The sequence below is a fragment of the Streptomyces sp. ISL-96 genome (assembly GCF_018614035.1).
Classification (GTDB): domain Bacteria; phylum Actinomycetota; class Actinomycetes; order Streptomycetales; family Streptomycetaceae; genus Streptomyces.
This window is the reverse complement of sequence record NZ_JAGGPA010000020.1, coordinates 340,034-388,240: the sequence shown is the minus strand read 5'-3', so window position 1 is coordinate 388,240 and position 48,207 is coordinate 340,034. Positions and strand designations below refer to the sequence as shown.

Annotated in this window: 43 protein-coding genes and 3 pseudogenes (1 of these 46 running past the window's edge); 18 read left to right on the top strand and 28 right to left on the bottom strand. The window is 69.7% G+C overall.

Features of this window, described 5'->3' with window-relative positions:
- Nucleotides 1-351: 351 nt before the first annotated feature.
- The gene (locus J7E96_RS14885; protein WP_215131323.1) at nt 352-1,254 is read right to left on the bottom strand and encodes a SigB/SigF/SigG family RNA polymerase sigma factor; all 903 of its coding nucleotides are present in this window, start codon (nt 1,252-1,254) and stop codon (nt 352-354) included.
- A gap of 268 nt (nt 1,255-1,522) precedes the next feature.
- Nucleotides 1,523-2,173: a hypothetical protein gene (locus tag J7E96_RS14880; protein WP_215131321.1), complete on the bottom strand. Its 651-nt coding sequence runs from the start codon at nt 2,171-2,173 to the stop codon at nt 1,523-1,525.
- Between the two features lie 354 nt (nt 2,174-2,527).
- On the opposite strand from J7E96_RS14880, the gene J7E96_RS14875 reads away from it, so the two are divergent.
- Nucleotides 2,528-2,731 carry a hypothetical protein gene (locus J7E96_RS14875; protein WP_215131319.1) on the top strand — a complete coding sequence of 68 codons (204 nt, stop codon included), beginning with the start codon at nt 2,528-2,530 and terminating at the stop codon, nt 2,729-2,731.
- Between the two features lie 278 nt (nt 2,732-3,009).
- The gene (locus tag J7E96_RS14870; RefSeq protein ID WP_215131317.1) at nt 3,010-3,390 is read left to right on the top strand and encodes a DUF4234 domain-containing protein; all 381 of its coding nucleotides are present in this window, start codon (nt 3,010-3,012) and stop codon (nt 3,388-3,390) included.
- Nucleotides 3,391-3,498: 108 nt separating this feature from the next.
- Here J7E96_RS14870 and J7E96_RS14865 read toward each other — a convergent pair whose 3' ends face one another.
- Nucleotides 3,499-4,683: a DUF418 domain-containing protein gene (locus tag J7E96_RS14865; protein WP_215131315.1), complete on the bottom strand. Its 1,185-nt coding sequence runs from the start codon at nt 4,681-4,683 to the stop codon at nt 3,499-3,501.
- A gap of 208 nt (nt 4,684-4,891) precedes the next feature.
- Here J7E96_RS14865 and J7E96_RS14860 point away from each other — a divergent pair, with 208 nt between their 5' ends.
- Entirely contained in the window at nt 4,892-5,689 is a 798-nt protein-coding gene (locus J7E96_RS14860) for an aldo/keto reductase (RefSeq protein ID WP_251069925.1), read from the top strand.
- A gap of 47 nt (nt 5,690-5,736) precedes the next feature.
- On the opposite strand, the pseudogene J7E96_RS14855 reads toward J7E96_RS14860, so the two are convergent.
- A pseudogene (locus tag J7E96_RS14855) lies at nt 5,737-6,996 on the bottom strand (histidinol-phosphate transaminase); the annotation flags it as partial.
- Nucleotides 6,997-7,212: 216 nt separating this feature from the next.
- Here J7E96_RS14855 and J7E96_RS14850 point away from each other — a divergent pair.
- Entirely contained in the window at nt 7,213-8,541 is a 1,329-nt protein-coding gene (locus J7E96_RS14850) for a S1 family peptidase (RefSeq protein WP_215131309.1), read from the top strand.
- Nucleotides 8,542-8,546: 5 nt separating this feature from the next.
- Here the strand turns inward: J7E96_RS14850 and J7E96_RS14845 are convergent, their stop codons facing one another.
- The 8 genes from J7E96_RS14845 to J7E96_RS14810 all read right to left on the bottom strand — a co-directional run bounded on the left by J7E96_RS14845 (nt 8,547) and on the right by J7E96_RS14810 (nt 18,492).
- On the bottom strand, nt 8,547-10,067 hold the full coding sequence (locus J7E96_RS14845; RefSeq protein ID WP_215131307.1) for a sulfite exporter TauE/SafE family protein: 1,521 nt from the start codon (nt 10,065-10,067) through the stop codon (nt 8,547-8,549).
- Nucleotides 10,064-11,467: a lipopolysaccharide assembly protein LapB gene (locus J7E96_RS14840; protein WP_215131305.1), complete on the bottom strand. Its 1,404-nt coding sequence runs from the start codon at nt 11,465-11,467 to the stop codon at nt 10,064-10,066. Before J7E96_RS14840 ends, J7E96_RS14845 begins: the two co-directional genes overlap by 4 nt.
- Before the next feature lie 73 nt (nt 11,468-11,540).
- Complete coding sequence (locus J7E96_RS14835; RefSeq protein WP_215131303.1) at nt 11,541-13,091, bottom strand: DUF4331 domain-containing protein; 1,551 nt, start codon at nt 13,089-13,091, stop codon at nt 11,541-11,543.
- Nucleotides 13,092-13,208: 117 nt separating this feature from the next.
- Complete coding sequence (locus J7E96_RS14830) at nt 13,209-13,994, bottom strand: ABC transporter ATP-binding protein (RefSeq protein ID WP_215131301.1); 786 nt, start codon at nt 13,992-13,994, stop codon at nt 13,209-13,211.
- Entirely contained in the window at nt 13,987-14,982 is a 996-nt protein-coding gene (locus J7E96_RS14825; RefSeq protein ID WP_215131299.1) for an ABC transporter ATP-binding protein, read from the bottom strand. The genes J7E96_RS14830 and J7E96_RS14825 overlap by 8 nt, the downstream gene beginning before the upstream one ends.
- On the bottom strand, nt 14,979-15,863 hold the full coding sequence (locus J7E96_RS14820) for an ABC transporter permease (RefSeq protein WP_215131297.1): 885 nt from the start codon (nt 15,861-15,863) through the stop codon (nt 14,979-14,981). The genes J7E96_RS14825 and J7E96_RS14820 overlap by 4 nt, the downstream gene beginning before the upstream one ends.
- Nucleotides 15,860-16,810 carry an ABC transporter permease gene (locus tag J7E96_RS14815; RefSeq protein ID WP_215131295.1) on the bottom strand — a complete coding sequence of 317 codons (951 nt, stop codon included), beginning with the start codon at nt 16,808-16,810 and terminating at the stop codon, nt 15,860-15,862. Before J7E96_RS14815 ends, J7E96_RS14820 begins: the two co-directional genes overlap by 4 nt.
- The gene (locus tag J7E96_RS14810) at nt 16,807-18,492 is read right to left on the bottom strand and encodes a CocE/NonD family hydrolase (RefSeq protein WP_215131293.1); all 1,686 of its coding nucleotides are present in this window, start codon (nt 18,490-18,492) and stop codon (nt 16,807-16,809) included. Before J7E96_RS14810 ends, J7E96_RS14815 begins: the two co-directional genes overlap by 4 nt.
- A gap of 100 nt (nt 18,493-18,592) precedes the next feature.
- Between J7E96_RS14810 and J7E96_RS14805 the strand changes: the two genes are divergently transcribed.
- Entirely contained in the window at nt 18,593-19,159 is a 567-nt protein-coding gene (locus J7E96_RS14805; protein WP_215131291.1) for a TetR/AcrR family transcriptional regulator, read from the top strand.
- A gap of 35 nt (nt 19,160-19,194) precedes the next feature.
- Here the strand turns inward: J7E96_RS14805 and J7E96_RS14800 are convergent, their stop codons facing one another.
- The 4 genes from J7E96_RS14800 to J7E96_RS14785 are packed head-to-tail and all read right to left on the bottom strand — an operon-like array spanning nt 19,195 to nt 23,017.
- Nucleotides 19,195-19,653 carry a MaoC family dehydratase gene (locus tag J7E96_RS14800; protein WP_215131289.1) on the bottom strand — a complete coding sequence of 153 codons (459 nt, stop codon included), beginning with the start codon at nt 19,651-19,653 and terminating at the stop codon, nt 19,195-19,197.
- An 8-nt stretch (nt 19,654-19,661) separates the two neighbouring features.
- Nucleotides 19,662-21,206, bottom strand: coding sequence for a long-chain fatty acid--CoA ligase (locus J7E96_RS14795; RefSeq protein WP_215131287.1), 1,545 nt, complete (start codon nt 21,204-21,206; stop codon nt 19,662-19,664).
- A gap of 10 nt (nt 21,207-21,216) precedes the next feature.
- On the bottom strand, nt 21,217-22,104 hold the full coding sequence (locus J7E96_RS14790) for an amidohydrolase family protein (protein WP_215131285.1): 888 nt from the start codon (nt 22,102-22,104) through the stop codon (nt 21,217-21,219).
- Between the two features lies 1 nt (nt 22,105).
- Nucleotides 22,106-23,017 carry an SDR family NAD(P)-dependent oxidoreductase gene (locus J7E96_RS14785; protein ID WP_215131283.1) on the bottom strand — a complete coding sequence of 304 codons (912 nt, stop codon included), beginning with the start codon at nt 23,015-23,017 and terminating at the stop codon, nt 22,106-22,108.
- A 171-nt stretch (nt 23,018-23,188) separates the two neighbouring features.
- Between J7E96_RS14785 and J7E96_RS14780 the strand changes: the two genes are divergently transcribed.
- Nucleotides 23,189-23,602, top strand: a complete 414-nt coding sequence (locus J7E96_RS14780) for a MarR family winged helix-turn-helix transcriptional regulator (protein WP_215131281.1) — start codon at nt 23,189-23,191, stop codon at nt 23,600-23,602.
- Nucleotides 23,603-23,607: 5 nt separating this feature from the next.
- Here the strand turns inward: J7E96_RS14780 and J7E96_RS14775 are convergent, their stop codons facing one another.
- Entirely contained in the window at nt 23,608-24,069 is a 462-nt protein-coding gene (locus J7E96_RS14775) for a DUF3237 domain-containing protein (protein WP_215131279.1), read from the bottom strand.
- A gap of 353 nt (nt 24,070-24,422) precedes the next feature.
- On the opposite strand from J7E96_RS14775, the gene J7E96_RS14770 reads away from it, so the two are divergent.
- Both J7E96_RS14770 and J7E96_RS14765 read left to right on the top strand, forming a co-directional pair.
- Entirely contained in the window at nt 24,423-26,069 is a 1,647-nt protein-coding gene (locus J7E96_RS14770; RefSeq protein WP_215131277.1) for an ABC transporter substrate-binding protein, read from the top strand.
- Nucleotides 26,070-26,098: 29 nt separating this feature from the next.
- Complete coding sequence (locus J7E96_RS14765) at nt 26,099-27,550, top strand: amidase (protein WP_215131275.1); 1,452 nt, start codon at nt 26,099-26,101, stop codon at nt 27,548-27,550.
- Here the strand turns inward: J7E96_RS14765 and J7E96_RS14760 are convergent.
- Nucleotides 27,524-27,913: pseudogene (locus J7E96_RS14760) on the bottom strand (EamA family transporter); the annotation flags it as partial. The gene J7E96_RS14765 and the pseudogene J7E96_RS14760 overlap by 27 nt on opposite strands.
- On the opposite strand from J7E96_RS14760, the pseudogene J7E96_RS14755 reads away from it, so the two are divergent.
- Together J7E96_RS14755 and J7E96_RS14750 are read left to right on the top strand one after the other, a co-directional pair.
- Nucleotides 27,797-28,219, top strand: a pseudogene (locus J7E96_RS14755) (LysR family transcriptional regulator); the annotation flags it as partial. The pseudogenes J7E96_RS14760 and J7E96_RS14755 sit on opposite strands and share 117 nt — an antisense overlap.
- Before the next feature lie 110 nt (nt 28,220-28,329).
- Nucleotides 28,330-28,839: a DinB family protein gene (locus J7E96_RS14750; RefSeq protein ID WP_215131273.1), complete on the top strand. Its 510-nt coding sequence runs from the start codon at nt 28,330-28,332 to the stop codon at nt 28,837-28,839.
- A 1-nt stretch (nt 28,840) separates the two neighbouring features.
- Here J7E96_RS14750 and J7E96_RS14745 read toward each other — a convergent pair whose 3' ends face one another.
- Nucleotides 28,841-29,248 (bottom strand): DUF5997 family protein, encoded by a 408-nt coding sequence (locus J7E96_RS14745; RefSeq protein WP_215131271.1) that lies wholly within the window; start codon nt 29,246-29,248, stop codon nt 28,841-28,843.
- A 56-nt stretch (nt 29,249-29,304) separates the two neighbouring features.
- Between J7E96_RS14745 and J7E96_RS14740 the strand changes: the two genes are divergently transcribed.
- Both J7E96_RS14740 and J7E96_RS14735 read left to right on the top strand, forming a co-directional pair.
- Nucleotides 29,305-30,084, top strand: a complete 780-nt coding sequence (locus J7E96_RS14740) for a LysR substrate-binding domain-containing protein (RefSeq protein WP_215131269.1) — start codon at nt 29,305-29,307, stop codon at nt 30,082-30,084.
- Nucleotides 30,085-30,450: 366 nt separating this feature from the next.
- The gene (locus tag J7E96_RS14735; protein ID WP_215131267.1) at nt 30,451-30,942 is read left to right on the top strand and encodes a transglycosylase SLT domain-containing protein; all 492 of its coding nucleotides are present in this window, start codon (nt 30,451-30,453) and stop codon (nt 30,940-30,942) included.
- 74 nt (nt 30,943-31,016) lie between these two features.
- Here J7E96_RS14735 and J7E96_RS14730 read toward each other — a convergent pair whose 3' ends face one another.
- The 8 genes from J7E96_RS14730 to J7E96_RS14695 form a co-directional block, all read right to left on the bottom strand.
- Complete coding sequence (locus J7E96_RS14730) at nt 31,017-32,174, bottom strand: glycosyltransferase family 4 protein (RefSeq protein WP_215131264.1); 1,158 nt, start codon at nt 32,172-32,174, stop codon at nt 31,017-31,019.
- A gap of 17 nt (nt 32,175-32,191) precedes the next feature.
- Nucleotides 32,192-32,992, bottom strand: a complete 801-nt coding sequence (locus tag J7E96_RS14725) for an FkbM family methyltransferase (RefSeq protein ID WP_251069865.1) — start codon at nt 32,990-32,992, stop codon at nt 32,192-32,194.
- A gap of 147 nt (nt 32,993-33,139) precedes the next feature.
- Complete coding sequence (locus J7E96_RS14720; RefSeq protein ID WP_215131262.1) at nt 33,140-34,141, bottom strand: proline racemase family protein; 1,002 nt, start codon at nt 34,139-34,141, stop codon at nt 33,140-33,142.
- Entirely contained in the window at nt 34,141-35,082 is a 942-nt protein-coding gene (locus J7E96_RS14715; protein ID WP_215131260.1) for a dihydrodipicolinate synthase family protein, read from the bottom strand. The genes J7E96_RS14720 and J7E96_RS14715 overlap by 1 nt, the downstream gene beginning before the upstream one ends.
- Nucleotides 35,079-36,557: an FAD-dependent oxidoreductase gene (locus tag J7E96_RS14710; protein ID WP_308295961.1), complete on the bottom strand. Its 1,479-nt coding sequence runs from the start codon at nt 36,555-36,557 to the stop codon at nt 35,079-35,081. Before J7E96_RS14710 ends, J7E96_RS14715 begins: the two co-directional genes overlap by 4 nt.
- Nucleotides 36,554-36,865, bottom strand: coding sequence for a (2Fe-2S)-binding protein (locus J7E96_RS14705; protein ID WP_215131258.1), 312 nt, complete (start codon nt 36,863-36,865; stop codon nt 36,554-36,556). Before J7E96_RS14705 ends, J7E96_RS14710 begins: the two co-directional genes overlap by 4 nt.
- Nucleotides 36,862-38,070 carry an FAD-binding oxidoreductase gene (locus tag J7E96_RS14700; protein WP_215131256.1) on the bottom strand — a complete coding sequence of 403 codons (1,209 nt, stop codon included), beginning with the start codon at nt 38,068-38,070 and terminating at the stop codon, nt 36,862-36,864. Before J7E96_RS14700 ends, J7E96_RS14705 begins: the two co-directional genes overlap by 4 nt.
- 57 nt (nt 38,071-38,127) lie before the next feature.
- On the bottom strand, nt 38,128-38,742 hold the full coding sequence (locus tag J7E96_RS14695) for a helix-turn-helix domain-containing protein (RefSeq protein WP_215131254.1): 615 nt from the start codon (nt 38,740-38,742) through the stop codon (nt 38,128-38,130).
- Between the two features lie 124 nt (nt 38,743-38,866).
- Between J7E96_RS14695 and J7E96_RS14690 the strand changes: the two genes are divergently transcribed.
- Nucleotides 38,867-40,927, top strand: coding sequence for a SpoIIE family protein phosphatase (locus J7E96_RS14690; protein WP_215131252.1), 2,061 nt, complete (start codon nt 38,867-38,869; stop codon nt 40,925-40,927).
- A gap of 3 nt (nt 40,928-40,930) precedes the next feature.
- Here J7E96_RS14690 and J7E96_RS14685 read toward each other — a convergent pair whose 3' ends face one another.
- On the bottom strand, nt 40,931-43,648 hold the full coding sequence (locus tag J7E96_RS14685; RefSeq protein ID WP_215131413.1) for a SpoIIE family protein phosphatase/ATP-binding protein: 2,718 nt from the start codon (nt 43,646-43,648) through the stop codon (nt 40,931-40,933).
- A gap of 179 nt (nt 43,649-43,827) precedes the next feature.
- Here J7E96_RS14685 and J7E96_RS14680 point away from each other — a divergent pair, with 179 nt between their 5' ends.
- The 5 genes from J7E96_RS14680 to J7E96_RS14660 form a co-directional block, all read left to right on the top strand.
- Entirely contained in the window at nt 43,828-44,391 is a 564-nt protein-coding gene (locus tag J7E96_RS14680) for a PadR family transcriptional regulator (RefSeq protein WP_215131250.1), read from the top strand.
- Between the two features lie 59 nt (nt 44,392-44,450).
- The gene (locus J7E96_RS14675) at nt 44,451-46,184 is read left to right on the top strand and encodes an acyl-CoA dehydrogenase family protein (RefSeq protein ID WP_215131249.1); all 1,734 of its coding nucleotides are present in this window, start codon (nt 44,451-44,453) and stop codon (nt 46,182-46,184) included.
- Between the two features lie 322 nt (nt 46,185-46,506).
- Nucleotides 46,507-47,187: an ABC transporter permease gene (locus J7E96_RS14670; RefSeq protein WP_215131247.1), complete on the top strand. Its 681-nt coding sequence runs from the start codon at nt 46,507-46,509 to the stop codon at nt 47,185-47,187.
- Nucleotides 47,184-47,858: an ABC transporter permease gene (locus J7E96_RS14665; RefSeq protein ID WP_215131245.1), complete on the top strand. Its 675-nt coding sequence runs from the start codon at nt 47,184-47,186 to the stop codon at nt 47,856-47,858. Before J7E96_RS14670 ends, J7E96_RS14665 begins: the two co-directional genes overlap by 4 nt.
- Nucleotides 47,855-48,207, top strand: partial view of an ABC transporter substrate-binding protein gene (locus J7E96_RS14660; protein ID WP_215131243.1) — the beginning only. The gene runs 607 nt beyond the window's last position; only the first 353 of its 960 coding nucleotides appear in the window; it begins with the start codon at nt 47,855-47,857; its stop codon lies off the right edge, out of view. The genes J7E96_RS14665 and J7E96_RS14660 overlap by 4 nt, the downstream gene beginning before the upstream one ends.

The following is a 48,207-nucleotide window of genomic DNA, read 5'->3' as shown; positions in this document are numbered from 1 at the left end:
CTTTCGCAACAGACCCTAGTGCGGGTGGCCCGCCGCGTCCTGTTCCGGGCCGGTCAAGTCGGTTCGCGTTGGCAACGCAATTCCCGGACTCCACGGAATGTGAGCCAGAACCGAAGGAATGACGGCATCGCAGGGTCCAGCTCAGACACGGATGCCGCGGTGCGCGGGGTCGACGTAGAGCGAGACGGCCGGATCAGTGTCGATCTCGTATCCTGATGGGCGAGGCGACTCCCCAGCCTTTATGCCGTCGCGGCAACACGCCGGGCGTCCAGGGTGGGCCGCAAGAGGGACTTGCGCGCACGTCGTTATGCGGCCCACCCCCTGAACGCGCCGGCGTTCGGTTCGGCGGTCTCAGCGGTCGGTGAGCATGCCCGACCGGAGCTTGGCCAGGACCCGGCTGAGCAGGCGGGAGACCTGCATTTGCGAGATACCGAGTGCGTTGCCGATCTGCGCCTGAGTCATCTCGCGGCCGAAGCGCATCTCGATAATGCTTCGTTCGCGGTCCTCGAGGCGGCTGAGCAGAGGTGCCAGTGCGTGCAGGTCCTCTACGATTTCCATCGCGGCATCGGGTTCGCCCAGCACGTCGACCAATGTGCGCGTATGGCGTGACGGGCTGTCTTCGCCGGGCTCGGTTGGCGTGTCAAGGGAGCTTGCGGTGTAGCCGTTGGAGGCGACCAGGCCCTCGATGACCTCTGCTTCATTCAGCTCAAGGTGCTGTGCGAGTTCCTTGACCGTGGGATCGCGGTCCAGGGCGGCGCCGAGATCCTCCTTGGTCTTGGCGAGATTTACGCGCAATTCCTGCAGCCGGCGCGGCACATGCACGGCCCAGCTGGTGTCACGGAAGAACCGCTTGATTTCGCCGACGATGTAGGGCACGGCGAAGGTGGCGAACTCGACCTCGCGGGAGAGTTCGAAGCGGTCGATGGCCTTGATCAGTCCGATGGTGCCGACCTGGATGACATCGTCCATCTCGCCGCCGCCCCGATTGCGGAAACGGCGCGCGGCGAACCGGACGAGGGAGAGGTTCATCTCGATGAGGGTGTTCCGCGCGTACTGGTACTCGTGCGTGCCTTCTTCGAGTACGTGCAGTCGATCGAAGAACACCTTGGACACCGCACGTGCGTCCTTTGGGGCGACCCTTCCGGCCTCCTCGATCCAAGGCAATACGCTCGCCCGGGTCCGGACATAAGCGGTCGATGCGGATGCGGGGGCCTCCGCCCGTGCCGCATCGGCTGTTCCAGAGATCGCCGTCATGTCTCGTTCCTCTCATAGTGAGCCGTCTGGGATTTCGCGTAGCTGCTCCGACTGCTGGTCCAGTCCACCTCGTCGGCTGCCCACGTCCCCTCGCCGCCTTGCGGCTTGGCCAGTTGAGCGATGAGTTGCTTGAGGAATCTCTCACAATCCGACTGGATGAGTGTAGTGTAGCAACTGTTGCGTCGCAGCAAATTTTGGCCCAGTTTGGTCGCTGGTTCACTCAGAGGACCCCGCCCGTTCTCAGGATCCAGAGGCGGGGGTCGGCTGTTTAACCGATGGGCCGCGTACGGTCGCCGGCTCGCTGCGCCGGAATGCTTCGAAAGCGCCGAGGGCTCCGCTGGCTTGGCCCTGTCTTGCGAGCACCCTCATTCGGCTGTGCGTTGAGCAACTCTTCGAAGAGCAGGCGACCGGCGACCATAGCCTGGCGCATCTCCTCGACCTCGGCCGCTTCCGTTGCCGTTGCCGTTTTGTGTTTCTGTGCAGCCCAGTGAAGTTGCCGGCTGCCGTCCACGCGGTACGGGTAATGCACGGACAGGGCCTCAAGCTGACGTGCGTGCGAATCCGCCGGGAAGCCGACGGCCACGGCCAGTTGACACAGCAGCTGATTGGCTTTCGCGACGGCGACGGCGGGGCAGTCGACGAACTGTTCTTGCAGACCGGCCCACTGAGCGGCGTACCGCTCACGCGCCTGTGGGGTCAGCCCCTGGATGCGCAGGTCGCCGAACCGGCTTACCCGGGCGTTCAGTTCCCGTTCCGCCGCCTTGGCGTTTCCGCGGTGCCGAGCGGCGACCGCATCGAACTCTGGCCCGAACCGGATTCTGAGGTTGCCGGAGCGTGACTGTGCCACTGGTGGGACGAGCATGAGTGCAGTGATGATCGCTACGACCATGCCGAAGATGATTCCGGTGCCCACGGACATGTGTCCCGCCTTTCTCTGAGACTCCTCAGGAGGCTTTCGCTACGCAGTGTTACCCGGTTTTCGGCTGCAAAACACACTGAGTAATGCCAGGCGCAGCGCTTCCTCCATTTGGAGTCGTCAACGAGGCAAGGTTGCTACGACCGACCGCTTTGCTGTCTTTACCCCGCCCGGATTTTTGTCGGAAATCAGGCGATGAATGTGTGGGGCGCATAGGGAAATTGTTAATGTCAGTAAGTTCGAACGGACGCTGGATCGTTGGGGTTCTGCTGGATGGGCGTGGCTGTTTCGACGGTGAGTCTGCGCCCTACCGCCATCCGGTTCGTTCAGGGCGCGGTTCTGTGCGACCATCCGGCCATGGACCTCGCCCCTCTTGAGCTGGCCGTCAACCGCCTGCGTGACGCCCAAGCCGCAGTAGACGCTGCCCGCGCGGATGTGGAGATGGAAGCCGTCGGCGCAGTGCGCAACGGCGCGCCCGTCGATGTCGTCTGTGACGCCTGCGGCCTCGCCCCCCACGACCTACTGCGCATGGAGAAGACCGCGGGCGAACTTCCCCACTAGCTGCCTCAACTCCGGGGCCCGTGCGTGGCTTACGGCGCCGGAAGTCGCGGGCCGCTGTCGGCAGCCCTGGCTGAGGACGCCCGGCGAGGGCGGTTTGTGCGTTGTAATGAACTCGTAATGCCCCCGCGCCTCTTTGGCATGCTCAGCACCCATACGCTTCGTAAGCCCTCGCCTCAACAGCTCCAACGCGAGGCAACACACTCATCACTTCCCTGTTCCCGGGGGCTGGCTCAGCCAGAACGGGCGGCAGGAAGCACAGCAAGCAAGTAGGGAAATTGATGTCCACCGACGTCCGCACGTCCGCGCCCGCCGGCGCTCCTTCCAGCCCGGTCGTCACCTGGCTGCTCACCCTGGTGACCCTCGGTATCTACTGGCTGGTCTGGTACTACAAGGTCAACAAGCAGGTGAAGGCGATCGACCCGACCATTGAGGTCAAGCCCGGCATGGCGGTCGTGGCCGTCACCCTCGGCTCGTTGCTGATCGTCCCGCCGTTCGTCTCCATCGTGAAGACCGGTTCCCGCATTGCCCAGGCACAGCGCGCCGCCGGCGTGACCTCCGACTGCTCCGGCGCCGTCGGCCTGCTGCTCGCCTTCGTCCTCGGCCTGACCCCGCTCTACTACCAGAGCAAGCTCAACACCGTCTGGGCCGACCGCGCCTGATTTACCGCCATACAGGCGGCCACGGCACGTGGGGAAGGGGCCGGGAGAGCGAATCGCTCTCCCGGCCCCTTCGGCTCAGCGGGCTCCGGCCCTACGGGCGGGTCGCGTTCAGCGTCGCAGGACCCACCGCTGTGCCGACTCCAGTGGGCCGTACCGGAAGCGCCGTAGCCACAGCGTGGCCCCCACCATCAGCACCCCGCACACCGCGGCCCACAGACCCATCACCCACCATGTGTGGGCCGGCCCGGTGAACCGGGCCGCGAGGCCCAGTCCGAAGCCGTACGAGACCACAACACACAGCACGTTCTGCAGGACGTAGCCGGACAGGGCCATCCTGCCGACCGAGGTGAGGCCGGTGGTCAACGGGCCGGGGCGCCGTACCCGGTCCACCACTGCACCGATCAGCCCGATGTAGCCGACGGCGACCAGCGGCGCGGCGCAGTAGCGGCCCAGCAGGAACCAGTCCGGGCCCGCCATCGCGAAGGCCGCGGTGAGAGGGATTCCGAGCCCCAGCCCCCAGCGGAGCATCCGGGCGCGCAGCCGTCGTCCTTTTTCGTCCGCGCCGAATGCGCCTGCCCGCAGCAGCCGCACCCCGAGCAGGAAGAGAAAGACCAGCAGCCCGAAGGAGAGGACCGGCTCCAGCCGCAGCGCGAGTGCGTTCTCCAGCCGGAAGGACACCTGGTCCAGGTAACTGCCGTGTGCGTACAGGTCCACGACCTCGCGCGAGACACCGCCCTCGCTCTCCTGGTCGGCGCCGGCCGGCACCACCACCGCCGTGAGCAGGCCCATGAGGGACAGATGCAGCCCGGCCGCCCACCACATGACCCGTCGCCGCGCCCGGTCCGACCGGGTCAGCAGCCATGCAACGAGCAGGGCGGTGACCGCGTACCCCATGAGTACGTCCCACGCGAAGACGAGAACGAAGTGCAGCGTCCCCTCGGCGAACAGGAACAGCGCCCGCCAACGGTAGCGGCCCGGCCAGCGCCGGCCATGCCGTGCCGCGGAGTCGAACTGGATCGCCAGACCCACTCCGAAGAGGATCGTCAGCATCGACAGGAACTTCCCGTCCGCCGCCACTCGGAACAGCAGCTCGGCGAGTGCCGGTACGGTTCCCTGGCCGCTCCCGCCGGTCCCGCTCTGCAGGATCCCCCACTCGGCGCCGGGAGCCGTGAAGATCCACACGTTGGTCATCAGCGTGCCCAGGATCGCGACCCCGCGCAGTACGTCGAGCAGAGCGAGGCGGCTGCCACCGGCGCCGGATGTCGAGACGGGTGAGGGCAGGGTTTCGGTCATATACCCATGGTCGGGGCCTCTCGCCCGGCCCTCGTCGTGAGCAAGGACGAACCCGGGCTACATCGAAAGATGCACTGGCGCCGTGCACCGCCCCCCTCCGACCCACGCCGCGCGGTCAACACCACTGTTAGCGTGTGGCCTTGACGAATGGAGACAGCAGGTGACATCGACCGAGTTCCGCATTGGCGGCGACCTGGAAGTGCGGCGGATGGGCTTCGGGGCCATGCGACTGCCGACCGAAGCAGGCCCTGCCCGCGAAGCCTCCCTGGCGGTTGCCCGGCGGGCCGTCGAGCTGGGCGTCACGTTGATCGACACCGCCCACTTGTACGGCGGGGGAGCCAACGAGGAGCTGCTCGCCGAGGCCTTGTACCCCTACGCGGACGGGCTGCACATCACGACCAAGGTCGGAGTCGCGCGGTCCGGCTCGGGCCCGGCAGCCGAGTGGAAGCTCGACGGACGTCCGTACGTCCTCCGTGAGCAGGTCGAGCACGCGCTGCGTCGACTGCGCGTGGAACGGGTCGAGCTGCTCCAGTTGCACCGTATCGACCCTGAGGTCCCCCTCGCCGACCAGCTCGGCGCGCTGCGAGAGTTGCAGACCGAGGGCAAGATCGGCCGGATCGGACTGTCCGAGATCACCGTGGCGGAGCTTGACCAGGCACGGGAGATCGTCGACGTCGCGAGCGTGCAGAACCGGTACAGCCTGGTCGACCGCGAACACGAACCTGTGCTCGCGGCCTGCGAAGAGGCGGGGATCGCCTTCCTGCCGTGGCGGCCCGTCGCGGGGGCGGCGTCGGGCTCGACAGCCGAGATCGCCGCCGTGGCGGGCGAACTCGACGCCACCCCCGCGCAGGTCGCTCTCGCGTGGCTCCTCGACCACTCGCCGGTCATCCTCCCGATACCCGGCACCGCGCAGATCGACCACCTGGAGGAGAACGTGGCCGCAGCGCGTATCCGCCTGACGCCGGCCCACCGGGCCCGCCTCGACCGTCTGACCTTGAGTACCTGACCCCCAGTTCGCCGGCGCGGGATGCTCGCCCGTGCGCATCAGGCCGGGCTGACCAGGCGATCCACCGCTGCGGTTCCCGACGTATAGCCTCTGGCCATTGCTCCGGGCAGCACCGCGTTCCGGGCGGACGCCGTCTGCTGACAGTCCCGAGCGAGCATCACTGCCGGTCCGGGGGTGTCGTCCGGAAGCTGCCCGTACAGCACCTGCTCGAGCGCCGATATCAGCCGGGCCACATCCTGCTGAGGGCGTACCACAAGCCGCAGGAAACGGCTGGAACTGCCGACTTTGTTTGCGCAGTCACGCACCAGCACTCCGTGCTCGGAGAGCAGCCGGTCGCGCAGAACCGTCCCGTCCGCACCTTCCGGCAGCCGTACGTAGACGAAGTTTCCCTGCGAGGGATAGACGGTCAGACCCGGCAGTTGGGAGAGCCACCAGGTCATTTCCTCCCGGTCGCGGCGCGAGCGCTCAATGCTGTCCGCGTACTCCTGGCGGTGTCCCTTCAGCATGAACACCACTGTTTCCGCGAAGGAGTTGAGATTCCACTTCGGCAGCGCGGCGCGCACCTTCCCCGCGAGCCCGGGATTCGACACCAGGTAGCCGAAGCGCACACCGTGCAGTCCGAAGTTCTTGCCCAGACTGCGCAGCACGATCACATTCGTCCGCAGCACCGCCTCGGCTGCGACGCTCGGTTCCGGTTCTGCGTCGGCGAACTCCAGGAAGGACTCGTCGACGACCACCAGATCCAGGTCCTGGAGTGCGTCGAGGAGTGCGAGGACCTGGTGCTTGGGCAGGAAACCGCCGTCGGGGTTGTTGGGGTTGCAGATGACTGCCGCGCGGGAACCACGCGTCCTGATGAACCGTACGAACGATTCCGGATCCAGGCCGAAGCCATGTGCTTCCGGCAGCAGGAGCATGTCGACGCGCTTGCCGGTTTCCATCGGCTGGTCGGTCCACCGGCCGAAGGTGGGGACGGGCACGGCCAGCGACTCGTGGACGAGCAAGTGGTCGATCCACGTGATGAGTTCCGTGGAGCCGTTCCCCATGGCGACGGTCTGCGGGTTGAGTCCGAGGACTTGGCACAACTCGGCGGTGATGGTGTCCGCGCTGCTCGGGTAGTACGTCAGGATCTCGCGGAGCCGGCTTCCGAGTTCGTCGAACATCTCGGGGGTGGGGAAGTACGGGTTGCAGGGTATGCAGAAGTCGGTGATCTGGCCGGCCGCGCCGGCTCCTGCCCGGTTCAGGGTGAAGTACGAGGGACTGTGCGCGGTGGACGCGCGAAAGAGCGCGGTGACATTGGTGCCGGCCATGAAATGCCTCCCCTGCGTGCGTAGGCCCGTACCTGTGCGAGGGACCCGCTCCTGTATACGGGCGTTGGTGGGGCGGCGTTCAGCGCAGGAGGTGGTGGGTGAGGAGGCGGTGGCATCGCTGAACAGCGTCGTACGACGACCCGTATGTAGCAGGGACCGCTTCCCGCGGCCCCCGGCGTTGGTGACGTCGTGTCGGAACGGCTTTGAGGGTGTCGGATGAGACATGCACGACGCAGACTGCAGACGCTCGCGCGGCTGGCAGCCGTCGGTGGACTGCTCAGCGGCGGTCTGATGATGACGACGGCGACGGCGAGCGAGCCGTCCACTGGAGACCGAGATGAGGGCGGCAGAGTTCAGCCCGCCGAGTTGGGCGCGAGTCTCGTCGCGCGGCTCGGCACATCCCGTACGGCGGGCAGCTGGATCGGCTCCGACGGGCAACCGGTCGTCGCAGTGACCGACGCGGACGCGGCGGTAGAGGTCGGTCGGGCGGGGGCAGGCGCCAAGGTTGTGCGCCACAGCATGCGCCAACTCCGCTCCGCCACCGATGATCTGCGCGCCGCGCCCCGAGTGCCGGGCACCGCATGGGTGGTGGACTACGCGTCCAACGAGGTCGTGGTGCATGCCGACAGCACAGTCTCCGCCGGGGACTGGTCACGCCTGTCCGGCCTCGCCGACCGGATCGGCGGCTTCGTACACATGCAGCGGACCGCGGGGTCCTTCACCACCAGGGCCAGTGGCGGCGACGCGGTCTTCACCGGCGGTGGGCGCTGTTCGGCAGGGTTCAACGTCACCAATGGCCAGAACGACTTCATACTGACGGCGGGCCATTGCGGTTCCGTCGGCACCACCTGGTTCCAGGACGCGCAGGGCGCCGAGCGGATCGGTACGACGACGGCGAGCAGTTTCCCCGGCAGCGACTTCTCGCTCGTCGAGTACGAGAACGGTGACGCGTCCAGTGACAGGGGCGTGGTGGGCATCGGCGGTGGCCGGGAGGTACGGATCACCGCGGCCGCCGATCCCTTCGTCGGCCAGCAGGTCTTCCGCAGCGGCAGCACTACGGGCGTGCGTTCGGGCCGGGTGACCGCGTTGAACGCGACCGTGAACTTTCCCGAGGGCACGGTGACGGGACTGATCGAGACGACGGTCTGCGCCGAACAGGGCGACAGCGGTGGCCCGCTGTTCGCGCAGGGGCTGGCGCTCGGGTTGACCTCGGGCGGCAACGGCGACTGCACCACCGGGGGTCTCACCTACTTCCAACCGGCGACCACGGCGATGGCAGCCCTCGGAGTGAACGTGGCCGGCGCCGCCACCACGGCCGAGGGCGGTAGCGGAGCGGCTTCGCCACCGGCTGCCGTTCCCGGAACGTCCGTACCGGGGGCGGCAGCCGGTGCGACACTGCCGGCCGGAAGCGTCTCCCTGCGGACCCTCGTACCGGGACTGGTGGTTGTCGCTGTGAGTCTCCTCGGCCTGGTGGCGACCCGCTGGATCCGGTCGGCTCATGACCGCAGAAGCTACCGGAGGCACTACTCCCAGGCCTGGGGCTGATGGTCTTAACTGAGCGCTGTCGCAGCCCCTCTGAGCAGCAATCCACACCCCAGCATGAAGACGACGGCGGCCGTGCCGAGCGGGGCCGCGCGCCGGGCACGCGAAAGGGCCCGGCCTCGCAAGCGCCGGGTCAGCCGGCGCGTCGCGGTCTCCCGCAGCCGCACTGCCGCGAGCCCGGCCGCCGCGAGCGTGAGCGCCAGCCCGGCACCATACGCCAGGACCAGCAGAAACCCGAACCAGGCTTGGCCCAGGGCAGCCGCTCCGACCAGGACAACTACGGCGGACGGACTCGGGACCAGCCCGCCGGCGAAGCCGAGGAGGATGATCCCGCGCAGGCCGGGGGCGGGAGGGACGTGGGAGTGGGCGTGTCCGTGACTGTGGCCGTGGCCCTGTTCGTGTCCGTGGTCCTGTTCGTGTCCGTGGTCGTGATGGTGCCCATGGGGACGATGGCGCTGTCGCCACGCCCTGCGCAGCAGCAGCGCGCCCGCACCCGCGACCAGCATGCCGCTCGCGATGCCCAGCCAGGAGACGACGGTAGGCGCTGCCGCCGATCCCGCGGTGATCAGTGCGCCCAGCGCGAAGACGCCCAAGGTGTGGGTCATGGTCACCGAAAGCCCGAGGGCCAGCACGTCGCGCAGAGAACTCCGGCCGCCCGCCGTGGCGGCGGCCGCCATCATCGTCTTGCCGTGTCCCGGTGCCAGCGCGTGCATGGCGCCCAGCAACAGGGATGCGCCGAGCGCGAGTGCGGCGAAACCTGCGGTCAGCTCATGACGGGCCACCAGCCCGGTCAGCGACTCCGCCCAGCGGTCCGCCCCGCGCGGCAGCACGCCCGCTGCCGGGGAACCGCTCCTCTCGTCCTGGCTTCCGGCGAGTGCCGGCCCGCCGGTACGCACCGTGAAGGCGGCGGACCGGAATTCAGGCGGCGTGAAGAGCTGATCGTCGGGGTACACGGTCAGCCGCCGCGAGACGGAGGCCGCCGGCACGTCCGAACCCGACAGCGTCATCCGGTCACCTCGCGCCGTGATCTCCCGCCACCCCGCTCCGGTCGTGACAGACGCCGGGCGGTACGCCAGCCGCATGCGCTCGTCACGCGGCAGCGGCGCCGCCAGCTCGCACGTTACGCGCAGGGTCCGCAACCCCGCTTGCCCCGGCCGTACTTGCGCCTTCGCGCTTCCCGCCGAGACGGAGGCGATCTTCCCACCCCGTGACGCCCCGCCCGCGAGCTCCACCCGGGCGTCCCGTGCCGCCGCGTCGCACCGCGACCGGGCCCATGCCGACAGTTCGGCCGATGCCAGCCGATCGTCTCCGTCGGCGTCGATACGGTTCCGTTCCTGGGCGGCCGGAATCTCTGCCAGGTCCTCGACGTGGTCCACTTTCAGCTTGCCCGGAGCCACGACAAGTCCGTCGTACTGATTGACGGTGAAGTTGCCGAGAGGGTGTGCCTGCGCCGCCTGGGCGGGGAGCAGGGCCAAGGCCGCTCCGGCGACCAGCGTGGCCAGTGCGGAAGCGGTGGTACGGCGCTTCATGACACCCCCCGGGGCCCGGACAGCACGGACTTCGCCTCGCGCGCCGCCGTGAGCGAGAAGCCCGGATTCAGATCCAGCGCGGCACGCAGAAAGCGCCGCGCGGCCTTGTCGTCGCCGAGGGCGTGCTCGATCATGCCCCGGTGGAAGAGGAATGAAGTGTTCCGGTAGCCGGGCTTTTCGGCCGTCGCCTTCTTCGCGTATGTCAGCGCCTCCTGATCCTTGCCGTTCGCGTGGAGCGCCCAGGCGAGCGCGTCCGCCGTGTGGACACTCTCGCGGCGCGACCATTCGGCGCGCGCCGCCTTCAACGCCTCGTCGGCGTCGCCGTGATCTGCCTCGATGAGAGCGGATTCCAGATCGGTGGCGACGCCGTTGGCGCGCGCCAGCCGGGTCCACGTACCGACGAGTGCGTACTGCTCCTCGGCCCGCTCGGGTTGCCCGGCCGCCTCCCGCAGTTCGCCGAGTGCGGCGAGCTGACCCGGCAGTGGGTAGCGCCGTACGACCTCTTCGAGATCACTCAGTGCTCGCTTCGTCCGGCCCTGCGCGGCGTACGTACGCCCGCGCCCCTCCACCGCCGGCACATACTCCGGATCGGCGCGCACCGCAGCGGTGAAATGCCCCTGCGCTCGCCCGTACTGCCCCTGAGACCAGGCGAGCCGGCCGAGCGATGTGGCGACGTACGCCACATCGGCGGGGGTGAAAGCGGATTCCAGCGCACGCAGCAGCACCTGGCGCGCCTTCTTCGCGTCACCGTGCAGCTCCAGCACGTACGCGTACCGGGTGAAGACCGGGATGCCGGGGCGGCGCCGGTCTGCGAGCTCAGCCGCTCGCAACGCCTCGCCGTAGCGCCCGAGTTCCACCAGCGCGTCGACCCGGCTGGACAGCGCCCGCTCGCTGTACGGGTTTACCCGCAGCGCCCGGTCCGCCTGTCCGAGCGCCGCCCCGAAGTCGTGCCGGGCAGCGGCGAGCGCCGCCCGCCCGGCGAGTGCCGCGTCGTTCTCGCCGGGCGGGCGCAGCTTCAACGACCGCTCGAATGCCTTCTCCGCCTGCGGATACCGTGTCGGATCACCGCTGGTCCGCGCCTGCTCGACGTACGCCGTACCCAGAGTCGCCCAGCCCGTGGCATCCTTGGGCTGCGCCTGGAGGTGCTGGTGCAGGGCGTCGATGCCCTGCGCGAGGTCTCCGGCGGTCAGCCGCTCGACGGACACGTCGGCCGCCGGCGCGGGTGCGGGTGCGTCCCGCCCGGACCGGCGAGAGTCGCCGTTGGCCCCCATCGCCACCGAGGTGGCGGTGAGCCCCGCTGCCACCGCCACGACCACCGCGATCCGCCACCGCCGCGGCCCGTGCCATCGCGCATGCCATCGCTCACGCGACCACACGGACTGCGGCTTCCGTACGAACATCGCCTCTCGCCTTCCTCGGTCTTCTTTCGGGTCTTCTCCGCGGGGTGGCCCGGCCGCGCTCCGCGGCCGGAGGTCAGCCGAGCCAGGACCGGCGTACGGGGTGGCGGCGCGAGCGCACGTAGGCCGTGCCGAGGCCGACGAGCAGCACACCCGCGGCCCCCGAGGCGGCTGAGACGAGCACCACCGTGTTGTCGTCCCACGACGCGGTGATCGAGGACATCCCGCCCGTCAGGCCCGTGGCGGCTGCCTTGGTGTCTGCCTCCGCCGCCTTCTCGACATCGGAGCCGGAGGCGGGCAGGGCGACGTACGGGAAGCTGGTGCCGAACTTCTTGTCGTTGGCGTCGACCGCGTCACCCAGGTCGTTCTTCGAACCGACGAGCTCGCCTTCGACAGCCTGCAGCGCGATGTCCAGCACGTCGTCGGTCAGTCGTCGTCCGTTCGGGAAGCCCGCGTTGTCGCCGTCCAGTACGCCAAGCCGCTTGGGCGCCGCGACCGGCTTGATGGAGGTGTTCAGGCGCAGCATCTCCGACGGTGTGACGTTCGGCGGCTGGTTGAGGTCCTTGACACCGGTCAGGAACACCGAGACGAGGTCGTCGCGCGGCTCGGCCGGAGCCTTGATCTTGTAGATGCCCTCGATGAGTTTCGGCAGCTCCGGTTCGGTGACGTTCTTGAGGAAGTCCCCGTCGTTCTCGGGGGAGGACGCGTTGAACTTGTCCTTGTCCTTCACCGGGTTGACGACTTCGTTGACGAGCGGCATGCCGAGCCGGGACACGCGTGTCCAGTCGCCCGAGGCGTTCTTGCGCTCGGTCGTCGAGTAGATGCCGACGACCGGCTGTTCCTCCGACTCGCGGATGTACGAGTTCGGGACCTGCAGGGCGATCGTGTTGACGTTGTAGCCCTTGAGCGTGTCGTTTCCGACCTCGGACAGATCACCGCCGTACAGCAGGTCGAAGACGCGCAGATCGAGGAAGAAGGGGTCGTCGGCCTGACCGGCGAAGGCCTTGAGCCCGCCGGGGACCTTCTGCACCGCCTGGTCGCGCAGCTTCTGGTAGTCGGGCATCGACGCCTTGCCGACGTTCGACGGGGCGACCGGAAGGCTCTTCGCGAGCTTGTGGCGCGAGACGGTCTTCCCGTGCGCCAGCCGCAGCAGCTCGATGTCGTAGGTCTGGGTGAAGTTGAGGTCCTGGTCGTCCAGGCTCTCCACCGCACCGGTGTTGTAGAGGAAGGTGTTCTTGTTCTTGCGGTGGTCCTTGAACGTGAACCGGTACAGCAGGTCGTCCTGTGCGTCACCGTCGCTGTCGACGTGGAGGTCGTAACGCGCGTCGTTGGCGAACGTGTAGAAGTTCGGCCCGCCCGCCGGCTCCTGGAACGGCAGCCAGTTCGCCACCAGAGTCGTCGTGTCGGGGTGGTCCGGGCTGACGAACGCGTACACGTCCGTGTTGTCGAACTGCGGCTGCCCCGAGATCAGCGGCGCCTCCCGGTGACTGGAGGCGGTCGCCGGCCGCGGCTCCAGCACGGTCACGCCGGCAGCCGCGAGTCCTCCGCCTGCCAGCGCACCACAGGCCAGCAGAGCGATGCTCCCGCGACTGGGCCAAGTCCACACACTTCTGGTGATTACGGCCATCTCGTCCGTCCTTCATCCGTCATCTCGCCCGTACTGGCGTGCTTGTACGTCCAGTACGTGCGCCGAACCCGTCTTGTTCGGTCTCGATGGCTGAAGTTCAGAAGGCGTCAGCGCGGTTCAGGTGTCGGTGCTCTGCGTCCTGCGCGGTTTCCAGCCCGGCTTGGGGATCGAATCGATGAGGCGCCGCGTGTACGCGTCCTGTGGGTGGTCGAGTACGGCCGCGATCGGGCCGTACTCGACGACCTTCCCGGCCCGCATCACCAGGACTTCCTCACTGACGTGCCGGACCGCGCCGAGGTCGTGCGTGATGAACAGCAGTGTTGTCCCCGTGTTTGTTCGGACATGCGCGAGCAGGCTCAGGATCTGTGCCTGGATCGACACGTCCAGCGCCGCGATCGCCTCGTCCAGGATGAGCACCCGCGGTTCGGCGGCCAAGGCACGGGCGATGGCGACGCGTTGGCGTTGTCCGCCGGACAGGGCCTTCGGCAGGGACCTCGCTTGCCGGGCGTCCAGCCCGACCATGTCGAACAGTTCCGAGACCCGGGCGTGGAGCGCGTCCTTCGGCAGCGGCCGGTGCAGCATGACCGCCTCCGCGACGGCGTCGTACACCCGCTGTCGCCGGTCGAGTGAGGAGTAGGGATCCTGGAAGACCATCTGGATCTGTCCGCTGCGGACTCGTCGCTCATTCGGCCGCACTCGTCCGGGCCGGCGCCCGCTTCCCGCGACGGCGATCTGCCCTGCGCTGGGAGTTTCGAGCCCGGCGATCATCCGCGCGGTGGTCGTCTTGCCGGATCCCGACTCGCCGACGACTGCCAGTGATCCCTGCTCGGGGAGCGAGAACGTCACGTCGTCGACAGCGACGAAGTCACCGAAGACCTTGCGCAGGTTCGTCACCTCAAGCATGCCTGCCGACCTCCTCGGGCGAGAGTGTGTGGGGGAAGTGGCAGGCCGCTGTGCTGTCGCCGGCGGATCGCGGCTGGGGCCGGTCACTGACGCACAGGTCCTGGACGCTGGGACATCGGTTACCGAAGGCGCACCCGTGGGGTGCCTCGAAGCCGGACAGTGGCCTGCCGGCGATGGCCCGTAGCTCGGTGTGGGTGTCGCCGACGGCCGGGCGGGACGCGAGCAGGGCGCGCGTGTACGGGTGCGCGGCGTGGTGGCGGAGCGAGGTGGCCGGAAGTTCCTCGACGGTCGTACCCGCGTACATCACCATGACCCGGTCGCACACGGCGGCGGCCAGTTCCAGGTCGTGGGTGATGAACAGCATGGCGAGACCGCGGGCTTCACGTGCCTCGCCGATGATGGCCATCACCTCCTCCTGGGTGGTCACGTCGAGCGCGGTGGTCGGCTCGTCGGCGAGCAGCAGCCGCGGTTCGGCGGCCAGCGCGGCGGCGATCATGACCCGTTGCAGCAGGCCGCCGGACAGCTCGTGGGGACGCTGCCGCATGCGCCGGCCGGCATCGCTGATGCCGACTTCCCGCAGGATTCCCGTGACCTTGGCGACGGCCTCGGCAGCGGGGACGCCGCGTGCGGCGGTCAGTCCCTCCACCAGGAAGTCGCCGACGCTGCGGGCCGGATTGATGTGGGCCCGCGGATCCTGGAACACCATGGCGACGTCGGTGGCGCGGAATTCTCGCAACCGTTCCCGGGTCATGTCCGGCACGGATTCGCCTGCGAAGAGCAGATCCCCATGCAGGCGGGCCCCGTTCGGCAGCAGGCGCAGAACGGAACGGGCCGTCAGCGACTTGCCCGATCCGGACTCACCCACCAGGGCGACGGCGAGGCCTTCGTCGATGCTCACATCCGCTCGGTGGACGACGGTCCGCATGGTTCCGTCCAGGGGCAGGTCGAGCCTCAGCGCGTTGATCTGGAGCAGCGGTGATGATGTCATGCGTCTTCTCCGAGCAGGCGTCGGGACAGCCCCGTCCCCAGCAGGTTGAACGCGACCACCACCACCAGGATGACGAGGCCGGCGTACAGCGACTGCTGTGGTTGGCCGGCGAGGATCGAGGGGGCCCCGTTGGACACCATCAGTCCCCACTCGGGGTCCGGCGGCTGGCTGCCGAGCCCGAGGAACGAGATCGCGGCCACGTCGAGAAGGGCGTACCCGAAACCGATGGTGGCCTGGACGAGGACGAAGGGCAGCAGGTTCGGCAGCAGATGCCGGAGCCAGATGCGGTGTGTGGGAGCCCCGAGGAGTTGGAGCGCCGAGACGTACGGCAGATTGCGTTCCTTGATCGCGGCCGATCGCACAACGCGCGTGATCAGTGGCAGGTAGGCGATCGAGAGGGCCACGATCGGAGCGGTCAGGCCCGCCCCGAAGACAGCGGCTGCGAGAACCGCCATGATCAGGCCGGGGAAGCCGAAAACGACGTCCAGAGCACCGGAGACGAACCGGTCGGTCCTGCCCCCGGCCCAGGCCGCGGTCAGCGCCAGCACGGTGCCGAGGGTGGTGGAGATGAGGATCACCACGGCCGGTGCCGCCAGGCTGGAGCGGGTACCGGCGATGAGCCTGGACAGGATGTCGCGTCCGGTGTCGTCAGTGCCCAGGAGGTGGACCGTGGAGGCTCCGGCGTTGACGTTGAGCGGGGCGACGGCGTTCGGGTCGTGCGGGACGATCAGCGGACCCAGCGCGGCCAGCACGAGGAACACAGCGACAACGCCCCCGGCGCCGAGGGTCGTGTAGTCGCGTGGGGGTGCGATTCGGGCCTCGGTACGGGGCGTACGACCAGGACGGCGTACCGGGCCGCGGCTGAAAAGGGTGGTGGTCATCGGGTCCCCTTCTGCGCGGTTCGGGGATCGAGTGCGGCGCTGACCAGGTCGACGACGGTGTTGATGACGACGAACACGACCACGAAGATCAGCGACACGGCCTGGACCACGGCCATGTCCTGCTTGGACGCCGCCTCGATCATGAGCGCTCCCAGCCCGCCGGTTCCGAACGCCTGCTCAGCGACGGCGGCGGTGGCGATGAGGCCCGCGATGCCGACGCCGGACACGGCGAAGACGGGGCCGGAGGCGTTGTGCAGCACGTGCCGTCTGATGACGGCCGGCTCCGGTACGCCGCGACTGCGGGCGGTCTCCACGTGCTCCGAGCGCATCTCCGCGCGTACGGCGGTCCGGGTTACTTGCGCGACGTAACCCGTCCAGGTCACCGCCAGGGCGAGGGCCGGCAACGTCAGGTGCGAGAGGGTGCCGGTGAAGCCCTCGCCGGACCCGTACACCGGGAACCACGGCAGCTGGACGGCGAACACCCAGATGAGCAGGACCGACATGATGAACGTCGGCACCGCCATCGCGCCGGCCGTGAGCGTCGTGGCCAGCGTCTCGGTCCGGCCGCCGCGCAGCGCGGCGATCGTGCCGATGAGCGTTCCGGCGAGAAGGACCAGGACGGAGGCGTAGGTGACCAGCGCGAGGGTGTCGCCCGCACGGGCGCCTATCAGGCTGGCGACGGTATCGCGGTAGACCAGGGATTTCCCGAAGTCACCGTGGAGGCAGCCACTGAGCCAGTGCCAATAGCCCTCCAGGAACGGATCGTCCAAGTGGTATTCGCGGTGGATCCGCTCCAGGACCTCGGGGTCGGGGTTCCGGCTGCCGCCGACGAGCAGCGTGGCGGGGTCGCCGGGAGTCAGGAACAGGGCGCCGTAGATGGCCAGGCTGGAGGCGAGGACGGTCACCACGAGGGTGGCCAGCCTGGCGGCGACGAACCGGAGCGTCATCTCGGACCACTCCCCGTACCGCTGTCGGGCAGGACGGTGAGGCGCAGGCGCGAGGGATGGGCGGATCCGGTCCGCAGCTTCTGGACGCTCGCCTTGGGAGCGGTCGTCAGCCACGGGTTCTCGTCCGAACCGGAGTTGGGCAGGTGGTTGGGGAAGTCGCTGCTCGCCACGGTCAGCGCGAGACGGTGGCCCGGGCGCACCCGGTAACCGGTGTGTCCGAGCGCGATCTCCATCTCGCCCGGCGTGTCCGCCTGTGCGCAGCCGCGTACGATCAGCCGGGCCGTGCCGTCCGGTGCCAGGTCGAGGAGCCTGACGAATACGTCGAAGGTGGGCGCCGTGCTTTCGACGTGCAGCACCGCGTGTACGGGCCCGGCCAGGTCGAGGGGGGCGTCGGAGGCCGGTCCCGTGAAGACGAGGACGTCGTCCCGGTCCGCCGTACGGCGCTCGTCCGGATGGTCGCGCAACACCATGAAGGTGTCCGCCGTGGCGGACGGCACCAGGTCGTCCGGGTCGTACCGCCATTCCACGGACTCGGCGTCAGGTGCCGGAGCGGCGGCGAGCCGGCCGCCGGGCACCGGTCCGGTCGCGGCTCGCGGTTCCCCCAGGTACAGGTCGGTTCCGTTCGCCTGCGGCGGGGGCCAGGCCGTCGACGTACGCCAGCCGACGTGTCCGAGCTTCCACCGCACTCGCGGGAGCGATTCGGGCCGCGCCTCGCCCTTGAGGAAGACGTCGAAGAACTCCAGTGCGGGACCGGTGTACGCGTCGAGCATGCCGTCGAGAGCGGCCTCGCTGACCAGGTGGTCGGTCTCCGGGGACACCGGCGCGTTCTCCAGGAAGTAGTTCTCGTGGTCGGTCGTGTCGGCGATCAGGTACTGCACCGCCGCCCAGCCGGGGCGTCGGGCCAGTTCGGTGTAGTCGCGCATGTGGGCGATGCCGAGGTTGTCGAACCAGCCCACACAGTGCAGGACGGGGACCGGGCGTGCGTCGTAGGGATGCGGTCCGTTGTACGGGCGCAGGGGGATGCCGCCGACGACAAGGTCGAAGCCCGCCGAGCGCTTCCCGATGACCGCGAAGGCCTCCTCGTACGCCGTGATCAGCGGGCGCTTGGTGAGGTCCGCCTCGAACTCGTAGCTGTCGTTGTCGATCCAGACGTGCGCCTGGTAGTCGGCGCCCTCCAGCCACAGGGGCTGCCGGCCGGACCCGGCGTCGTAACTGGCCACACCAGGCCCGTTGTTGGTGCTCGTCACCCGGGGGACGATGGCGCGCAGGGCGGGGTGCTGGCCGGCGACCGCCGACCACTGGGTGAAGCCGTAGTACGAGTCGCCGAACATGCCCACGAGCCCGTTGGACCACGGCTGGTGCGTGAGCCACTCGATGGTGTCGTACCCGTCGTCCACCTCGCCGGTCCAGCCCAGCGTCTCGCCCTGCGAGCGGAACTTGCCGCGGACGTCCTGGACCACCATGACGTAACCGTGCGCCGTGAACCGCTGCGCGACCTTCTCGAAGAAGACGTATCGGCTGTTCTTGTCGTACGGCACTCGGACCAGCACGGTCGGAGCGGGTTCGGGGCCGGCGCCGTAGACGTCGGTGGCCAGCAGCACTCCGTCCCGCATTCGCACCATGTGCTGCTGCGCGTGCGGGGGGACGGGCTGAGCAGTGACACGCTCAACGGCAAGGCTCATGGGCTCTCCATGCGGAAGAAACACTGAGAAAACAATGTGATATAACAGCGTTGTATCTTAATGACCGCAGCGTCAACCCCCTCTGAGCTAGGTTGCCCCCATGCCGATCGACGTCGACGAAGTCCAGCGCCGCAAGGAAATCGCCCGGGCCACCCTCGCGGTCGCCGCCCGCGACGGAGCGCGCGCGATCACCATCCGCGCCGTGGCCAAGGAACTGGGCGGCTCCACCGCGATGGTGACCAACTACGTGCCCACACGGACAGCCCTGATCACCAACGCCGTCCGTGCCGCCGAGTCTCGCTGGCGCACCGACCTGGAAGCCCGCCTGGACGACCTGGTAGGCAGAGAACGCCTGCGAACCACGGTGGAGTGGTACCTCAGCACCGAACCCGACGACCTGCTGCTGCGCACGCTGTGGGTCGAGATGCTCTCGTCGGCGCACACCGACCCGAACGGCGTCGACCACCGCGAACCGCGTGAATCACGCCAGGAGTTCGTCGACGCGGCCATCGCGGCGGGAGTATCCGACGCGGAGCTGGCCGCCGACATCCTCTTCCTGCTGACCCGCGGCTACTTCATCTCCACCGTGGAGGACCCGGCCTACTGGACGGCCGAGCGGGCGGGCCGGGTCGCCCGGGCCGTGGTCGACGCGCTCGTCGAGGACTGACCGAGCCTGCCGGAGGGGGATCAGGCGTAGCGGGGTCAGGCGTAGTGGCGGTAGACCGCCTGGGCCACGCAGGCGGGCTTGTCGCTGCCCTCGACCTCCATGGTGAAAGTCAGCCGCATCTGTACGCCGTTGCCCTTGACCTCTTCCACGGAGCCGACCGCACCGTGCAGGCGCACCTTCGCGCCGACCGGCACGGGGCTGGGAAAACGGACCTTGTCCAGGCCGTAGTTGACGCTCATGGAGATACCGGTGATGTCCAGCAGCTCGTTGAAGAGCGGGATGATCAGGGCGAGGGTCAGGTAGCCGTGGGCGATGGGTCCGCCGAAGGGGCCCTCCTTGGCCCTCTGCGGGTCCGTGTGGATCCACTGGTGGTCATCGGTGGCATCGGCGAAGGTGTTCACCCGGTTCTGGGTGATCTCCCGCCAGTCGGTGCGGCCGAGGTCGGCTCCGCTGAGGGCCTTGAGTTCGTCGAGGCCGTGGGCTGTTGCGGGCATGGGGTTCCTCATTCTGGGTGCGTAGGGTGGCCGGCGTAGGTCTCGCGCACGGCCGGTTTGATGATCTTTCCGGAGGCCGTACGGGGGAGATCGCCGGCGAAGACGACGGACTTCGGGATCTTGTACTTCGCCAGCCTGCCCCGCAGGTGGCCGAGGATGGAGTCCTCGTCGGCGTCGGCGTCGGCTTCGGGCCTGAGCACCACGACGGCGCGGCCGACTTCGCCCCAGACCTCGTCCGCTACCGCGATGACCGCGCACTCGCCGACCGCGGGGTGGCTCAGGATCGCGTCCTCGACCTCGGCCGGATAGACGTTCTCTCCTCCCGAGACGAACATGTCCTTGACCCGGTCGACGATGTAGGCGTACCCGTCGCCGTCCGTCCGGGCCACGTCGCCGGTGCGCAGCCAGCCGCCGTCCGCGAAGGCGGCCGCGGTGTCTTCCGGCCGGCCCCAGTAGCCCGACATGACGTTCGGGCCGCTGACGAGGATTTCGCCGCTCTGCCCGGGGGCGGCCTCGCGACCGTCCGGCAGAAGGATGCGGGTGTCCGTGAAGAAGTGCGGTACGCCCGCGGAGCCGGCCTTGGCCGAGGTCTGCTCCCTGTCCAGGTAGAGGACCCCGGGGGAGGCCTCGGTCATGCCGTACCCCTGACTGAACGCCAGGCCGCGGGCGAGGTACGCGGCGATGGTGCGGGCGGGGACCGGTGCGCCGCCGCAGTTGAGCGTACGCAGGCTGGCCAGGTCGGTGGCCGCCCACCGCGGCCGGGCGGCCAGGGCGTCGTACATGGTGGGAACGCCGAACATGTACGTCACGCGCTCGGACTCGACGAGCTCCAGGACGCGGTCGGGGTCGAACGCGGGGAGCAGCAGCACGCGGCCGCCTTTGAGGAGGGTGGGCAGGCACGTCATGTTGAGACCGGCGGTGTGGAACAGCGGGGCGGCGACCAGGGTGACCTCGTCACCGGCCAGATCGGTGTCCACGAGGACGTTGACGCTGTTCCAGACGATGTTGGCGTGGGAGAGGACCGCCCCCTTGGGCCGGCCCGTGGTCCCGGAGGTGTACATGATCATGCAGTGGTCGTCCGGGGCGACGGTCTGGTCCAGCGGCTCCGTTCCCCCGCCGGCGAGCAGTTCGTCGTAACCGATGACACCGGCCCCGGCGCCGTCGAGGGCTATGCGGTGGCGTACTTCGGCCTCTGCGGCGGCCGCACCGGCGGCCTCGGCCTGCTCGGGTGCGTGGATGAGGACCGTACTGCCCGAGTCGGAGAGGTTGTAGGCCAGTTCCGGAGCGGCCAGGCGGATGTTGAGGGGGACGAAGACCGCTCCGAGGGCACCGACCGCGAACAGCGTTTCGAGGAAGGCCGGGTGGTTGGGGCCCAGGTACGCGACCCGGTCGCCGCGGCGCGTTCCCAGTGCGCGCAGAGCGTGGGCCAGGCGCAGTACTCGCTGGTGGAGTTCTCGGTAGGTCCACGTACGGTCCTCGTGAACGACGGCGATCCGGTCCGGGGTCTTACGGGCCCTGCGGGCCGGCCAGGAACCGATGCCTTGGTTCAACACGGCGACTCCTTCAGTCCTTGAGCAGGCCGAGCAGACGGGCGGCGTTGTCCTTGAGGATCTTCGGCCGGACCTCGGGCTTGATGTCGAGCTTCTCGAAGTCGGCGAGCCACCGGTCGGGGGTGATGACGGGGTAGTCGGAGCCGAAGAGGACCTTGTCCTTGAGCAGGGTGTTGGCGTACCGCACCAGCTGCGGCGGGAAATACTTCGGCGACCAGCCGGACAGGTCGATGTAGATGTGCGGCTTGTGGGTGGCCACCGCCAGTGCCTCGTCCTGCCAGGGGAACGACGGATGGGCCAGGATGATCCGCAACTGCGGGAAGTCCACGGCGACGTCGTCGACCAGCATGGGATTGGAGTACTTCAGCCGGATCCCGCCGCCACCGGGGACGCCCGCGCCGATGCCGGTCTGACCGGTGTGGAACAGCGCGGGTACGCCCAGTTCCTCGATGGCCTCGTAAAAGGGGTACGCGAGCGGATCGTTGGGGGAGAAGGCCTGGATGCTGGGGTGGAACTTGAAGCCGCGTACCCCGTACTCCGCCACCAGGCGGCGGGCCTCGCGCACTGCGGCCCGGCCCTTGTGGGGGTCGATACTGGCGAACGGGATGAGCACGTCGGGATGGGCGGCGCAGCTCTCGGCGATCTCCTCGTTGGCGATCCTCGGGTGCCCGGTGGCGTGCTCGGCGTCCACGGTGAACACCACGGCGGCCATGCGGCGTTCGCGGTAGTAGGAGGCCATCTCGTCGATGGTCGGCTGCCGGTGCGCGTGGGACTTGAAGTACTCCGCGGAGGCGCCGAACAGCTCGGGGCTCAGTGAGCCGCGGCCGTCCTTGGAGACCTCCGCATGGGTGTGCATGTCGATGGCGGTCAGTTCGTCGAGGTCGAGCGCGAGGTCGCTCATCTCAGGCCTCCGGTGCCGCGGGGGCCGGGATGCCGTACGTCTCGGGCTCTGCGCCGACGCCGCCGTGCCACTCCTGCGCAATCGCGCCGGCGCTCCAGCCACCGTCGGCGAAGGCGACCGTCTTCTCCTTGGGGTGCGCCCACAGGGCCAGCCGGTCACCGCCGATGCCGATCGCCTGCCCGGTGACGTCCTTGGAGGAGTCCGAGGCCAGGAAGGTGATGAGCCCGGCGACGTCTTCGACCGTGCCCATGCCCTCGTCCTTGCGCAGCCAGGCCGGCAGCGGGTCGCCGGTGCGCTCGGATTCCGCGAGGACCTGCGCGAAGGCCGGAATGGTCTTGGTCATCTCGGTGGCCGCGACCGGAACGACGGCGTTGACGGTGATGCCGGCCCTGGCCAGCTCCATGGCCCAGGTGCGCGCCATCGCGCCGATGCCGGCCTTGGCGGCGGCGTAGTTGGTCTGCCCGAAGTTGCCTCGCTGCCCGGCCGGCGAGGAGATCAGGATCAGGCGCCCTCCGGTTCCCTGCTCCCGCATCCGGACGGCGGCCGCCCGGGCGCACGTGAAGGTGCCGCGCAGGTGAACGTCGACGACGGCGTCGAAGTCCTCGTCGGTCATCTTCCACAGCACCCGGTCGCGGAGGATGCCCGCGTTGGTGACGAGTACGTCCAGGCGTCCGAACTCGCGCACTGCCGTCTCGACCAGCTGCTCGGCCGCCCGGCTGTCGCCGACCGCGGCCACCACACCGGTGGCCCTGCCGCCGGCGGAGGTGATGGTGGCGACCGCGGCCTCGACCGCGTCGCCGTCGACGTCGTTGACGACGACAGCGGCTCCTGCTGCGGCGAGGGCCCAGGCGTAACCCAGACCGAGCCCGCGTCCGCTGCCGGTGACGACGGCGGCCTTTCCGTGCAGATCCATGTCTCGCGCCTCTCAGTGATTAACAGGAATCCTGATGATTGGGAGTCTGGGCGATTCTCAGGAATCCTGTCAATGGCCTAATCTGAATCCCTGTTGACGTCCAGGCCGGATCTCGTGGAGGCATGACATGGCGGCGGTACCCCCGCAGTCCGTGGCAGGGGAGGGGCGAGCATGAGCCCGTCCCTGCTCTACCTGGTCAAGCGGACCGAGTTGGTGGTGCGCGCACGCCTTGAGGAACTGCTCAAGCCGGCAGGCATCACGGCGCTGCAGTACACGACCCTCACTGTGCTGGAACGAAACGACGGGGTGTCGGCCGCGCAGCTCGCCCGGGACTCCTTCGTCACGGCCCAGACCATGGCCGACATGGTCCGCACGCTGGAGAACCGCGGTCTGATCCGCCGTGAACTCAACCCCTGCAACCGGCGGGAGAGGCTCGTCCTGCTGACCGACGCCGGCCGCCGGCTGCTGGCCGAGTACGCGGAGCCGGCTCGGCGGCTCGAAGAGCACATGGTCCGGGATCTCAGTCCCGAGGAGATCGCCCAGTTCCGCGACACCTTGAACCGTGCGTGGCGGGCGCTGTCCTGACGGCCTTACTTGACCGCGTACATGCGGATGGCGACGACGTCCTCTCCCTCGGGGCGCGCGAGCCCCACGAAGACCGTCTCGGCGAGCCATCGATGCGCGGGCGCGTCCGTACGGAAGACCGGGGAGGTCCGGTAGTAGTGGCCGGCTTCCGTGACCTGGAGGTCTCCGTCGTACTGGTCCGGGCTGTCGGGCCTGGGCCTGTAGAAGCCGCGGTTGACGATGTCGATCACCGCGCCGTCCTCCGCCTGGATCAGATAGCGCGCGTCGAGCTCGCACACCTCGCCCCGCGTGCTGCTCCAGTCGCCGCCGCCCGCCAGCACCTTTCCGCGTAGCAGGGGACCTTCCACGGCGCCTCCGACGATGGGTGTGAACTCGGTGTTCTCGCCGTCGCCGTGGCCGATGTGGAGCGTCTCGGTGATGTGGGCTCGAATCTCGAAGGCGAACGCGAGAGCGGGAGTGAAGGGCACGGTGGGACTCCGTTCGGTGGGTGTGACGCGTGGGGCTCGCCGGGAGGGGGCGAAGGCGGGCCTGGAGGTCGGCGCGCGTAACGGGGGCGGCTGCTCAGGTCGGCCGTCCTGCCGTAGGGGGGCATGGATGCTGCCCGGACGTCGCCGCGGTGGGCGCTGAAAGTGCGCGGGGCGACGGTACGGACGCAGAAGCTACCTGCCTCCGCGCGGTTGCACCAGCCCCGGACGTGCGGCCTGGCCGGGGACCGGAGAAAACACGCCAGGGTCTTGACTCGTTCGCCCGACGGGTGGAAGCGTGTCATGCAACAGTGTTATATGACGTTCGTTTATTACGTCGGCAAGGAGCATCAGCCATGGCTGCCCAAAGACCGGTGTTGACGGTGCTCATAAGCGTGGCCCTGCTGGCCACAGCGTCCTGCACGTCCGCAACCAGCGGAGGCACCGGCACACCCCGGGAAATCCGGCTCACCACCACTACCCCGCCCGGCAGCGGAGTCGTCGATCGCGTCACCTGGGCGCTGCCCTACGGGGAGCCGACGACCCTGGACCCGGCGAAGGTGGGCGACTACTCGCCCCAGACCGTCGGATCGAACCTCTGCGACACGCTGACGCGGATGAACGCGGACTTCTCCCTGAGTCCCGGCCTGGCCCGCAAGGCGACATGGACCGACGCGCGCACCCTGGTGCTCGATCTCCGGTCCGACGTCACGTTCTGGGACGGCTCCCGCATGACACCCCAGGACGTGGTCTACAGCCTGGAACGGCAGACCGACCCGAAGACGCAGGCGCTGTACGGGAACTACCTTTCCGCGGTGACGTCGATCAAGGCCACGGGTCCGAACCAGGTGACACTGCGCACCAAGGCGTACGACCAGACCCTCCCCAAGGCGCTCTCCACCTCCTTCGGCGCGGTCAGCCAGCAGGCGTACACCCGGAAGGCCGGCGCCGCCTACGGCGCCGCCAAGGGCGGACTCATGTGCACCGGGCCGTTCGAACTGGCCTCGTGGAAGTCCGGCGACAGCATCACCCTCGAACGCAACGACGGCTACTGGGACCCCCGGCTCAAGCCGAAGGCCGGCCGGGTCGACTTCAAGTTCATCACCAACAGCAACACACTCACCAGCGCACTGCTCTCCGGCGAGGTGGACGGTACGTACGAACTGCCGCCCACCAGTGCCACCGCGCTCGCCCGGGCGAAGAACGGTGCGACCTACCTCGGTCCCTCCACGCAGAACGTCCTTCTGATTCCCGGCAGCGCCAAGTCCCCCGCGGCGGACCGTCGGCTCCTGGACGCACTGTCACACACCCTGGACCGCGACGCGCTGATCAAGAACGTGTTCGGTGGCGACGCCACGACCCTGAAGTCGCTTGTCCCGCCGCTCACTTGGAGTGGCGATCCGGCCGCCGACCGGTTCGACGCCGCCTACGAAGCGCTGCCGGCTGTGCCGAAGCCGGACCTGGAACGCGCAAAGAAGCTGATGGACAAGGTGGGTCCGGTGGCACGGCCCTTGGTGGCCGCGATCCCGGCGGGTGACCAGAAGGGACTGCAGACCCTGACCTTCATCCAGGCCGCCGCCAAGAAACTGGGCGTCGACATCCGGATACGGCAGCTTCAGCCCACCGAGATGTCCTCGCTCTTCTACGACCCCTCGATCCGGCAGGGCATCGACCTGATACTCACCTTCGGGTACGTCGCCATGCCGGACCCGTCGTCCTACGTGGCGGAGATGGTCACCCCTCGGGGACTCTTCAACTGGACGAACTACAACAACGCCGACGTGACCCGGCTGCTCGGGAAGGCACGTACATCCTCGGACGCCGAGGCGTCGGCCAAGGCCTACACCGAGGCCCAGGCCCTCTTCACCTCCACCGTCCCGGTGGTGTATATCGCCAGTACTCACGAGCGCATGTTCATGAACAAGCGCATCAGCGGCGTGCCCACCTCCTTCGCCTACATGGGCATGCCGTGGGCCGCCTACATAGGCGGTACCTCGAAGTGACTCGCTACCTCACATCCCAGGAGACACCGATGACCGACAGCACGGGCGAGAAGCCGCTGTGGGACCGCTCAGCCGCTGAGCTGGCAGCCGGAATCCGCGACAAGGTGTTCTCCGCGACCGAGGTCGCGCAGGCGTTCCTGCGGCGGATCGAGGAAACCAACCCGGCTCTCAACGCGCTCGTGGACATCCGCCCCGAGGAGGCACTTGCCCAGGCCGCGGCGGCGGACAAGACGGTGGCCGCCGGTGAGGCGCTGGAACCCCTGCACGGTGTGCCGGTCGCCACCAAGATCAATACCTCGCAGCGTGGGTACGCCAGCTCGCACGGCATCCCGGCATGGGCCGGAGCCGTCGCCCAGGACGACGCGGCGTGCATCGCGGCACTGCGCCGGGCCGGTGCGAACCTCATGGGCCGCAGCAACAGCCCGGCGTTCGCCGTACGGTGGTTCACCGGCAACGATCTGCACGGTACGACGCTCAACCCGTGGAGCAGCGCACACACCCCGGGCGGGTCGTCCGGCGGCGCCGCAGCCGCTGTCGCGTCCGGGATGGTGCCGATCGCGCAGGGCAATGACATCGGCGGTTCGATCCGGTTCCCGGCCTACTGCTGCGGCGCGGTCGGCCTGCGGCCGACGATGGGCCTCGTCTCCGGATCGGAGCCCGGCGGAGAAGTGGAGTTCGACAGCCCGCTCTCCTTCCAGACCATGGCGGTGCACGGACCGCTGGGCTGGACGGTCGACGACGTCCGGCTGGCGTTGAACGCCATGGTCACACCCGATCTGCGCGATCCGGTCGGCCTTCCGATGCGCCCGCCGCTCGGTGAGTCACGCCGCCCGGTGAAGGTCGCGGTCGTACGCGATGTCGGGCTGGCCAAGTCCCACGCCGCCGTGGAGGCGGCCCTGGACGATGCCGCGGGATGGCTCGGCGAAGCCGGCTACGAGGTGGAGGAGGTCGAACTGCCGCTGCTGGGCGAGGCGGCCCGGCTGTGGTCGCTGCTGCTCTACGAGGAGCTGCGCACGATGATGCCGGAGATCGAGCAGTTCGGTGACGACACGGTCCGGATCTCGCTCGCCGCCTCGTTTGCCGCCGCCGCCGAGACATGGGGCGAGCGGCCGACGCTGGACGCCTACATCAAGGGTTACGCGCGGCGCGGCACACTCATCACCCGGCTTCAGCAGTACCTGGGAGACGAGCGGATCCTGCTGACACCCGTGTCGGCCGAGCCACCGTTCGAACAGGACGCGGACCTGGCCGGCGACGGCCGCGTACGTGAACTGCTCGCCGCGCAATGGCCCATGCAGGCCGTTCCCGTGCTCGGTTTCCCGGCGATGTCGGTACCGACGGGTATCAGGGACGGCCTTCCGTCCGGCGTGCAGCTGATCGGAGGGCGTTTCCGCGAGAACCTGCTGCTGAAAGCGGCCACTGAGATCGAGGCTCGGACACCGCGAACCCGGCCCTCACTGGCCTGGGCCCACAGCGGCTGAGACGGACTTCGTGCTCACGGCGACGGCGTTGGCGGTGACGATCACGGCGATGGCCAGCCACGACGCCAGGTCGAGGTGCTGGCCGAGGACGAGCATGCCGATCAGGGCGGCGAACACCGGATTGACGCTCATGAAGACGCCGAAGAAGCGGGCGGGGACCCGGCGCAGCGCGAGCAGGTCGGCGAGGAACGGGACCGCGGAGGACAGCACCCCGGCGGCCAGTGCGCACAACAGGGCGCCGGGGGTGGGCCGGTTCAGCAGTATGTAGCAGCCCCAGCAGACGGCCGCGACCAGCGCCAGCGCGATGCCGGGGTAGTCCGTGCTGGGCCGGGGCGCACCCTCGTGGTGGACTGCCGCACCGGCACCACCACCTTGGACCTGTGGCCCGAAGGCGCCCGCCCAGCCGTTGAGTACACCCAGGACATCGACGACTGGCTCGCCTCCATCGCCACCGGCCACTGTGTCGGAGTCACCGCGCAAGCCACCGCCACCCAGTACCGCCGCGACGGCATCGCCTACCGACCCCTGCGCGACGCCGACCCCATCCCCGTCCACCTCATCTGGCGCCGGCACGACCCCCACCCCATCACCCACGCGGCCGTCGCCCTGCTCACCGACCTCTACCGCGCCGGACCCGACCGGGTACGCCCCAACGCGATTTCGGCGTGAGCGTCGCGCGGCCTGGCTCCTGGCCAGGGCGAGGATGCGCTGTCTCTTGGCCGCGCTCACGGTGCGTGTCGATGACGCGAAGGGCTGGGGTGAGCGGCCATGGTGGTTGTATGAACAGTGCCGGCATTCTGGTGGACGCGTTCGGACGGATCCGGGAAGTGGTGCACGAGGCCGTAGAAGGCCTTCCACCCGATGATCTCAACGCGCGACTGGACGAGGGGGCGAATTCCATCGCCTGGCTCGTGTGGCACCTCACGCGGATCCAGGACGACCATGTCGCGGACGTGGCCGGGGTCGAACAGATCTGGATCACCGAGGACTGGGCCGCCCGCTTCGCTCTGCCCTTCGCGAAGGATGCGACCGGCTACGGCCACACCAGCAAGCAGGTAGCGGCCGTGCGGGTGACCTCGGACGAGCTGCTGCTCGGCTATTACGACGCGGTCCACGAGCGCACTGTGAGCTTCATCCGCGACCTGCGCGACAAGGACCTGGACCGGATCGTCGACGAGAGCTGGTCGCCCCCGGTCACGCTGGGTGTCCGGCTCGTCAGTGTCATCGCCGACGACCTCCAGCACGCCGGCCAGGCGGCTTTCGTCCGGGGGTCGCTGGAGCGCCGTTAGCTCAGTCGGTCGGGTCTGCCGCGCGCAGCTGCGCTCGCTCCGCGTTCTTCTCCTTGATACGCACCGCTTCTTTGCGCACCTCGGCCAGGTTGGCGCGCTCCTGCTGCAGCCACTCGGGACCCTCGGACTTCAGCGCCTCGATCTGCTCGGTGGTGAGCGGTTCCGTCACTCCGCCACGCGCGAGACCAGCGATGGAGACGCCCAGCTTCGCCGCGACCACGGGCCGGGGGTGCGGGCCCTTTGCGCGCAGGTCGAGCAGCCACTGGGGCGGATTGGCCTGCAGTGCATTCAATTCGGAGCGCGAAACGACACCCTCCTGGAACTCGGCGGGGGTGGCCTCGAGGTACACACCCAGTTTCTTCGCCGCGGTGGCGGGCTTCATGGTCTGGGTGTTCTGTTGCGACGTCATGTGTCAAGGGTATCGAGCGTGCGTGCCACCTCTGACCATGACGGTAACCTTGCGGGGTGACAGGCTCGGAAGCATCCCCTTTGTTCCGGCTCGCGTACGTGCCGGGAGTGATGCCCACGAAGTGGGTGCGAATCTGGAACGAGCGGCTGCCGGAAGTCCCCCTCACGCTCCTCGGGGTGTCCGCCGCGGAGGCGTTCGACGTACTGCGGGGCCGTGGTGCCGACGCGGGATTCGTGCGGTTGCCGGTCGACCGGACGGACCTCAGCGCGATTCCTCTCTATACCGAGACGACTGTCGTGGTGATCCCGAAGGACCACCACGTGGCGGCGGTCGACGAGGTGTCCACCGAGGATCTTGCCGACGAGATCGTGTTGCACCCCCTCGACGACACCCTCGTCTGGGAGCGTCTGCCGGGACGGCCCGCGAACGAGCGACCGGCCACGACGGCGGACGCCGTCGAGCTGGTGGCGGCAGGGGTGGGCGTACTCGTCGTCCCGCAGTCACTCGCCCGCCTGCACCACCGCAAGGACCTCACCTTCCGGCCGGTGCCGGACGCCCCCCAGTCGCGCGTCGCGCTGTCGTGGCCCGAGGACGCGACCACCGACCTGGTGGAGCAGTTCATCGGGATCGTTCGCGGGCGTACCGTCAACAGCACGCGGGGCCGGCCCCCGGCAGAAGCAGAGCCGAAGCGCAAGAAGTCCCCCGCCGCAGGGGCGCCGGCACAGCGGAAGCCCGCGGCCGGCAAGTCGGGCGGCAAGTCGGCCGGCAAGAGCCCCCGGAGCGGATCCGGCGGCCCGAAAGGCGGCAAGCGCGGCAAACCGCGCCGCCGACCGTAGCTGACGGACCTGCGCAGAACCGCGCCTCCGGGGGCGCTCGGCTGTGAGTCGGCCCATAGGTCCCAGGTCACATACGAAGCGTCCTAGTAGACCCGGCGCGCGCCCCTGCCGTCCTGGGGCGCGCCGGCCGGCCTCTCGCCGTCTCTTTACTACGTAGACGAGCAGTAAAGCCGGCCATTGCCGACATCTCGGTCAGCCGTTAACCATGGAACGAGCCCCGGGGAGCTGATTGCTCCGCCTCGCCGTCGCCGGTCCCCGCGGCTGTCCCTGACACCACCTGAACGGAGACTTTCTATCCGTACGCCCGCTCAGTCCCTGACCCGTGCCGCCCGTACCGCCCGAATCCGTAAGTTCTCGGCTTCCGGAATGTGCGCCGCAGGAGCCGCAGCACTCGCCCTGACCCTCGCCCCGTCCCCGGCGCAGGCCGCCGAGCCGGCCACAGTCTCGGCAGCCGGAGTCTTCGCGCAGGCCGACGTCATCGCAAAGAAGGCCGACAAGGCAGAGAAGGCGGAGAAGGCCCGGAAGGCGCCCTCCTACCCGGACAACCTCGACGGCTGGATCCGCGAGGCCCTGGACATCATGAAGGCCAAGGGCATCCCCGGCACCTACGAGGGCCTGCACCGCAACATCATGCGTGAGTCCGGCGGCGACCCCGACGCAGCCAACGGCTGGGACATCAACGCGCAGAACGGCACACCGTCCAAGGGGCTGCTGCAGGTGATCCAGCCGACCTTCGACGCCTACCACGTCGCGGGCACCCCGAAGGATCTGACCGACCCGGTCGCCAACATCACCGCGGCCGCCAACTACGCCGCCGACAAGTACGGCTCCATCGACAACGTCGACTCCGCCTACTGAGCGACGGCGATTCAGCGCTCCCGCCATGCCCGTTACTTCTACGCCCCCGATCCGCCAGGGGGTTGCGCCGGGCCCTACTCCGGCCCGGGCACGACCGCCGGGGCGTGCTCGGGTGTCAGCAGGTGCGTCAGGTGACGGGCCGACGCGTCCCACGACCAGGACTTCTGAACCCATCTGCGGCCCGCGGCGCCCATCTCGGCGGCGCGGTCGGTGTCGAGCAGTATCCGGGTCAGCGCGTCGGCGACCGCAGCGGTGTCCGTGCCGTCCACGACGTGACCCGTAACGCCGTCCAGCAAGGTGTCCGGAGCGCCGCCGGAGTCTCCGACGACCACCGGGAGTCCGCTCGCCGCGGCCTCCAGGAACACGATGCCGAGCCCCTCCGCCTCCAGCCCCGCCTTCCGGGTGCGGCACGGCATGGCGAAGACGTCCGCGGCGGCGTAGTACCGCGGCGTCTCGGTGTGCGTCTTTCCGCCCAGGAAATGGACCGCGTCGTCGGCATGGCTCAGCGCCAGCTTCCGCAGCCGGGCCTCGTGGGGGCCCAGGCCGACCACCAGCAGCACCGCGTCGGGCACCTGTCGCCGGATCAGGGGCAGGGCCCGGATCAGCTGATCCTGGCCCTTGCGCGGGACCAGACGGGCCACGCAGAGGATCACCCGCTTGCCGTGCAGGTCCAGCTCCGTACGCACGTCGAAGGCCGCAGCGGTGTCCGGCCGGTACGCCCGCGGGTCGACGCCCGGCACCAGGCGGCTCATCCGCGCGCGGGGGCCGAGGGCCGGCTCGATCCGGTCCCGCGTGTACTGGCCGAGATAGGTGACAACGTCGACGCCTGCTCCGATCCGGCGCATCATCCGGCGCGGGCCGGGCGTCCTGGCCCACCAGATCTCATGCCCGTGCGTGGTCGCCACGATGCGGCGTACACCGTTGCGGCGCAGAGCCGGTGCCATCAGAGCGAGCGGCGCCGCAGCCCCGAACCACACCCTGTCGCAGCCGTGGGCCCTGGCGATCTCAACGGCCCGCCTGGTGACCCGCGGGGTCGGCAACAGCATGCCGCTGCTGTCCCGTACGACAGGAAACGGGAGGGTCGCGTCGTACGCGTTGTCGCCCGGCTCGCGCGAGGTGTAGACGACAACGTCGTCGTCCGGCACACGCGTGGCCATCGCGTGTACGAAGGTCTCTATTCCGCCTTGGCGGGGCGGGAAGTCGTTGGTTATGACAAGAGTGGTGGAGCCCATGGAAGTGTCCGGATCCTTCAGCTGGAGGGGATCGGTTCAGCCGTGAAGAGGTAATTGCGGCAGTCGTCAGTGACGTCGGCGACGCGATCCCACATCCCAGGGCGCCAGCGGTACATGTCATAGTCGAGAGCATTCAGCCGGCTCACGAGTTCGGCCGACTTCATGTCGTATTTCGCGAGGTGACGGTCCTCGATCTCCAGCAACAAGGAGGGCCGGTGGCGCAACAGCGTGCTTTCGGCTCCCAACAGCACGGCCGCCTCGGCGCCTTCGACATCGGCTTTGATGAAGTCGACCTGGTTCAGCCCCAGGTGTGTGCACATGCCGTCCACCGTCCGCACGGGAGTGGTCACCGGACGGGAAGTGGGGAATTCGGAGTTGGGGCCGGGGCCGGAGGAGCCCTCGGTCAGGTAGGCGCGGCCGTGGACGGGCAGCATCCGGCGCCGGGGCAGACTCATCGTGCCCTGCTGCGCTCGCTCACCGAGGGCGGTGCGGTGAACGGTGACGTTGTCGCAGCCCAGGGCCGAGGCCGCGGTGCGCAGCCAGCGCGCCGGGCCGTGCAGCGGTTCGACACTGTGCACCGCTCCGGACGGTCCCGTCAGCGCGGACAGGACCCAGGTGTAGAGGCCGTACTCGGCACCGATGTCGAGACAGACGGCGCCCGGCTGCACGAAGGGCCGCAGGCCCGCGACTTCCTCCTCCACGAAGCTCCATCGCGAAGACGCCCAGCGCAGGGTGCTTGCCACGGAGGTGACGCGCAGACCGGCGTGCGTACGGCCGCGGGGCCCGTAACCTAAGCGATCCTTGGGAGGCTTCAGCATGCCACTCATCAAAGGCCTTTCAGCTGTTCACATGATCGGCCTGCAATCGCATCATCCGTTTCTTCCGGGGTAAACCTTCCGCAGAAGGAGATCGGACTGTAAAAGTCACCCCTGAGATGTACTCCTCAAGGGATAGCCGACGCCGTTCTACAGCACGAACCCGTGGGGGAACGGATCACTCGGATCGAGGAGGTAATTCGCGGTCCCGGTGATCCACGCCCGGCCGGAGAACTCCGGCACGACGGCCGGCAGACCGGCCACCTCGGTCGCGGCGAGCAGGCGTCCGGTGAACCGGGTGCCGATGAACGACTCGTTGACGAACTCCGTGTTCAGCGGGAGCTCCCCGCGAGCGTGCAGCTGCGCCATGCGCGCCGATGTTCCGGTGCCGCACGGTGAGCGGTCGAACCAACCGGGGTGAATGGCCATGGCGTTACGGGAATGCCCGGCATGCGAGCCGGGGGCGATGAACTGCACATGCTTGCAACCGCCGATGAGCGGGTCGAGCCGATGCACCGGCCGCCTCTGCTCGTTCACCGCCGCCATGATCGACAGGCCCGCGGCGAGAATCTCGTCCTTACGCGCCCGGTCGAACGGGATCCCGAGCTGCTCCAGTTCCACGATGGCGTAGAAATTCCCGCCGTACGCCATGTCGTAGCGGACGTTACCCAAACCCGGGGCCTCCACGGCCGCGTCCAGCTCGGCGACGAAAGCATCCACATTGCGCAGGGTGACGCGTTCGGCCACCCCGTCGCGGACGGTGACGCGCGCCTCCACCAGCCCGGCGGGAGTGTCGAGGCGTACGACCGTCTCCGGCTCGGTCACCGCGACCATTCCGGTCTCCACCAGCACGGTGGCCACGCCGATGGTGCCGTGTCCGCACATCGGCAGGAATCCGCTCACCTCGATGTAGAGCACGCCCCAGTCGGCGTCCGGCCGGGTCGGCGGCTGGAGGATCGCGCCGCTCATCGCCGCGTGTCCGCGCGGCTCGTCGACCAGATACCGGCGCAGCGGGTCGAGGTGGTCCACGGCGTAGCGGCGGCGCTCGGCCATGGTGTCGCCGGGGACAGGGCCGACGCCGCCCGTGACCACCCGGGTGGGCATGCCTTCGGTGTGGGAGTCGACCGCGCTGATCGTACGGACCGAACGCATCAGGCCGACCGCTTCCCGAGCGCCGCCACGGCGCGGGCCATGTCGGTGCCGATCTGCTCACGCTGTGCCGGGGACAGGGGGCCGCGGGGTGGGCGGCAGGCGCCGCCGAACCGGCCGACGTGCTCCATGCCGAGCTTGATGGCCTGTACGAATTCGGTACGGGAGTCCCAGCGGAAGGCGGGGACCAGTGGCTCGTAGAGCGCGCGGGCCTCCTCCAGCTTGCCGGTGGTGGCCAGCTCGAACAGCAGGGCCGACTCGGCGGGAAACACGTTCGGGAAGCCGGCGAACCAGCCGGTGGCTCCCATCAGCAGGCTCTCCAGGACGACGTCGTCGGCGCCGCTGATGACCTGAAGGCCGGGCGCCCGTTCCTTGATCTCCAGCACGCGTCGCACGTCGCCGGAGAACTCCTTCACCGCGACGATGTTGTCGATCTGCGCGATCTCGGCGAGCAGGCCGGGGGTCAGGTCGACCTTGGTGTCGACGGGGTTGTTGTAGACCATCACCGGAAGGCCGACGGACGCGACCGCTTCGTAGTGCGCCAGGACCTCGTCCCGGTTGGCGCGGTACATCGTCGGCGGCAGGCACAGCAGTCCGTCGGCCCCGTCCTCGGCCGCGATCTCGGCCCAGTGCCTGGCCTGGTGCGCGCCGGCGCCGTGCACTCCCACGACGACCGTGCCGGAGCCGTCCACCGCCTCGATCGCGGTACGGGCCACCGCCCGCCGCTCCTCGTCCGTCAGGGACGAGTACTCGCCCAGCGAGCCGTTCGGGCCGACCCCGTGACAGCCGTTGTCCACCAGCCACTTGCAGTGTTCGGCGTAACGGTCGTAGTCCACTGCGAGCCCGGCCGGCGCCGACGCGCTCTCGTAATAGGGGAGGGCTGTGGCCACGATTACGCCGCCGAGACCGCCACGGCCACTGAACTGCTGCGTGGTGTCGCTCACGAATCGTTCTCCTTCGTCGGGTCGGGGGGCGCGGCCAGTTCGCCGAGCCGAATGGGCTGGGCGATCGGCCGACGGTGCGGGCAGGCGGCCGGCATCCCCGCCACGGGGCCGGGGCCGGCGGCGGGCGAGCTGCCCAGCCGCGCGCTGAGTTCGGCGACCGTGGGGCCGCAGACGCGGGCCTGGCACGGGCCGAGGCCGGCCCTGGTTTCCAGCTTGGCGACGCGCGGCGCGGCGCCTGCCGGATTGCTGAGTGCTTTGCGGAGCGTGGCGTAGTCCGTCTCCTCGCAGCGGCAGATCACCGTGTCCGGCCGCAGCCACCCGGACCAGGCCGCGCCGACGGGGTGCGCCCGGGCCAGCCGCTCGGCGAAGGTCCGGCCCTGGTCCCTGCTCCGGCGCAGGCGGCCGAGGGCCGGGGCCGCCGGGTCGCCGCCGCCGGCGATCCACCCGGCGACGGCACCTTCCGCGCGCGCGGCCGGGGCGCCGGCGATGCCGGTGATCTCGCCGACGGCATACGTCTCGGGGCGGCTGGTGCGCTGATCGTCGTCGACCGCCACGAATTCGCCGCCGTACGACGTGTGCAGCGCGCAGCCCGCGGCCAGCGGCAACTCCAGCTGCGGGCTGAAGCCGTGACTGACGCACAGCGCGTCCACGGCCGTAGTCCGCTCGCTGCCCGCCAGCACCGACCAGTCCGGCCGCAGCCGCGCGGTGACGACCTCTTCCACCCTGCCCTCGCCGCGGGCCTCGATGACGGCGCGCCCGGTCCGGTACGGCACCCGATGCCGGATCAGGCCCGCCGAATATCCGAAGAGTTCGCGGGCCTTCCCCGCCGCCTGCGCGGCCAAGTCCCAGGGACGGTGTGACCAGCCTCGCGCCACCGTGGCCGCCCCGTTGGCCTCGAATACCTCCAGTACCCGCGAGCCGGCTTCCAGCAGCGAGGCGGCCACCGGAAGCAGGAACGGCCCGGTGCCGGCGACCACCACGCGGTCGCCGACCACCACCCGTTCCCCCTTGGCCAAAGCCTGTGCCGCGCCGGCCGTGAACACGCCGGGCAACTCCCAGCCGGGAAAGGGCAGCACCCGGTCGTGAGCACCGACGGCGAGCACCAGCGCGTCGGGATCGAGCACGTGACGCGGTCGGTCGCTGCCGTCGGCCTCTCCGCGCAGTACGTGCACCCGCGGCGGACCGGGTTCACCCGGAGCCGGACGCTCCAACGCCCACACCGCGGTCTCCGGCCACCACGTACAGCGCGGATGGGTGAGCACCCGCCGGCGTTGGCGGTCGAAGGCGCCCCAGCTGTGTTGCAGCCGCTCCGGGTGGGCGGCGGCGTAGGCAGCGGGCAGCATCCGGTGGTACTGGCCGCCGGGCTGCTCCGCCGTGTCGATCAGCGTCACACGTGCGCCCGCGCCGAGCGCCGCGCCGGCCGCCGCGAGGCCGGCGGGACCTGCGCCGATCACGACGACATGACGGCGCGTCACTGCTCCTCCTCGACCCGGGACTGTGTGGTCACGACGTCGCCGTCGCGGGCCCGGCGGCGGCAGGCGCGCACGTCGCGCTCAGTGCCCACGGTCACCAGGCAGTCGAAGCAGACGCCGATGCCGCAGAACACGCCGCGAGCGGCGCCGGAAGGGCCGCGGCGCCAGGCCAGGCGGCCGGCGCCGAGCAGCACGCCGGCGAGGCTCTGGCCGGCGATACCGTCAAGGGGCTCGCCGTCGACGGTGATCCGCAGCGGCCGGTCGCGCCGTCCGGCGGCGTCGCTCTCCACGGGGACACGTCGCGGGCTCATACCGTCTCCTCATCTCCGGTGCGCGCGGCGGCGCCGAGCACGGCCGGACGGTCCACCCGGAACGCCGTCGCGTCGATCTCCGTCGGCTGATTGAGCATCAGGTCGCGCAACAGCACCGCCGTGCCGAGCGACAGACCGATCCCGGCGCCCTCGTGACCGCCGGCGTGCCACAGGCCCGGTAGCCGGGGGTCGCAGCCGATGACCGGCAGGTGGTCGGGGACGTACGGGCGGAAGCCGCCGTACGTACGCATCACCGGTACGCCGGCCAGGCCGGGGAACAGCCGCAGCGCCTTGGCGGCGATCGCCGAGAGCACCTCGGGGCGCAGCCGGTCGTCGAAGCCGGCCCGACGGCGTGAGGAACCCAGCAGTACGCTGCCGGCGCGGGTGGACTCCACCACCGCCGAGATCTGCACATCCTCCCCGCTGCTGCCGACCGCGCCGACGTAGTCGGCGTCGTAGACCTTGTGGAACACCATGGGCGGCAGCGGAGTCGTTACGAGGATGTCGCCGCGCCGGGGCCGGACGTCGACCGGCGCGCCGAGGCGGGCGGCCAGCTCGCCGGCCCAAGGGCCCGCGGCGTTGACGAACAGGTCCGCCTCGACGAGGCCGGCCGAGGTGCGTACGGCGGTGAGCCGGCCCCCGCGTGTCACGGCCCCGAGCGCCTCGCACCCGGTCCGCAGCGCCGCGCCGGCCGCGAGTGCGTCCGTGAGCAGGGCCACGGCAGCGCCGGCGGGCTGTACTTGGGCGTCGTAGGGATAGTGCAGGGCCGCGGTGTGGTCGCGGGTGACATGGGGCTCGGCCTCGGCGAGCGCGTCCGGGCCGAGGACATCCGCCCGTACGCCGGTCTCGCGCTGGGCGCCGGCGAAGCGGGCGAGCTCACGGGCGCCGGCGTCGGTGGTCGCGACGACGATGCCTCCCTTGGGCTCCCACTCCGCCGCCGCCACCGCCGCGGCCCCCTGGGCGGACCGCTCGGCGATCGCGCCGAGCACTTCGGGCCAGAGCCTCCGGGACAGCTGGGCCAGCAGCAGCTCCGGGCCGGGGCCCTTGTCGGAGACGAGGACGTTGCCCTCGCCGTGCGAGGTGGTTGCCGCGGCGGGGCCGGCGCGGTCGACGACGGTGACGCGGCAGCCGGCGAGGGCCAGTTCGCGAGCGCAGGCCGCACCGACGATCCCGGCGCCCAGCACCGCCACGCGCATTGCACCCATCGCCCCCCCGTTCGGTTTATCGAACGAAAGTGAGGCTATGGCGACGTGAAGTGCATGTCAACGGCCGGGCGGCGGCAAGGAATCGCGGTGGGGAGTCACCTGCGGCGCCCGCTGGTCCTTGCGGTATTGCAGCAGCAGTACGGAGCGCACCGGGCCCTCGGCCGCGAGATATGCGTGCGGCAGGGACGCGTCGAAGCCCACATAGTCGCCCGGGCCCAGCTCCACCTCGTGCCCGTCCACCCGTACGCCCAGCCTGCCGCACTGTACGACGGTGTGCTCGGTACCGGTGTGGCCGAGCGACTCCTGCCGGCAATCCGCCCTGAACTGCTGGTCGTAGACCTCGAAGACGGTGTCGCCCGTGTCGATCCGCCGGAGCGCGCGCAGGTCGACCCCCTCGCCGCTCAGCACCTCCACGTCATCGGCGCGCACCACGGTCAGCCCGCCGGGTGGCCGGGCGTCCAGCAGATCCGACACCGGCATTTCCAGTGCGCGCGACAGGCTGAACACCGTCTCGATGGTCGGGTTGCCGCTCCCGGACTCCAGCTGCGACAGCGTCGCCTTGCCGATCCCGGAGCGCCGTGACAGCTCGGAGAGCGACAGCCCGTGCAGGGCCCTGGCCCGCCTGAGATTGGCCGCCAGCATCTCCTGGATCGAGCCCCTGTGGTCGCTCATGCCTTCACGCTCCCTCGCCTCCGTTCACTTTATCGAACGAAGGCGCCGGAGGAGCGCCCCGCCCCGGACCCTCGGATAAGGTGATTCCGTAGGAAATGCACCCTCCCGGGGTTAGGTCGATGCGTTGGACACACACCAGTCGGCGGGCGAGGTGCCGGCCCAGCCCCCGGCGGTCGTCGGGTACGCGGGTGTGCTCCGCGAACTGCTTCCGATCGCGCTGTGGCGGGAGGACGCGGACGGGCGCGTCGTCGAGTGGTCGCTGGCCGCCCGGGACCTGCTCGGGTATCAGCCCGAGGAGGTCCTCGGCCGCCCCGCCACCCCGCTGCTGGTTCCCGACGGCAACCGGGAACTGGCCGATCAGCTGACGCGGCGGGTCCAGGCGGGTGAGACCGTCGTCGGAACCCTGCCGGTGCGCCATCGCGACGGTCACGACGTGACGATGGAGATGTGGATCGTCCCCGCCACCGACCCGCGGGGACGGCCGGGCACCCTGCTGATCGCAGTGGAGACGTCGGAAGTCCTGCGCATGCGGGACTCGCTGGCGGCCCTGGAGAGCCTCTTCACCCAGTCGCCCATCGGCCTCGCCACCCTCGGCCCCGACCTCCGGTTCCTGCGCGTCAACGACGCCCTGGCCCGGATGAACGGTGTCTCCGCCGCCGAGCACCTGGGCAAGCGGCTGACCGAGGTGGTGCCCGGGGTCAACGCCACGGCGCTGGAGTCCACGATGCGCCAGGTCCTGGAGCGGGGTACGACCGTGGTCGACGCCCGCCGGACCGGCCGGACCCCTGCCGACCCCGACCGCGACCGCACCTGGTCCTGCTCGTACGCCCCGCTGCTCGACAACGCCGGCCGGCGGCTGGGACTGATCGCCTCCCTCATCGACATCACCGAGGGCCAGCAGGCACAGATCGAGGCCGAACGGGCCCAGCACCGTTTCGCCCTGCTCGCCGAGGCCGGCACCCGGATCGGCACCACCCTGGACCTGCGGCAGACCGCCGAGGAAGTCGTGCAGCTGCTCGTGCCGCAGCTCGCCGACTCGGCCGACGTACAACTGCTGGAAGAAGTACTGGAACCGGACGAGGCCGCCGCGTCCACCCGCGGTGTGGTCCGCCGGCTGGCGGCAGCCTTCCCCGAACCGTCCGCGCCCACGGCGAAACTGGTGCCGGGCATGACCTTCCGGATTCCGCCGGGCTCGGTGTACGAGCGGGTCATCGCCGACGGGCTGCCCATGAACCTCTACCAGTCCGACGTCCCGGCGCTGATCACTGACCCCCGCGCCGACCGGCTGCGTACGTACCTCACGAGCCTCGGTTCCGCGCGGCTGATCCCACTCGTCGCCCGCGGCAAGGTGCTCGGCGCGGTGGTGGTCACGCGACTGCGCACCCGTGAGCCGTTCGACGAGCAGGACTGCGTACTCGTCGACGAGCTGGTCGCGCGCGCCGCGCTGAACATCGACAACGCGCGGATGTACACCAGCCAGCGACAGGCCGCCCTCACCCTGCAGCGCAGCCTGACCAACAGCGCGCTGCCCGAGGTCACCGGCCTCGAACTCACCGGGCGCTACCTCCCCGCCAGCGACCACGACGTCGGCGGTGACTGGTTCGACGTCATCACACTGCCGGAGGGCAGGACCGGACTGGTCATCGGGGACGTGATGGGACACGGCATCCACGCGGCGGCCGTGATGGGGCAACTGCGCACAGCGGTACGCACGCTCGCCCGCCACGATGTTTCCCCCGCCCAGATGCTCCGCTCCCTCGACGCCGTCGTCGCCGACCTCGGCGAGGACGAAATGGCGACCTGTGTCTACGCCGTCCACGACCCGGCGACGGCCACCTGCGTGATCGCCAGAGCGGGCCACCCCCCGCCGGCCGTGGCCACGGCCGGCGGGGGGATCACGTTCCTCGACGGTCCGCAAGGCGTGCCCCTGGGGACGGGAGGGGAGGACTTCCGCACCCAGCGGGTGGCGCTGCCGCCGGGCAGCCTGCTGGTGCTGTACACCGACGGCCTCATCGAAGCCCGTGACAGGGACGTTGACGAGGGCCTGGAACAGCTCGCGCGGGCGCTGGTCCACCGCGAACAGCCGCTGGAGGACCTCTGCGACGGCATCCTCGAACAGCTGCTGGCCGCCCGCCTCGCGCAGGACGACGTGGCGGTGCTGCTGGCCCGCACCCGCCGCACATGAGCCTCAAGGCGTGTCGACGTCGATGTCGTCGATGTCGAAGAAGCCCAGGAGCTCCTGCTCCGGTTCTCCCGAGGCGCCCGGCAGCGCCTGCTCGGCCCAGATGACCTTGCCCGCCGGCGTGTACCGGGTGCCCCACCGCTGGCTCAGCTGCGCCACCAGGAACAGTCCGCGCCCTCCCTCGTCCGTGGTGGCGGCGTAACGCAGATGAGGTGAGGTGCTGCTTGCGTCGGACACCTCGCAGGTCAGGGTGCGGTCACGCAGCAGCCGCATCCGGACGGGCGCGGAGCCGTAGCGGATGGCGTTGGTGATCAGCTCGCTGAGGATCAGCTCCGTACCGAACGCGAGAGCCGACAGACCCCATTCGTCGAGTTTCTTCCCGACGACGGCTCGCATGGCACCGACCGCGCTCGGTTCGAACGGCACCTCCCATTCGGCGACACGGTCCGGGCCGAGTGTCCGGGTCCGGGCGATGAGCAGAGCCACGTCGTCCCGCGGGCGAGCCGGCAGCAGGACGTCGAGAACCGCCCGGCAGCTCTCCTCCGGATGCCGGTCCGGATGGTTCAGAGCCGAGCGCAGCAGCTCCAGTCCCTCGTCGATGTCACGGGTACGGTCCTCGATCAGCCCGTCCGTGTAGAGCACGAGCTGACTGCGCTCCTCCAGGTACAGCTCGGCGGTCTCGAACGGCATTCCGCCCAGCCCCAGCGGCGGTCCGGCCGGCAGCTGAAGGATCTCCACCGACCCGTCGGGACGGACCACGAGCGGCGGCGGGTGGCCCGCCCGTGCCATGACGCAGCGCCGGGACACCGGGTCGTACACGGCGTACAGACAGGTGGCACCCAGCATGCCGTCGTCGTCGGCGTCCGCACCGTCCTCCCCGTTGTGGTCGATGCGCTGCACAAGGTCGTCGAGACGGGACAGCAGCTCGTCGGGCGGCAGGTCCAGGGACGAGAAGTTGTGCACCGCCGTACGCAGCCGCCCCATGGTGGCCGCGGCGTGCAGTCCGTGGCCGACCACGTCACCGACGACGAGGGCGACGCGGCTGCCCGACAGCGGGATCACGTCGAACCAGTCGCCGCCCACCCCGGACTGGGCGGGCAGGTAGTAGTGCGCCACCTCGACGGCGCTCTGTTCGGGAAGGCCGCGCGGCAGCAGGCTGCGCTGGAGCGCCACGGCCACGGTGTGTTCGCGGGTGTAGCGGCGGGCGTTGTCGATACTGACCGCGGCCCGCGCGACCAGTTCCTCCGCCAGGGACAGATCGTCGTCGTCGAAGGGTTCCGGCTTCTCCATGCGCCAGAAGTTGACCACTCCGAGGACCACGCCCCGCGCTTTGAGGGGCGCTGTGATGAGGGAGTGGATGCCGTACTCGACGATGCTCCGCGCCACGGGCGGGTCCTGGGCGAACCAGCCCGGCGCGTCGGACAGGTCGGGCACCAGCTCGGCCTGGCCGCTGTCGAGCCCGCGGGCCTGCGGGGTGGACGGGAGGAAGTCGATCAGTTTGCCGCGCGGATAGAGGGGCTGGTCGTCGCGGATGCCGCTGACCGCCGTACGCCGCAGGTCCGCGCCCGAGCCGGTCGGCTCGTCGCCGTGCAGCACCTGGTCCGCCAGATCGACGGTCACGAAGTCCGCGAACCGCGGTACGGCGACGTCCGCCAGCTCCTCGGCCGTGCGCACCACGTCGAGCGTGGTACCGATGCCGACACCCGCGTCGTACAGCAGTTTCAGCCGTCGGCGAGCGGCGTCGGCCCGGCGCGTCAGGACGCGCATCTCGGTGGAGTCGCGGATGGTGACCGCCGTCCCCTCGGGCTGGCCGTGGGGTTTCGTCGGCCGCTGGTTGACCACCAGCAGCCGGTTCCCGGCCGCGAGGACCTCGTCCGTGGCCTCCCGGCCGGACAGCAGGAGGCCGGCCATCTTCTGGTCGAGGCGGGGCAGCTGCCCGATGTGCTGTCCCTCCGCGTCGGCCGGAAGATCGAGCAGCCGTTTCGCCTCGTCGTTCGCTAGCAGCAGGCGGCCGTCCCCGTCGGTGATCAGTACGCCCTCCCGGACGGCGTGCAGAACCGCGTCGTGGTGTTCGTACATACGGGTCATCTCAAGGGTCCCGAGCCCGTGGGTCTGCCGCCGCAGCCGCCTGGTGACCAGTGCCGTGCCGATGGTGGCCACGGCCAGGCCGGCCGCGCTGACGCCGAGGATGACCGGGAGCTGCCGCTCGACCACACCGGTGACGTTCTGCACCGTGAGACCGGCCGAGACCAGCGCCACGACCTCGCCACCGGCGGCGGTCACCGGGACGATGGCCTGTATCTCCTGGCCCAGCGGGCCTTCCACGCTCTCGGTGTGCACCCGGCCGGCCAGGGACGGCTCGATCGTGCCGACGAACCGCTGGCCGATCCGGTCGGGCTGGGGGTGCGTGTAGCGGATTCCGTTGGTGTTCATCACCACGATGAAGTCGACGCCCGCCCGTCTGCGGGTCTCCTCCGTGAGCGGCTGGAGGATCCTGGACGGATCTGGGGCCTTCAGCGCCTCCTGGAGCCCGATCGAGTGGGCGAACGTCTCCGCGACCGCGACCGACCGGTTACGGGCCTCACGATCGCCGTCGTGGCGCGCCTGAAGCACCAGTGCCAGCACGGCACCGGCGGCGAGCAGCAGCACGACCGCCACCTGGAGGACGAAGACCTGTCCGGCGACGCTCCGCGGGCGCTTCCTGATTAGTGACCGCACCGACACGCCCCGGCACGGGGTGAAACGATCGACCACATTGCCATTTGTACTCCCACGCGGGCTCCCGCGCCTAGGTGGTGCACAGACCTACCTGGTGCGGTGGGGCATTCGCGTGACGGGTGAGCCGTGTCTCACCCGCCCGATGCCGCTTGTCTATGCAACGAGTTGCATAGAAAGATCGGGGCATGGCGCTCGAACACGCGATCCTCGTCTCCCTGCTGGAGCAGCCGGGCTCCGGCTATGAGCTGGCCCGGCGGTTCGAGCGGTCCATCGGTTACTTCTGGAACGCCACGCACCAGCAGATCTACCGCGTGCTCAAGCGCATGGAGAGCGACGGCTGGATCGACGCCCGCGACGTACCGCAGCAGGCCCGGCCGGACAAGAAGGAGTACTCCGTCCCGGCCCTCGGCCGAGCCGCCCTGTCCCAGTGGCTGCACGAGCCGATCGAACCCGAGAGCGTCCGGCACGACCTCGCCGTGAAGATCCGCGGCGCGGCCTTCGACGACCCGGCCGCGCTGATCCGCGAGGTCGAGCGGCACCACCGGGCGCACACCGACCGGCTCGCGCACTATCTCGCGGGGGAGCGGCGTGACTTCACCGGATCCGAGGCCACCGCCGGCAGCGAGCCCGATGCCGGGCGGGAGCTTCAGCATGTGGTGCTGCGCGGCGGCATCGCGTACGAGCGGATGACGCTCGCCTGGCTCGACGACGTACTCGCCACGCTCCACCGGCTGGGCACCGAGCGCTGACGCCCAGCAACCTTCAACCCCTCATATCCCTCATCCCCTCAACCCGGAGGCGAACATCCATGGCGGACCCGTTGCTGTTCAACCCGCGCACCTACGACCCGGCGCACTTCGATCCCGAGACCCGCAGGCTGCTGCGTGCCACCGTCGACTGGTTCGAGGACCGCGGCAAGCGCAAGCTGATGGACGACTACCGTTCCCGTGCCTGGCTCGCGGACTTCCTCGCGTTCTCGGCCAAGGAAGGGCTCTTCGCCGCCTTCCTCACACCCGCCTCCGCCGCCTCCGCCGACGGGCAGCAGGAGCAGGACAAGCGCTGGGACACCGCCCGGATCGCCGCGCTCAACGAAATCTTCGGCTTCTACGGGCTCGACTACTGGTACGCGTGGCAGGTCACCATCCTCGGTCTCGGCCCGGTCTGGCAGAGCGACAACGCCGCCGCCCGAACGCGCGCCGCCGAACTCCTCTCCCAGGGCGAGGTGTTCGCCTTCGGCCTGTCCGAGAAGACCCACGGTGCCGACATCTACTCCACCGACATGCTGCTGGAGCCCGACGGCGACGGCGGCTTCCGGGCGAGCGGTTCGAAGTACTACATCGGCAATGGCAACGCCGCCGCGCTGGTCTCCGTCTTCGGCCGCCGCACCGACGTCGAAGGCCCCGACGGCTACGTCTTCTTCGCCGCCGACAGCCGCCACCCGGCGTACCACCTCGTGAAGAACGTCGTCGACTCGTCGAAGTACGTCAGCGAGTTCCGCCTCGACAACTACCCCGTCGGTCCCGACGACGTGCTGCACACCGGCCGCGCCGCCTTCGACGCCGCCCTCAACACCGTCAACGTCGGCAAGTTCAACCTGTGCACCGCCTCGATCGGCATCTGCGAGCACGCGATGTACGAGGCCGTCACCCACGCGCACAACCGGATCCTCTACGGCCGCCCCGTCACCGCCTTCCCGCACGTGCGCCGGGAGTTGACCGACGCGTACGTACGCCTCGTCGGGATGAAACTGTTCAGCGCCCGCGCCGTCGACTACTTCCGCTCCGCCGGCCCCGACGACCGCCGGTACCTGCTCTTCAACCCGATGACGAAGATGAAGGTGACCACGGAGGGCGAGAAGGTCATCGACCTCATGTGGGACGTCATCGCCGCCAAGGGCTTCGAGAAGGACACCTACTTCTCCCAGGCCGCCGAGGAGATCCGGGGGTTGCCGAAGCTGGAGGGCACGGTCCACGTCAACCTCGCCCTGATCCTCAAGTTCATGGCCAACCACCTGCTGAGTCCCGCCGAGTACGCGCCCGTGCCGACCCGCCTCGACGCGGCCGACGACGCGTTCCTCTTCCGCCAGGGACCGGCCCGTGGCCTGGGATCCGTACGCTTCCACGACTGGCGCCCCGCCTACGACGCGTACGCCGATGTGCCCAACGTCGGCCGCTTCCGGGAACAGGCGGACGCCCTGTGCGAGTTCGTCACCACCGCCGCCCCCGACGAGCAGCAGAGCCGCGACCTGGACCTTCTGCTCGCCGTCGGCCAGCTGTTCGCGCTGGTGGTGCACGGCCAGTTGATCCTGGAGCAGGCGCGCCTGACAGGCCTGGACGAGGACGTGCTCGACGAGCTGTTCGCCGTCCTGGTACGCGACTTCTCCTCGTACGCCGTCGACCTGTACGGCAAGGATTCCGCCACCACGCAGCAGCAGGAATGGGCCCTGGGCGCGGTCCGGCGCCCGGTCGTCGACGACGCACGCGCGGCCCGCGTCTGGGAGCGCGTGGAGGCGCTGTCCGGGGCGTACGAGATGGCGCCGTAACAGCGCGGCGAGCGAGCGGTGTGCCGCCGGCCAGGGCCGATACGCCCTGGCCGGCGTTTTTACCGGCCCCGACATGACGTTCTCACGCCGCAGGCGTGACAAAGGGTGGTGTTCCGCGCTGGTCGACTCTGGAATCCTCGCTATTTGTTGTCACACCTCGTGTTGTCCTGTCCCACCCTCTTGGGCACCACTAGACGCATTATCTCCGCTCATGTCAAAAATTTCAGTTCTGCCATGATCGGGGGAGCGCCGCCGGGCGCAGCCGCCCCGAACAGTCCACCAATACGCGCGGCCCAGCCCCGCCCCGGGCTGCAATGAAAGAGTGACCGCGCCCCCGGACGACTGCCTCGCGCGCAATGAGTGGCTCTGCGGCGAGTACCTTTCCACCCGCCGCGAGATCCTCCTGGACGCCGTACTCCAGCACCTCCAGCTGACCGTCGTCTCCGTACTCCTCGGCCTCGTGCTCGCCGTCCCCCTCGCCGTCGCCGCCCGCCGCCGGCGCGGGGCGGCGGGCCCGGTGCTGGTCGTGACGACCGTGCTCTACACGATCCCGTCGCTGGCGATGTTCTCGCTGCTGCTGCCGGTGTACGGGCTGTCCGCCTGGCTCGTCATCGCGGGGCTCGTCCTCTACTCGCTCACCCTGCTCGTACGCAACATCCTCGCCGGACTGCGCGCGGTGCCCGAAGAGACCCGCCAGGCCGCCCGCGGCATGGGTTACGGGCCCGTCAGGCTGCTGCTCGCCGTCGAACTGCCCCTCGCACTCCCCGCCGCCATGGCCGGCCTGCGCATCGCCACCGTCTCCGCGGTCTCCCTCGTCACCATCGGCGCGATCGTCGGGTACGGCGGCCTCGGCAACCTCATCTACACCGGCATGAACACCTACTTCAAGGCCCAGGTGCTCATCGCGTCCGTCCTGTGCGTCGTGATCGCCGTCGCCGCCGACCTCCTGCTGCTCGGCGTACAGCGGGCGCTCACGCCCTGGATGCGGGAGGCACGAGCGTGAACACCCTCGGCGCCGCCTGGGACTGGCTCACCAGCTCCGCGAACTGGCCGGGCGAGAGCGGCATCTGGAGCCGGCTCGGCGAGCACCTCTTCCTCACCATCGTCTGCCTGCTGCTCAGCTGCCTGATCGCGCTGCCCGTCGCACTCGTACTCGGCCACCTCGGCAAGGGCGGGGCGCTCGCCGTCAACATCTCCAACGCCGGCCGCGCCGTGCCCACCTTCGCCGTCCTCGTCCTGCTGCTGCTCACCCCCATCGGCAGGCACGGCGACTGGCCTACGATCATCGCGCTGGTCCTCTTCGCCGTACCGCCGCTGCTCACCAACGCCTACGTCGGCATGCGAGGCGTCGACCGCGACATCGTCCGGGCGGCGCGCGGGATGGGCATGTCCGGCGGCCAGCTGCTGTGGCGCGTCGAGCTCCCGCTCGCCCTTCCGCTCATCGTCACCGGAGTGCGTATCGCCGCCGTACAGCTCGTCGCCACCGCGACGATCGCCGCGCTCGCGGGCGGCGGCGGCCTCGGCCGGATCATCACCGCCGGCTTCAATCTCGCCAGTACCCCGCAAGTGGTCGCGGGGGCCGTGCTGGTGGCTGGTTTCGCGCTGCTGATGGAGGGACTGTTCGAGGTCGCACAGCGGCTCGGACCCCGGTGGACACGACGCGGTGCGACGTGAGAGCCGTCCGCGCAGCCGTCGCCGCCCCCGTCGCGTTTGTGCTCACCCTCACCGCCTGCGCCACCGGCCCCGCCCTGGAGGAACGGGGCGAGGTCACCGCGCCGCCCGGCGACAGCCGCCGGCTGACCGTCGGATCGGCCGGCTTCACCGAGAGCGACCTGCTCGCCCGGATGTACGCGCTCCTCCTCGACCGGGCCGGGTACGAGACGACGATCCTGTCGGTAACGAACCGTGAGATCTACGAACCCGCCCTGGAGAGCGGCCAGATCGACGTCGTACCCGAGTACGCCGCCACCTTCGCCGACTGGCTCAACTCCAAGGCCAACGGCGCCGACGCCGCGCCCGTAGG

Bases quoted from the DNA above. Each gene is read 5' to 3' on its own strand.
- J7E96_RS14885 (WP_215131323.1), bottom strand. From the start codon at position 1,254: ATGACGGCGATCTCTGGAACAGCCGATGCGGCACGGGCGGAGGCCCCC.
- J7E96_RS14880 (WP_215131321.1), bottom strand. From the start codon at position 2,173: ATGTCCGTGGGCACCGGAATCATCTTCGGCATGGTCGTAGCGATCATC.
- J7E96_RS14875 (WP_215131319.1), top strand. From the start codon at position 2,528: ATGGACCTCGCCCCTCTTGAGCTGGCCGTCAACCGCCTGCGTGACGCC.
- J7E96_RS14870 (WP_215131317.1), top strand. From the start codon at position 3,010: ATGTCCACCGACGTCCGCACGTCCGCGCCCGCCGGCGCTCCTTCCAGC.
- J7E96_RS14865 (WP_215131315.1), bottom strand. From the start codon at position 4,683: ATGACCGAAACCCTGCCCTCACCCGTCTCGACATCCGGCGCCGGTGGC.
- J7E96_RS14860 (WP_251069925.1), top strand. From the start codon at position 4,892: ATGGGCTTCGGGGCCATGCGACTGCCGACCGAAGCAGGCCCTGCCCGC.
- J7E96_RS14850 (WP_215131309.1), top strand. From the start codon at position 7,213: ATGAGACATGCACGACGCAGACTGCAGACGCTCGCGCGGCTGGCAGCC.
- J7E96_RS14845 (WP_215131307.1), bottom strand. From the start codon at position 10,067: ATGAAGCGCCGTACCACCGCTTCCGCACTGGCCACGCTGGTCGCCGGA.
- J7E96_RS14840 (WP_215131305.1), bottom strand. From the start codon at position 11,467: ATGTTCGTACGGAAGCCGCAGTCCGTGTGGTCGCGTGAGCGATGGCAT.
- J7E96_RS14835 (WP_215131303.1), bottom strand. From the start codon at position 13,091: ATGGCCGTAATCACCAGAAGTGTGTGGACTTGGCCCAGTCGCGGGAGC.
- J7E96_RS14830 (WP_215131301.1), bottom strand. From the start codon at position 13,994: ATGCTTGAGGTGACGAACCTGCGCAAGGTCTTCGGTGACTTCGTCGCT.
- J7E96_RS14825 (WP_215131299.1), bottom strand. From the start codon at position 14,982: ATGACATCATCACCGCTGCTCCAGATCAACGCGCTGAGGCTCGACCTG.
- J7E96_RS14820 (WP_215131297.1), bottom strand. From the start codon at position 15,863: ATGACCACCACCCTTTTCAGCCGCGGCCCGGTACGCCGTCCTGGTCGT.
- J7E96_RS14815 (WP_215131295.1), bottom strand. From the start codon at position 16,810: ATGACGCTCCGGTTCGTCGCCGCCAGGCTGGCCACCCTCGTGGTGACC.
- J7E96_RS14810 (WP_215131293.1), bottom strand. From the start codon at position 18,492: ATGAGCCTTGCCGTTGAGCGTGTCACTGCTCAGCCCGTCCCCCCGCAC.
- J7E96_RS14805 (WP_215131291.1), top strand. From the start codon at position 18,593: ATGCCGATCGACGTCGACGAAGTCCAGCGCCGCAAGGAAATCGCCCGG.
- J7E96_RS14800 (WP_215131289.1), bottom strand. From the start codon at position 19,653: ATGCCCGCAACAGCCCACGGCCTCGACGAACTCAAGGCCCTCAGCGGA.
- J7E96_RS14790 (WP_215131285.1), bottom strand. From the start codon at position 22,104: ATGAGCGACCTCGCGCTCGACCTCGACGAACTGACCGCCATCGACATG.
- J7E96_RS14785 (WP_215131283.1), bottom strand. From the start codon at position 23,017: ATGGATCTGCACGGAAAGGCCGCCGTCGTCACCGGCAGCGGACGCGGG.
- J7E96_RS14780 (WP_215131281.1), top strand. From the start codon at position 23,189: ATGAGCCCGTCCCTGCTCTACCTGGTCAAGCGGACCGAGTTGGTGGTG.
- J7E96_RS14770 (WP_215131277.1), top strand. From the start codon at position 24,423: ATGGCTGCCCAAAGACCGGTGTTGACGGTGCTCATAAGCGTGGCCCTG.
- J7E96_RS14765 (WP_215131275.1), top strand. From the start codon at position 26,099: ATGACCGACAGCACGGGCGAGAAGCCGCTGTGGGACCGCTCAGCCGCT.
- J7E96_RS14750 (WP_215131273.1), top strand. From the start codon at position 28,330: ATGAACAGTGCCGGCATTCTGGTGGACGCGTTCGGACGGATCCGGGAA.
- J7E96_RS14745 (WP_215131271.1), bottom strand. From the start codon at position 29,248: ATGACGTCGCAACAGAACACCCAGACCATGAAGCCCGCCACCGCGGCG.
- J7E96_RS14735 (WP_215131267.1), top strand. From the start codon at position 30,451: ATGTGCGCCGCAGGAGCCGCAGCACTCGCCCTGACCCTCGCCCCGTCC.
- J7E96_RS14730 (WP_215131264.1), bottom strand. From the start codon at position 32,174: ATGGGCTCCACCACTCTTGTCATAACCAACGACTTCCCGCCCCGCCAA.
- J7E96_RS14725 (WP_251069865.1), bottom strand. From the start codon at position 32,992: ATGCTGAAGCCTCCCAAGGATCGCTTAGGTTACGGGCCCCGCGGCCGT.
- J7E96_RS14720 (WP_215131262.1), bottom strand. From the start codon at position 34,141: ATGCGTTCGGTCCGTACGATCAGCGCGGTCGACTCCCACACCGAAGGC.
- J7E96_RS14705 (WP_215131258.1), bottom strand. From the start codon at position 36,865: ATGAGCCCGCGACGTGTCCCCGTGGAGAGCGACGCCGCCGGACGGCGC.
- J7E96_RS14700 (WP_215131256.1), bottom strand. From the start codon at position 38,070: ATGGGTGCAATGCGCGTGGCGGTGCTGGGCGCCGGGATCGTCGGTGCG.
- J7E96_RS14695 (WP_215131254.1), bottom strand. From the start codon at position 38,742: ATGAGCGACCACAGGGGCTCGATCCAGGAGATGCTGGCGGCCAATCTC.
- J7E96_RS14680 (WP_215131250.1), top strand. From the start codon at position 43,828: ATGGCGCTCGAACACGCGATCCTCGTCTCCCTGCTGGAGCAGCCGGGC.
- J7E96_RS14675 (WP_215131249.1), top strand. From the start codon at position 44,451: ATGGCGGACCCGTTGCTGTTCAACCCGCGCACCTACGACCCGGCGCAC.